The 57,671-nt window shown below is 37.2% G+C and carries 50 protein-coding genes and 3 tRNA genes (1 of these 53 running past the window's edge); 37 read left to right on the top strand and 16 right to left on the bottom strand.

Features of this window, described 5'->3' with window-relative positions:
• Both cas9 and AAFN64_RS10760 read left to right on the top strand, forming a co-directional pair.
• On the top strand, positions 1 to 1,981 hold the 3' portion of the coding sequence (cas9, locus tag AAFN64_RS10765; RefSeq protein WP_347760433.1) for a type II CRISPR RNA-guided endonuclease Cas9. 1,838 nt of this gene lie to the left of the window's left edge; 1,981 of the gene's 3,819 nt are visible here — the last part of the coding sequence; its start codon lies beyond the left edge, outside the window; its stop codon occupies positions 1,979 to 1,981.
• Positions 1,982 to 2,851: 870 nt separating this feature from the next.
• Positions 2,852 to 3,097 carry an FUSC family protein gene (locus AAFN64_RS10760; protein WP_347760432.1) on the top strand — a complete coding sequence of 82 codons (246 nt, stop codon included), beginning with the start codon at positions 2,852 to 2,854 and terminating at the stop codon, positions 3,095 to 3,097.
• 170 nt (positions 3,098 to 3,267) lie between these two features.
• On the opposite strand, the gene AAFN64_RS10755 is transcribed toward AAFN64_RS10760, so the two are convergent.
• The 5 genes from AAFN64_RS10755 to thrA all read right to left on the bottom strand — a co-directional run bounded on the left by AAFN64_RS10755 (position 3,268) and on the right by thrA (position 9,919).
• Positions 3,268 to 3,984: a YebC/PmpR family DNA-binding transcriptional regulator gene (locus AAFN64_RS10755; RefSeq protein WP_300489905.1), complete on the bottom strand. Its 717-nt coding sequence runs from the start codon at positions 3,982 to 3,984 to the stop codon at positions 3,268 to 3,270.
• Positions 3,985 to 4,093: 109 nt separating this feature from the next.
• Entirely contained in the window at positions 4,094 to 5,176 is a 1,083-nt protein-coding gene (gene gcvT, locus AAFN64_RS10750) for a glycine cleavage system aminomethyltransferase GcvT (protein ID WP_347760431.1), read from the bottom strand.
• A gap of 63 nt (positions 5,177 to 5,239) precedes the next feature.
• Complete coding sequence (gene thrC, locus AAFN64_RS10745) at positions 5,240 to 6,529, bottom strand: threonine synthase (protein ID WP_347760430.1); 1,290 nt, start codon at positions 6,527 to 6,529, stop codon at positions 5,240 to 5,242.
• Between the two features lie 10 nt (positions 6,530 to 6,539).
• Positions 6,540 to 7,466 carry a homoserine kinase gene (locus tag AAFN64_RS10740; protein ID WP_347760429.1) on the bottom strand — a complete coding sequence of 309 codons (927 nt, stop codon included), beginning with the start codon at positions 7,464 to 7,466 and terminating at the stop codon, positions 6,540 to 6,542.
• 11 nt (positions 7,467 to 7,477) lie between these two features.
• Complete coding sequence (gene thrA, locus AAFN64_RS10735; RefSeq protein ID WP_347760428.1) at positions 7,478 to 9,919, bottom strand: bifunctional aspartate kinase/homoserine dehydrogenase I; 2,442 nt, start codon at positions 9,917 to 9,919, stop codon at positions 7,478 to 7,480.
• Between the two features lie 325 nt (positions 9,920 to 10,244).
• Between thrA and AAFN64_RS10730 the strand changes: the two genes are divergently transcribed.
• On the top strand, positions 10,245 to 11,093 hold the full coding sequence (locus AAFN64_RS10730; RefSeq protein ID WP_347760427.1) for an NAD(P)H-hydrate dehydratase: 849 nt from the start codon (positions 10,245 to 10,247) through the stop codon (positions 11,091 to 11,093).
• Between the two features lie 30 nt (positions 11,094 to 11,123).
• Here the strand turns inward: AAFN64_RS10730 and AAFN64_RS10725 are convergent, their stop codons facing one another.
• Positions 11,124 to 12,491: a TlpA disulfide reductase family protein gene (locus AAFN64_RS10725; protein ID WP_347760426.1), complete on the bottom strand. Its 1,368-nt coding sequence runs from the start codon at positions 12,489 to 12,491 to the stop codon at positions 11,124 to 11,126.
• Positions 12,492 to 12,633: 142 nt separating this feature from the next.
• Here AAFN64_RS10725 and hutH point away from each other — a divergent pair, with 142 nt between their 5' ends.
• Positions 12,634 to 14,142 carry a histidine ammonia-lyase gene (gene hutH / locus AAFN64_RS10720; RefSeq protein ID WP_347760425.1) on the top strand — a complete coding sequence of 503 codons (1,509 nt, stop codon included), beginning with the start codon at positions 12,634 to 12,636 and terminating at the stop codon, positions 14,140 to 14,142.
• A gap of 96 nt (positions 14,143 to 14,238) precedes the next feature.
• Complete coding sequence (locus AAFN64_RS10715; RefSeq protein ID WP_347760424.1) at positions 14,239 to 14,859, top strand: class I SAM-dependent methyltransferase; 621 nt, start codon at positions 14,239 to 14,241, stop codon at positions 14,857 to 14,859.
• Positions 14,860 to 14,971: 112 nt separating this feature from the next.
• Here the strand turns inward: AAFN64_RS10715 and AAFN64_RS10710 are convergent, their stop codons facing one another.
• From AAFN64_RS10710 to AAFN64_RS10690, 5 genes are all read right to left on the bottom strand, one after another.
• A complete protein-coding gene (locus AAFN64_RS10710) occupies positions 14,972 to 15,334 on the bottom strand; it encodes a DUF1304 domain-containing protein (protein ID WP_347760423.1) in 363 nt (120 codons plus the stop codon).
• Positions 15,335 to 15,352: 18 nt separating this feature from the next.
• Positions 15,353 to 15,934: a TMEM175 family protein gene (locus AAFN64_RS10705; protein ID WP_300487890.1), complete on the bottom strand. Its 582-nt coding sequence runs from the start codon at positions 15,932 to 15,934 to the stop codon at positions 15,353 to 15,355.
• A 10-nt stretch (positions 15,935 to 15,944) separates the two neighbouring features.
• The gene (locus AAFN64_RS10700) at positions 15,945 to 16,460 is read right to left on the bottom strand and encodes a YetF domain-containing protein (protein WP_300487893.1); all 516 of its coding nucleotides are present in this window, start codon (positions 16,458 to 16,460) and stop codon (positions 15,945 to 15,947) included.
• 9 nt (positions 16,461 to 16,469) lie between these two features.
• A complete protein-coding gene (gene rimK / locus AAFN64_RS10695; protein ID WP_300487896.1) occupies positions 16,470 to 17,837 on the bottom strand; it encodes a 30S ribosomal protein S6--L-glutamate ligase in 1,368 nt (455 codons plus the stop codon).
• 81 nt (positions 17,838 to 17,918) lie between these two features.
• Positions 17,919 to 20,465 (bottom strand): ATP-dependent Clp protease ATP-binding subunit, encoded by a 2,547-nt coding sequence (locus tag AAFN64_RS10690; protein WP_347760422.1) that lies wholly within the window; start codon positions 20,463 to 20,465, stop codon positions 17,919 to 17,921.
• A gap of 267 nt (positions 20,466 to 20,732) precedes the next feature.
• Here AAFN64_RS10690 and gyrA point away from each other — a divergent pair, with 267 nt between their 5' ends.
• Together gyrA and AAFN64_RS10680 are read left to right on the top strand one after the other, a co-directional pair.
• Positions 20,733 to 23,231, top strand: a complete 2,499-nt coding sequence (gene gyrA / locus AAFN64_RS10685) for a DNA gyrase subunit A (RefSeq protein ID WP_300487902.1) — start codon at positions 20,733 to 20,735, stop codon at positions 23,229 to 23,231.
• Positions 23,232 to 23,255: 24 nt separating this feature from the next.
• Positions 23,256 to 24,581: a tetratricopeptide repeat protein gene (locus AAFN64_RS10680; RefSeq protein ID WP_347760421.1), complete on the top strand. Its 1,326-nt coding sequence runs from the start codon at positions 23,256 to 23,258 to the stop codon at positions 24,579 to 24,581.
• A gap of 39 nt (positions 24,582 to 24,620) precedes the next feature.
• On the opposite strand, the gene AAFN64_RS10675 is transcribed toward AAFN64_RS10680, so the two are convergent.
• Positions 24,621 to 25,382, bottom strand: a complete 762-nt coding sequence (locus AAFN64_RS10675) for a C40 family peptidase (protein WP_136401719.1) — start codon at positions 25,380 to 25,382, stop codon at positions 24,621 to 24,623.
• A gap of 85 nt (positions 25,383 to 25,467) precedes the next feature.
• Positions 25,468 to 26,646 (bottom strand): acetyl-CoA C-acyltransferase, encoded by a 1,179-nt coding sequence (locus tag AAFN64_RS10670; protein WP_300487909.1) that lies wholly within the window; start codon positions 26,644 to 26,646, stop codon positions 25,468 to 25,470.
• A 322-nt stretch (positions 26,647 to 26,968) separates the two neighbouring features.
• Here AAFN64_RS10670 and AAFN64_RS10665 point away from each other — a divergent pair.
• The 12 genes from AAFN64_RS10665 to AAFN64_RS10610 all read left to right on the top strand — a co-directional run bounded on the left by AAFN64_RS10665 (position 26,969) and on the right by AAFN64_RS10610 (position 39,353).
• A tRNA-Ser gene (locus AAFN64_RS10665) sits at positions 26,969 to 27,052 on the top strand.
• 8 nt (positions 27,053 to 27,060) lie between these two features.
• Positions 27,061 to 27,135: transfer RNA gene (locus AAFN64_RS10660), tRNA-Pro, on the top strand.
• Between the two features lie 40 nt (positions 27,136 to 27,175).
• Positions 27,176 to 27,249, top strand: a tRNA-Arg gene (locus AAFN64_RS10655).
• Positions 27,250 to 27,512: 263 nt separating this feature from the next.
• Positions 27,513 to 29,957 carry a leucine-rich repeat protein gene (locus AAFN64_RS10650; protein ID WP_347760420.1) on the top strand — a complete coding sequence of 815 codons (2,445 nt, stop codon included), beginning with the start codon at positions 27,513 to 27,515 and terminating at the stop codon, positions 29,955 to 29,957.
• Between the two features lie 320 nt (positions 29,958 to 30,277).
• A complete protein-coding gene (locus AAFN64_RS10645) occupies positions 30,278 to 32,788 on the top strand; it encodes a leucine-rich repeat protein (RefSeq protein WP_347760419.1) in 2,511 nt (836 codons plus the stop codon).
• Between the two features lie 32 nt (positions 32,789 to 32,820).
• Entirely contained in the window at positions 32,821 to 34,128 is a 1,308-nt protein-coding gene (locus tag AAFN64_RS10640; RefSeq protein ID WP_347760418.1) for a leucine-rich repeat protein, read from the top strand.
• Positions 34,129 to 34,146: 18 nt separating this feature from the next.
• Positions 34,147 to 35,376, top strand: a complete 1,230-nt coding sequence (locus AAFN64_RS10635; protein ID WP_347760417.1) for a leucine-rich repeat protein — start codon at positions 34,147 to 34,149, stop codon at positions 35,374 to 35,376.
• Between the two features lie 115 nt (positions 35,377 to 35,491).
• Positions 35,492 to 36,388, top strand: a complete 897-nt coding sequence (locus AAFN64_RS10630) for a leucine-rich repeat protein (protein ID WP_347760416.1) — start codon at positions 35,492 to 35,494, stop codon at positions 36,386 to 36,388.
• 171 nt (positions 36,389 to 36,559) lie between these two features.
• Positions 36,560 to 36,775, top strand: a complete 216-nt coding sequence (locus AAFN64_RS10625; protein ID WP_300491931.1) for a class I lanthipeptide — start codon at positions 36,560 to 36,562, stop codon at positions 36,773 to 36,775.
• A gap of 199 nt (positions 36,776 to 36,974) precedes the next feature.
• Complete coding sequence (locus AAFN64_RS10620; RefSeq protein ID WP_347760415.1) at positions 36,975 to 37,826, top strand: hypothetical protein; 852 nt, start codon at positions 36,975 to 36,977, stop codon at positions 37,824 to 37,826.
• 273 nt (positions 37,827 to 38,099) lie between these two features.
• A complete protein-coding gene (locus AAFN64_RS10615) occupies positions 38,100 to 38,690 on the top strand; it encodes a hypothetical protein (protein WP_347760414.1) in 591 nt (196 codons plus the stop codon).
• A gap of 18 nt (positions 38,691 to 38,708) precedes the next feature.
• Entirely contained in the window at positions 38,709 to 39,353 is a 645-nt protein-coding gene (locus AAFN64_RS10610) for a hypothetical protein (RefSeq protein WP_347760413.1), read from the top strand.
• 62 nt (positions 39,354 to 39,415) lie between these two features.
• Here the strand turns inward: AAFN64_RS10610 and AAFN64_RS10605 are convergent, their stop codons facing one another.
• On the bottom strand, positions 39,416 to 40,168 hold the full coding sequence (locus AAFN64_RS10605; RefSeq protein WP_347760412.1) for a hypothetical protein: 753 nt from the start codon (positions 40,166 to 40,168) through the stop codon (positions 39,416 to 39,418).
• Positions 40,158 to 40,742, bottom strand: coding sequence for a hypothetical protein (locus AAFN64_RS10600; RefSeq protein ID WP_300492214.1), 585 nt, complete (start codon positions 40,740 to 40,742; stop codon positions 40,158 to 40,160). Before AAFN64_RS10600 ends, AAFN64_RS10605 begins: the two co-directional genes overlap by 11 nt.
• 176 nt (positions 40,743 to 40,918) lie before the next feature.
• Between AAFN64_RS10600 and AAFN64_RS10595 the strand changes: the two genes are divergently transcribed.
• From AAFN64_RS10595 to AAFN64_RS10510, 18 genes are all read left to right on the top strand, one after another.
• Complete coding sequence (locus AAFN64_RS10595; RefSeq protein WP_347760411.1) at positions 40,919 to 41,383, top strand: hypothetical protein; 465 nt, start codon at positions 40,919 to 40,921, stop codon at positions 41,381 to 41,383.
• 348 nt (positions 41,384 to 41,731) lie between these two features.
• The gene (locus tag AAFN64_RS10590; RefSeq protein ID WP_300492211.1) at positions 41,732 to 42,067 is read left to right on the top strand and encodes a DUF4844 domain-containing protein; all 336 of its coding nucleotides are present in this window, start codon (positions 41,732 to 41,734) and stop codon (positions 42,065 to 42,067) included.
• 18 nt (positions 42,068 to 42,085) lie between these two features.
• Positions 42,086 to 42,724, top strand: a complete 639-nt coding sequence (locus AAFN64_RS10585; protein ID WP_300492210.1) for a hypothetical protein — start codon at positions 42,086 to 42,088, stop codon at positions 42,722 to 42,724.
• 277 nt (positions 42,725 to 43,001) lie between these two features.
• Positions 43,002 to 43,553: a hypothetical protein gene (locus tag AAFN64_RS10580; RefSeq protein ID WP_347760410.1), complete on the top strand. Its 552-nt coding sequence runs from the start codon at positions 43,002 to 43,004 to the stop codon at positions 43,551 to 43,553.
• A 15-nt stretch (positions 43,554 to 43,568) separates the two neighbouring features.
• A complete protein-coding gene (locus AAFN64_RS10575) occupies positions 43,569 to 44,717 on the top strand; it encodes a hypothetical protein (RefSeq protein WP_347760409.1) in 1,149 nt (382 codons plus the stop codon).
• Positions 44,718 to 44,763: 46 nt separating this feature from the next.
• Positions 44,764 to 45,678 (top strand): DUF4274 domain-containing protein, encoded by a 915-nt coding sequence (locus tag AAFN64_RS10570; protein WP_347760408.1) that lies wholly within the window; start codon positions 44,764 to 44,766, stop codon positions 45,676 to 45,678.
• Positions 45,679 to 45,803: 125 nt separating this feature from the next.
• A complete protein-coding gene (locus AAFN64_RS10565) occupies positions 45,804 to 46,388 on the top strand; it encodes a T6SS immunity protein Tdi1 domain-containing protein (protein WP_347760407.1) in 585 nt (194 codons plus the stop codon).
• A 98-nt stretch (positions 46,389 to 46,486) separates the two neighbouring features.
• Positions 46,487 to 48,145 (top strand): ankyrin repeat domain-containing protein, encoded by a 1,659-nt coding sequence (locus AAFN64_RS10560; RefSeq protein WP_347760406.1) that lies wholly within the window; start codon positions 46,487 to 46,489, stop codon positions 48,143 to 48,145.
• Positions 48,146 to 48,196: 51 nt separating this feature from the next.
• Positions 48,197 to 49,165, top strand: a complete 969-nt coding sequence (locus AAFN64_RS10555) for an SMI1/KNR4 family protein (protein WP_347760405.1) — start codon at positions 48,197 to 48,199, stop codon at positions 49,163 to 49,165.
• A 45-nt stretch (positions 49,166 to 49,210) separates the two neighbouring features.
• Positions 49,211 to 49,936 carry a hypothetical protein gene (locus AAFN64_RS10550; protein ID WP_347760404.1) on the top strand — a complete coding sequence of 242 codons (726 nt, stop codon included), beginning with the start codon at positions 49,211 to 49,213 and terminating at the stop codon, positions 49,934 to 49,936.
• Between the two features lie 64 nt (positions 49,937 to 50,000).
• Positions 50,001 to 50,681 (top strand): hypothetical protein, encoded by a 681-nt coding sequence (locus AAFN64_RS10545; RefSeq protein ID WP_347760403.1) that lies wholly within the window; start codon positions 50,001 to 50,003, stop codon positions 50,679 to 50,681.
• A gap of 23 nt (positions 50,682 to 50,704) precedes the next feature.
• The gene (locus AAFN64_RS10540) at positions 50,705 to 51,364 is read left to right on the top strand and encodes a DUF1629 domain-containing protein (protein WP_347760402.1); all 660 of its coding nucleotides are present in this window, start codon (positions 50,705 to 50,707) and stop codon (positions 51,362 to 51,364) included.
• Between the two features lie 65 nt (positions 51,365 to 51,429).
• Positions 51,430 to 52,002 carry a hypothetical protein gene (locus tag AAFN64_RS10535; RefSeq protein ID WP_347760401.1) on the top strand — a complete coding sequence of 191 codons (573 nt, stop codon included), beginning with the start codon at positions 51,430 to 51,432 and terminating at the stop codon, positions 52,000 to 52,002.
• Between the two features lie 79 nt (positions 52,003 to 52,081).
• A complete protein-coding gene (locus AAFN64_RS10530; RefSeq protein ID WP_347760400.1) occupies positions 52,082 to 52,945 on the top strand; it encodes a hypothetical protein in 864 nt (287 codons plus the stop codon).
• Between the two features lie 87 nt (positions 52,946 to 53,032).
• A complete protein-coding gene (locus AAFN64_RS10525; protein WP_347760399.1) occupies positions 53,033 to 54,154 on the top strand; it encodes a hypothetical protein in 1,122 nt (373 codons plus the stop codon).
• A gap of 255 nt (positions 54,155 to 54,409) precedes the next feature.
• Complete coding sequence (locus AAFN64_RS10520; RefSeq protein ID WP_347760398.1) at positions 54,410 to 54,970, top strand: hypothetical protein; 561 nt, start codon at positions 54,410 to 54,412, stop codon at positions 54,968 to 54,970.
• 70 nt (positions 54,971 to 55,040) lie between these two features.
• Complete coding sequence (locus AAFN64_RS10515) at positions 55,041 to 55,595, top strand: hypothetical protein (protein ID WP_347760397.1); 555 nt, start codon at positions 55,041 to 55,043, stop codon at positions 55,593 to 55,595.
• 121 nt (positions 55,596 to 55,716) lie between these two features.
• On the top strand, positions 55,717 to 56,376 hold the full coding sequence (locus tag AAFN64_RS10510; RefSeq protein ID WP_347760396.1) for a hypothetical protein: 660 nt from the start codon (positions 55,717 to 55,719) through the stop codon (positions 56,374 to 56,376).
• Positions 56,377 to 56,568: 192 nt separating this feature from the next.
• On the opposite strand, the gene AAFN64_RS10505 is transcribed toward AAFN64_RS10510, so the two are convergent.
• Positions 56,569 to 57,168: a hypothetical protein gene (locus AAFN64_RS10505; protein ID WP_347760395.1), complete on the bottom strand. Its 600-nt coding sequence runs from the start codon at positions 57,166 to 57,168 to the stop codon at positions 56,569 to 56,571.
• Between the last annotated feature and the right edge of the window lie 503 nt (positions 57,169 to 57,671).

The raw sequence follows: 57,671 nt of genomic DNA, 5'->3' as shown, positions 1-57,671 counted from the left end.
CGTAAACAACCAATGCATTTATTGTGGTGAAACCTTTAATCTTACGGAAGCACTAAAAGGAGACGCTTTTGATGTAGATCATATTGTTCCAAAGACATTACTATTTGATGATTCTCAAACCAATAAAATACTTGTTCATAGAAAATGTAATGCCAACAAGACCAATCAAACGGCCTATGACTATATGGCATCCAAAGGAAAAATTGAATTAGAATCGTATTTAGAGAGAGTAGACGACTGGCATGGTAGGGGAATTGTTTCTTATGGAAAAGTACAGCGTTTAAAAGCCTCTTATAATGAATATCTGGAACGAAAAAAACAGAAGAAAGAAACGGAATTGGATAGGAAGCTTTGGGAAAACTTTATTGACCGTCAGTTAAGAGAAACACAATATATCGCTCGAAAAGCAAGAATGATTTTACAGAAAGTATGTTCTAATGTAACGGCTACCGAAGGTGGTGTAACGGCAAAGTTGCGGGATCTTTGGGGATGGGACGATGTATTGATGAATTTGCAGATGCCTAAATATATGAGTGTCGAAGAAGCGACAGGCAAAACGTTTATTGGGATAAAAGAATGGACAAGTGATCATGGAAAAAGAAAGCACCAAAAGAAAGAAATAATCAATTGGTCAAAACGTGACGACCACCGTCATCATGCTATCGATGCCTTGGTAATTGCCTGTACCAAACAAGGATTTATTCAGCGGATAAATACTTTAAATGCCAGCGAAACCAGAGATGAAATGAATCGAAAAGTAGAAGAGGCACAAATAGTATTTAAAGAGAAGGCAACATTATTAGAAAAATATCTGATAATGCAGCAACCATTCACAACAGAACAGGTTATGAAAGAAGCAGATAAGATTTTGATTTCTTTTAAAGCAGGTAAAAAAGTAGCCACTATTACAAAATATAAAGCTACAGGTAAAAACAAGCAAACAGGAGTTATTGTGCCAAGAGGGGCGCTTCACGAGCAATCGGTTTATGGTAAAATTAAAGTGATAGAAAAAGAAAAGCCGGTGAAATACTTGTTTGAAAATGCAGATAAAATTGTGAATCCTAAAATTAAAGAGCAGGTATATGAAAGGCTTTCTGAATATAAAAATGAAGTAAGAGCGGCTTTAGCATCACTGAAAAAAGAACCGATTTATTTGAATAAAGAGAAAACGGAAATACTAAATAGAGCTTCATGTTATAACGAAGCTACTGTGCTGAAATATAAACTAGTTGGCTTAAAATCAAAACAGGTGAAAGATATTGTAGACGAAAAGGTAAAGAAGTTGGTAGCTAAACGACTGGCTTTACACGGTAACAACGAAAAAGAAGCCTTTAAAGATACGCTTTGGTTTAACGAAGAAAAGCAAATCCCGATTCGTACGGTTAGATTATTGGCACGACCCGATGCAAATAATTTACAAGTAATTAAAAAGGATGCAAATGGAAAAGAGATTGGTTTTGTATTGACGGGAAGCAATCATCATATTGCTATTTATGAAGATAAAAAAGGTAATATGAGCCAATATAGCTGTACATTTTGGCATGCTATTGAAAGAAAAAAATATCAGATTCCCTATATTATCAAGGAGACATCCGAAATATGGAATGCAATATTAAATAAAGACTATCCGGAATCTTTTTTAAATAAGCTCCCGGCTGATGGCTTACAATTAAAATTTAGTATGCAACAAAATGAAATGTTTGTATTGGGGCTTTCGCAAGAAGAGTTGGATGTTGCATTAAAAAATAATGATACATCTATATTAAGTAAATATTTATATCTGGTTTGGAGTATATCCGATAATAATTATTGGTTTCGACATCATTTGGAGACTAAAAATTCGGAACTGAAAAAAACAGAAGGAGCCAAGGAAAGCAAACGATTTTATAATATCAGAAGTGTAGGAGCATTAATGGCTTTGAATCCGATAAAAGTAAGGATTAATCATTTAGGGACAATAAACAGGATAGGAGAATTTTAAGTAATTAACGATGCTGAAACGAACGATTTATATTGGAATTTGGTAAAACTACAAAAAATTGAAAGGAACTCACAACGCGGATTGGATTAAAAAGCATTTCAAACAGGTTGTAACTGTATTTAATAAATCTACAAAAAATTGAAAGGAACTCACAACTGTAACGAGCCTGACGATTTCTAATCATGAGTTGTAACTGTATTTAGTAAATCTACAAAAAATTGAAAGGAACTCACAACCGTAAAACACGTAGCAATTATCTTTTGTCAGTTGTAACTGTATTTAGTAAATCTACAAAAAATTGAAAGGAACTCACAACCTTAGAGCAATTCGAGAGATTCAACCAAGTGTTGTAACTGTATTTAGTAAATCTACAAAAAATTGAAAGGAACTCACAACCTATTTATTGTTTTCATGTTATTTTGCTCCGTTGTAACTGTATTAGGTAAATCTACAAAAATTTTAAAGAAACTCACAACATAATTCAGATATTAAATCATCGATATTTAGTTGTAACTGTATTTAGTAAATCTACAAAAAATTGAAAGGAACTCACAACCTCTCGCATAGGTTTCACAATCCACTGATAGTTGTAACTGTATTTAGTAAATCTACAAAAATTTGAAAGAAACTCACAACTCAAAAAAGGAATGTATTACAGGCCAAATAGTTGTAACTGTATTTGGTAAATCTACAAAAAATTGAAAAGAATTCATTGTCTTAATAATTGATAGTTTCTACTTTAAGTGTTTTTTATTTTTACCCATTAATGAGATTTTTTATTTTACTACATTCGTAATCGAAATAATCCGCTTGATAGGAATAGAAGAGTAGATAAAACCCAAAAACCAAACCACCAAAAAACTATAAAAAATGGAACAAAAAGAACCAGGAGCCTTAACAAACGAAGAGCTATTACAGGAAATAAAAAAAATGAAAACCACCCGAATTTACGATGCCGGGATTATTGGTTTTTTAATAGGAGTAGCCTTTTATGGCACCGTTAAAGGCGGATTTGGAATATTTACGTTTATTCCGTTGGCGTATATACCTTTTGCTACAAAGAACAACAAAAAATATACTGCGTTAAAAGAACAGCTAAAAGAAAGAGGTTTATAATAAAAACACCTGACAGGTTTTCAAAACGGGTCAGGTGTTTCGATCGCGCGGATTTACTTCGTCTGTTCGGCTAAAACCCAGATCGCGCGGATTTTTAATCCGTGCGTTATATAAACAAAAAAACTACGACATTGCTATCGTAGTTTTTTTATTTTAAATGGAGGTAAAGCTTATTCGGCTTCTACCATCGTATGATATACGTTCATCACGTCGTCATCTTCTTCAATTTTTTCCAATAGTTTTTCCACATCCGCTACCTGATCGGCAGTAAGGGTTTTGGTTACTTGCGGAATACGGTCAAAACCGGATGAAAGGATCTCGATATTACGGTTTTCCAATTCTTTCTGGATGGAACCAAAACTTTCGAATGGCGCATACATCATGATACCGTCTTCATCGGCAAAGATTTCTTCCACACCAAAATCGATCATTTCCAATTCCAGTTCCTCTACATCCTGACCTTCAGCCGGGATTCGGAAGTTACAAGTATGATCAAACATAAATTCAACCGAACCTTGGGTACCCATCGTACCGTTACATTTGTTAAAATAACTACGGATATTGGCTACAGTACGGTTGTTATTGTCGGTAGCCGTTTCGATCAAAATCGCGATTCCGTGTGGCGCATAGCCTTCAAATAAAACCTCCTTATAGTTGGCCGTATCTTTATCGGATGCTTTTTTAATCGCACGCTCTACGTTATCTTTTGGCATGTTGGCCGCTTTGGCATTTTGCATCACCGCACGCAAACGGGAGTTGGTTTCCGGGCTTGGTCCGCCTTCTTTAACCGCCATTACGATATCTTTTCCAATTCTGGTAAACGTTTTGGCCATTGCCGACCAACGTTTCATTTTTCTTGCTTTTCTAAATTCAAACGCTCTTCCCATAAGAGTTAATTGTATTTTGTTTATAGTTTTGTAAAAACAGCGTGCAAAAATAAAATTATTACTGCACTTTAACAAAAAAAGAGACTTTTTAAAGTCCCTTTTCCTGTGATTATTTTTTGTAAAATGGTAATTTCACCACTTTTGCAGCTACATCATTTTTTCGGATTCGGATCGCAATTTCGCTGTCAACTGCCGAAAAAGCAGTCGGTACATAGCCTAAACCAATACCTTTGTTTAGCGATGGCGACATGGTTCCGGAAGTTACAATCCCGATTACATTTCCGTCTTTGTCTACGATTTCATAATCATGACGTGGAATACCTCTTTCGGTTAATTCGAACGCAACTAATTTTCGGGTAACTCCGGCTTCTTTTTGTGCTTTCAGATTTGCGGAATTCACAAACTCTTTGTCGAATTTAGTGATCCAACCCAATCCGGCTTCCAATGGCGAAGTCGTATCGTTGATATCGTTTCCGTATAAGCAGAATCCCATTTCCAAACGTAAGGTATCACGAGCTGCCAATCCGATTGGTTTGATTCCGAATGCCGCTCCGGCTTCGAATATTTTGTTCCAGATGGTTTCGGCATCTTCATTTTTAAAATAGATTTCAAATCCGCCTGATCCGGTATAACCCGTAGCCGAAATGATCACGTCTTTTACACCGGCAAATTCGCCCATTTGGAACGAATAATACGGCATGTTAGCCAAATCGATTGCTGTTAACGATTGCATCGCTTCGGCTGCTTTTGGTCCCTGGATGGCTAATAACGAATAGGCATCGGATGCATTTTCCATAGTTACACCCAAATCGTTGTGTTGTGAAATCCAGTTCCAGTCTTTTTCAATGTTGGAAGCGTTAACGACCAACAGGTAGTTGTTATCGGCAATTTTATAAATAATAAGATCGTCCACAATACCGCCTTCGTTATTTGGAAGACAGGAGTATTGTGCTTTTCCATCCACTAATTTAGAAGCGTCGTTAGACGTTACTTTTTGGATCAAAGCCAGGGCATTTTCGCCACGAAGGAAAAATTCACCCATATGGGATACATCAAAAACACCTACGCCGTTACGAACCGTTTCATGTTCAATGTTAACTCCTTCGTACTGAACAGGCATGTTATATCCTGCAAACGGAACCATTTTAGCTCCCAAACTTTCGTGAACGTGCGTTAATGCTGTATTTTTCATTTTGTGCTGTATATTTATTTTAGGCCGCTAATGTATTGATTTTTTACGGAGTGGCAAAGTGTTTTAGTGTCTGAGATAATCTTTGAGCTCTTCGTAATTTCGAATCAGAATACTTTGTTTTGGTTTGTCCATCATTTCTTGAAGGGATAGTGGAATGAGCAAGCCGTGGTTTAAATACGATTGAACGGTGTCAAGGAATTTAACCGGATGGGCCGTTTCGAGAAATAACCCGGTAGCATTGGGATGTTCCGCTAACTTTTTCTGAAGTCCGAGGTAGCCAACAGCACCATGCGGATCCATGATATACTGCACTTTTTGGAAAACCGATTCCATAGCGATTCGCGTTTCGATGTCACTAAACGTATAGGACGAGAAGTCCTTTTTTAATTGCTCCCGGTCGTGGGCATACAATTCCTGTATACGGATAAAATTACTGGGATCGCTCACATCCATGGCATTCGAAACGGTACTGATAGTCGCTTTGGGTTGGTATATCCCATTGTCCAGATAGCGCGGTACGGTATCGTTGGCATTGGTGGCGGCAATAAAATGGGCGATCGGTAAACCGAGTTGCTTGGCAAGCATTCCGGCACCAATATTCCCAAAGTTACCACTCGGACAGGAAACATAAAGTGGTTTTCCGGTGTCCTGGAGAACTTTATACGCAAAGAAAAAATAACACATTTGCGGTAGCCAACGCGCCACATTGATCGAATTGGCCGATGTTAGGTTTTTGGTTTTTAGATCACTATCCTGAAATGCTTTTTTAACCATCGCCTGGCAATCGTCAAACGAACCCTGAACTTCCAGTGCGCGGATGTTTTGTCCCAAAGTGGTTAATTGCGCTTCCTGAATAGGGCTGACTTTCCCACTGGGATAGAGTACGACCACATCGACATTTTTTATACCCAGAAAACCATTGGCCACAGCGCCGCCGGTATCGCCCGAAGTAGCGACAAGAATGGTTGTTCTCCGGTTGTTATCGCGGTTAAAATACGCCAGACAACGCGACATAAAACGGGCGCCAACATCTTTAAAAGCGAGTGTCGGTCCGTGGAAAAGTTCCAGTGTATAGATGTCTTTTGCTATCGGAACCACCGGAAAGTCAAACGAAAAGGTTTCGTCGATTATCTGTTGTAATTCCTTTTCCGGAATGGCATCTCCGATAAAAGGAGCCAGAGCCCTATAGGCGATATTTAGGTTGTCCGTTTTATTTAAAACCTTAATAAAAGAGGCGGGGAGTGGTGTTATTTGTTCCGGGAAATACAAACCCCCATCCGGGGCAATACTCTGTAAAACCGCTTCCCGAAACCCGACGCGATGTTGTTTGTTCGTAAGACTATAATAGTTCATAATATTGTTTTTAACCGTTAATTAATTGTATTCCCCGGGTTGCAACCGGCGATACGTAAACTTCAAATGGGATTCCGGTTTCGGTATATTTTTGTTCCATTGCAAGAGCTACTTTATGAGCTATTTCAAGACCTTTATTTAAAGTAAAAACAGAAGGCCCTGATCCGGATATTCCGACGCCTAAAGCACCGTTTTGCAAGGCTGTTTCTTTGATCCGATCAAATCCGGGAATATAACCTGCCCGTAAAGGTTCAACGATCCGATCGTGTAGCGAACGGCGTATCAGTTCGTAATCGCTGGTATACAAACCGGCAATTAATCCGCCCAGATTTCCCGATTGGGCAATGGCTTTTTTTAACGGAATTTCGGATGGCAATACAGCCCGCATTTCGGATGTTTTCAATTCGATCTGCGGATGAATAACGGTGGCATATAATTCGGACGGTACCGGTAAAGCTACCACATCCAATGGTTCGTAACCGCGAATAAGCGTAAAACCGCCTAAAAGTGCCGGAGCGACATTATCGGCGTGTTCGCAACCACTGGCCACAGCTTCTCCTTTCATGGCAAATGGAATAAGTTCCTTTGCGCTAAGTGGATTACCCAATAGCATATTGATTCCAAAAACGGCTCCGGCAGCACTGGCGGCAGAACTACCAATGCCACTTCCGGCCTTGATTTTTTTATGAATAATGATATCAAAACCACAATCGGGTTGTAGGGCTTCCAATAAAGCCATAGCAGCGACTCCGGCTACGTTTTGTGTGGCTTCCAGTGGTAAGTCGGCTCCGGTAATCCCGGTAATACGGATACCTTTTTGGGTGGTTTGTGTCACGATCATTTCATCTCCGATGGTTTCGAGACATAAGCCCAATACATCGAACCCGCAGGATACATTGGCCACGGTTGCCGGGCAAAATAGGCGTATAGTTTTCATATTCATTCGTTTTAAATGTTTCCAATTCGTATGACATCTGCAAATAGTCCCGATGCAGTTACTGCGGCTCCGGCTCCGGCGCCTTTAATCTGCAACGGCTGTTCGGCGTAACGATCGGTATAAAACAGAACAATATTGTCTTTGCCTTCCAAATGGTAAAACGGATGTTCCTTTTGGATATATTGTAGTCCCACGCTGGCTTTTCCGTTTTCAAATCGGGCAACATATTTTAAACGACAGGATTGCTGTTCGGCTTTATTATATAAGGCTTCAAAATGGGAAGCATGCTGTTGTAATGATTCGAAAAACGCTGCAGTTGATTCGGCTTCTAAAACAGGATCAGGTAAAAAAGAATCGTTTCCAATCGCGTCGATTTCCATCGGATAACCGCTTTCCCGAATCAGAATCAGGATTTTCCGCATCACATCGATACCACTCAGATCGAGCTTTGGATTGGGTTCTGTATAGCCTTCCTGTTGTGCCTGAAGTACAATATCGTGAAAGCTTTTTCCGGATTTAAAGTTGTTAAATATAAAGTTTAAACTACCCGACAAAACCGCTTGAATCTGATGTACTTTATCACCCGATGCAATTAAATTTTTTAGGGTGTCGATAATAGGCAATCCGGCACCGACATTTGTTTCGAACAGGAAAGGCGCATTGTATTTTTTGGATAGCTTTTTTAATTGCTCGTATTCGGAATATTCCGAGGAACAGGCAATTTTATTACAGGTAACCACAGCGATATTTTGAGAGAGGAAGCGTTTGTATAGCGAGGCTATTTTTTCGGAAGCGGTATTGTCGATAAAAATACTGTTCGGAAGATTTAATGCTTCAATCCGGTTTATAAAGTGTTCCGGGTTGCTGTCTTCGCTCGATTCCAGTGCGGCTTTCCAGTTGTCGAGCGAGATACCATTCACATCAAAGTGCATTTTACGGGAATTGGAAATCCCAACAACGCGGAGGTTTAATCTCAGGTTATCCCGTAAATAGTCTGCTTGCTGATGGAGTTGTTCGAGTAATTTTCCGCCCACATTGCCCACGCCACAAATAAAGAGATTTAACTGTTTAATATCATCTTCAAAAAAACATTCGTGCAGTACATTCAGTGCCTTGACAACGTCTTTTTTATCGATAACAGCCGAAATATTGCGTTCCGAAGCACCCTGAGCGATAGCGCGAACATTGACGTTGTTTCTTCCGAGTGTACTAAACATTTTACCGCTTAATCCCTGATGACTTTTCATGTTTTCGCCCACTAATGCAATAATGCTAAGGTTTTTTTCCAGATATACCGGTTTGATTTTTTGCAATCGGATTTCGTGTTGAAACAGCATATCAATTGCTTTTTTAGCGCGTTGTGCCTGTTCTTCCTGTATACCGATACAAATGGAATGCTCCGAAGAAGCCTGTGTAATAAATACGATATTAATTCCTTCGCGGGCAACGGCTCCGAAAAGTTTTTCGGAAATTCCGGCCACGCCAATCAGCCCGGATCCTTCCAGTGTTAGCAGCGCAATGTTTTCGATATGACTGATCCCTTTTACGGGGTCGTTGTTGGAAGTGCAATCCGAAGTGATATACGTTCCCGGTGCTTCCGAATCAAAAGTATTTTTGATATAAACCGGAATGTTTTTGTTGAGTACCGGCTGTAATGTAGGCGCATAAAGCACCTTGGCTCCAAAATGAGACAATTCCATGGCTTCTTTATAACTGATTTCGGCAATCGCGCGTGCTTGTTTTACGAGCTTCGGATTGGCGGTATACATACCATTTACGTCGGTCCATATCTGTAACTCAAGTGCATCCAAAGAAGCGGCAATAACAGCCGCAGTATAATCGGAACCACCACGACCAAGAGTTGTAGTATGCCCATGATGGGACTCGGCTATAAAACCGGGAAGTATGGTAATGTTAGCCTGATTTTTATCGAAATAATACTGGATGGCATAATTGCTGGTTTCGAAATCAACAGCGGCGTTTCCAAATTGTTCGTTGGTTTTGATCAGTTCCCGGCTGTCGCAATAGGCAACTTTACCGGCATCGGATTGTAATTTTGCAAATAGGATTCGGGATGAAAATAATTCTCCATAAGACAGGATGGCATCGTTCGTTTTTGCCGATAGTTCGCCCAATAAATAACAACCGTCTAAAAGGGAAGCAATAGTCACTAAGCCGGATTCGATATAGGATTGCAGTTCGCTATTATTCTGATCCGGAAGTAGTTTTTGTACGACTTCATAATGTCTTGTTTGAAGTTCGCTTAGAATATTTTTATAGTGAAGATCACGGTTTTTAGCCCGGTTAATGGCCTCCGATAACGAATCGGTTACACCAGCCAAAGCCGATACAACCACTGCTTTTTTTCCGGGGATATTTTGCATTACTGCGATAGCCTTTTTGATATTCTGTTCGTTTGCGACAGAAGTACCTCCAAATTTTAATACTTTCATAGTACTATATGTTATAGCCTGTAACTGTTTGCAGTGAAAGGCGTAGGATTGAAAAATAAGAATAAAAATGGAGTCGTTTGAAAATAAACGACTTAGCGGTGTTAGTAAATAACACGCAACTACACTGGACTATATGAAATGATTATACCCCGGACGGGGTAGTTGTTGTTGTAGTGGTAACAATAGAAATGACAGCCGAAGAAGATTCGGTTGCTATAAGGGACTTATATTTTCTATTGTCTGTTAGCATTATTACAAATATAGGAGTTTTTGTTTAGAAAAAGCTTTTTTTGTAAATTTATAGAATGTCAAAAAAGGATAGTATATGGACAATCTGATAAAAGTCGATAAAAATATAGTGTTACAACGGTTTCATCCCATCGGTAAATTTTCGCATAAAGGGATACAGGGACATGCTTTGATCATCGGTGGAAGTTATGGTAAAATTGGCGCGCCTTGTTTGTCGGCTAAAGCCTGTTTAAAATCGGGTGCAGGACTAGTAACGGCCTATATTCCCAAGTGTGGTTATGAAATTATGCAGACAGCACTTCCGGAAGTCATGGTAGAAACCGACGATTATCCGACACATATCCGGGCGATCGATACCAAACTAAAAATACAGGCGGTTGGAATCGGAATCGGGATTGGTCAGCATCTGGAAACCCAACAGGCTGTTTTTCATTTTTTAAAACTAAATAAAGCGCCTTTGGTAATCGATGCCGACGGGATTAATATTCTATCGGAAAACAAAGAATGGCTGGAGTTTTTACCACCCAAAACCATTTTGACACCGCATGTAAAAGAATTGGAACGACTGATTGGCGCATGGAAAAACGAAGCGGATAAAATGGAAAAAGTGAAAACACTTTCCAAAACATTCGATATTGTAATGGTGATTAAAGGGGCACCAACGCACCTTGTTTATCAGGATCAGGTTTTTGAAAACACAACCGGGAACCAGTCTTTGGCAACTGCTGGAAGCGGCGATGTGTTAACGGGGATTATAACCGGTTTGTTGGCACAGGCCTATGATCCGGTAGACGCGGCTGTTACCGGCGTTTATATTCACGGTTTAACGGCCGATATTGCTTTACCGGAATTGGGCTATCACGCGTTTGTGGCTTCCGATATCATTGCGTATCTCGGCAAAGCGTTCCATACGTTATACGAATAAAAAAACGCTTCCATTCGGAAGCGTTTTTTGTTATTTAACACCTTGTTTGGTGAATAGCTCTGTAAGTTGTGGATCCGATGGTCGTGGTGCGTCTGCCGTAACGATATTTCCGTTTGGATCGACCAGAATAAATCGCGGAATACTTTCAATTCCGTATTCTTTTATAAACTGAGAGCCCCAGTCGTTATCCGCAAATAACTGGATACCGCCTAATTTTTTCTCGTCTACCAGTTTTTTCCATTTGTCGTAGTCTTTTTTAGCATCGATCGAAATACTTACAAATTCGATGTTTTTACCGTGGTATTGTTCTTCAACTTTTTGAAGGTGTGGAATTTCCTGACGACACGGACCACACCAGGTTGCCCATACGTCGATATATACAAACTTACCTTTTAGGTTGTCTAATGAAGTCTGACCGCCTTTGTAGTTTTCATAATTGAATTTAGGCGATGGTTTTCCTGGGATCAATCCTTTGATTTTGTCGAATTTTTCGGTTAAGTCTTCTTTGAATTTGGTGTCGGTAGACAACGCCATGATTTCTTTGTATAAGGCTTCCGATTCGGTATTTCCGGCACGAATCTGATAGCCTAAGTTTTGTAGAAAACTGTTTTTGATGCTCGGACTTTTTATTTTTTTGATTTCCGTTAAAATACGATCGCTTAATTCTTTTTCGGTCAGATTTGCGCTGTTTTCCGATACTTTCTGATTAAAACGTGCGGCAATCAATTGTTTATACGGATTGGAAAATAAGAAGTCGGTATCACTATCCATATCAAGGGTAGTATCGAATTTCGGGAAGCTTTCAGAAGGTTTGAAGTTTTCCTTTTTGGCATAATGTGCATGATAGGCCGGGTAGTTTAGCAATAAAAGTTGTTCGAAATAGTCAATACTTTTTTGTTCGTTCTTTTTAAAACCGGCATCGGTAAATTTGGTACTGTTGTACAATCCCAAAACGGCATTTTTTAATTCTTTGTTTTTATTAAGATAGGTAGTTTCGTCCTGACTGTAAAAGGTCTGCGGATTACCAAGCATGGTATTTACCAGTTGACTTTTCTTAACCAGATATTGATTTTCAACACTGCCATTTCCGGAAAAAGCAAGTGAGGGATTAAAATTATCATCGTCGGCGGTAATGTTTAGTTTGGTTCCTTTGGCCAGATATAAGGCAGCACGGTTGTTTTTGGTGCTTAACGTATAGGAACCGTTATACGAAATAGGGAAGGTTTCGGAAAACGAACCGTCGGGTTTTAAAGTAATCTCTTTGTAAAAACTTTCGCCTTTGATTTTGATCTTTTTTTCTTCGGTATTGCTGATTTTTCCGGATATCGTAATCGTTTCTGCCGGTAGCGCAAACGACGACAATACAAGGATCATCAACAAATAAAGTGTGTTTTTCATTGAAAATAGTTTTTAGTTGGTTTTTTTAGGAGTTCAAATATAAGGATTGTTGTTTGTATAATAACATCCGAAATAGGTATAATATAGTTTGTTTTTTAGGCATATTTTATGGAATTTTGAGCAATTAATTTTTTAGACAAAAATGGACACAATACATTATATAAGCTCCGATGTGATTTCACTGGAGTTACTACAGGAAATCATTTCGCAAAACATGAAACTGGAGTTATCGGAAGAAGCACGTATAAATATCGAAAAATGCCGTGCTTATCTGGATGCCAAAATGGAATCGCATGGCGAGCCGATTTACGGAATCAACACTGGTTTTGGCTCTTTGTGTAATGTGAAAATTTCAAACGAAAACCTGTCTAAGTTACAGGAAAATCTAGTAAAATCGCATGCTTGTGGTACCGGAGATGAAGTGCCGCATGAGATTGTAAAAATCATGTTGTTGCTTAAAATCAAATCGTTAAGCTTTGGTCATTCTGGTGTACAGTTAAAAACGGTAGAGCGATTGGTTGATTTCTATAACAACGATGTTTTACCGGTGATTTATACGCAGGGCTCATTAGGTGCTTCCGGCGATTTGGCACCATTAGCGCATTTGTCGTTACCGTTAATCGGAGAAGGTGAAGTGTATCTGGATGGTTTCCGCCAGCCGGCTAAAAAAGTCCTTGAAAAAATGGGATGGGAGCCAATCGTATTGCAATCCAAAGAAGGATTGGCGTTGTTAAACGGAACACAGTTTATGAGTGCTTATGGCGCTTATGTGTTATTAAAAGCAAGTAAATATGCGTATTTGGCCGATCTTATCGGAGCAATTTCTCTGGAAGGATTTGATGGACGAATCGAACCGTTTAACGAACTGATTCATTTGGTTCGTCCGCATAAAGGACAAATCAATACAGCGAAACGTTTTAAGGAATTATTGGAAGACAGTGAAATTATAGCGCAACCTAAAAAACATGTTCAGGATCCGTATTCGTTCCGTTGTATTCCTCAGGTACATGGTGCTTCAAAAGATACGATCGATTATGTAAAACGTGTTTTTAAAACGGAAATCAATTCGGTTACCGATAACCCTAATATTTTTATTGAAACGGATGAGATTATTTCCGGTGGAAACTTCCACGGTCAGCCGTTAGCATTGGCGTTGGATTTCCTTGGAATTGCGTTAGCCGAACTGGGTAATATTTCCGAAAGACGTACGTATCAGTTAATTTCCGGATTACGTGATTTACCGGCCTTTTTGGTTAGCGATCCGGGATTGAATTCCGGATTTATGATTCCGCAATATACTGCTGCAAGTATCGTAAGTCAGAATAAACAATATGCAACTCCGGCGAGTATCGATAGTATCGTATCGTCTAATGGTCAGGAAGACCATGTGAGTATGGGCGCTAACGCGGCTACCAAAGCTTTGAAAATTATGGAAAACCTGGAGCGTATTTTGGCTATTGAGCTAATGAATGCTTCTCAGGCCATTGAGTTCAGAAGACCTTTACAGTCAAGTGAGTTTATCGAAAGCTTCCTGAAATTATACCGCGAAGAAGTGCCTTTGGTAACGGAAGACCGAATTTTACATTATGATATCGAAAAATCGGTAGCGTTTTTAAACAGCTTCCAGATGGACGAAGTATTGTTTGAGTAATACAATAAATAGATCTGGCTATATAATTTTTACACCTGACAGGTTTTTAAAACCTGTCAGGTGTTCTTAATTAATACTGTTCAATTAAATAATAAGATGGAAAATTTTAATAGAAAAAAACATTGGGAAACCATTTACGAAAGTAAACCTTTAGAAACCGTAAGCTGGTACCAGCCTAATTCGGAAACCTCATTGTATTTTCTGGAGCAATCCCATTTACCGAAGTCGGCTAAGATTATTGATATTGGCGGAGGTGATAGTTTTTTGGTGGATCATTTGCTGGAATCGGGTTATACCGATATTACGGTTTTGGATATTTCGGAAGCGGCAATTGAGCGTGCCAAAACCAGACTGGGGAACCAAGCGGCAAAAGTGAAATGGATTGTGGCCGATGTTACCGATTTTAAACCGACAGAACACTATGATTTTTGGCATGATCGCGCGGCATTTCATTTTTTAACCAATCAAAAGGATGTGGATACCTATCTGAAAACGACTGCCAAAGCGATTGCTCCAAATGGAAATATGATTATTGGAACATTTTCGGAACAGGGACCAGAAAAATGTAGCGGTATTGCAATAAAGCAATATTCGGAACAAAGCATGACAACGTTATTTCAAACGGATTTTGAAAAGAGTAGCTGTCTTACGGTTGATCATGGCACACCATTTGACACCGTTCAGAATTTTGTATTTTGTCATTTCCGGAAAAAATAAAAAGAGGAGTATGCTGTTATAGCAAAAGACCTGACAAGTTTTCGAAACCTGTCAGGTCTGACTTTATAAAGAATAAAACACCTGATTGTTTATAACGGTCAGGTGTTTTTTATTATAAAAAGTATAGGCTCAGTAATCCCAAAGCAGCGGGAAGACTTTGTACCATTAAGATTGACTTTTGTACGGTAATCGCACCGTAAACTCCGGCTACGAATACGCATCCCAAAAAGAAAGTAGCAATATGAATACTCCATTGCAGATCGCAAATTAGCAACGACCAAATCAGACCGGCGGCAAGAAATCCGTTATACAATCCCTGGTTTCCGGCCATTTGTTTTGTTTTTTCAAACATTTCTTCCGGTACGCTTTTAAATACTTTTTTAGCGCGCGTGGTCCAGGCAAACATTTCCAGCCATACGATATAAAGGTGTAGTAAGGCTATAAATCCGATAATAATTTTTGAAAGTAAACTCATAGGAGATTTGGATTTTGGTTATTCGGAATGATCCAGTATTCGTTCTATTCTTTTGTCCGGAATGAGCCACATAATGGCCACCAGAACATAAAAAGCGCCGGCAATTAGTCCGTTGTAGTTCGAGGCGATTATCCCTAAAATATAAAAAACGGGCGATAGTTTTCCCTTAATATCTTTTCCGATAGCTTTGGATAAAACCGAATCCGGACCGTGTTTTTTCAGGATCAGATATTGCAATATAAAATAGGCTAACGCACATAATAACAGTACGATTCCGTAGAGCATCATCGGAAGAGGGGCAAAATGATTTTCGCCGATCCATGCCGTTGCGAACGGTATCATCGACAACCAAAACAATAAATGCAGGTTGGCCCATAAAATACCTCCTGAAATCTGTTTTACCGTATGCATCATATGATGGTGGTTGTTCCAATAGATTCCTACATAGATAAAGCTCAATATATAGCTCAGGAATACAGGCAAAATAGGCTTTAAGGCACTAAAACTAACTTCGTGCGGCACTTTGATTTCCAAAACCATAATGGTAATAATAATGGCGAGTACGCCGTCGCTAAAAGCTTCCAGTCGGGTTTTGTTCATAGGGGAGAATTTATAGGTTTTCGGAGCGCAGGGTTTTGTGAATCCTGCGTTTGTGATGGGTTTGACGTAAATTCTGATCACCGGATATCACACTAATGTTGCCGTCGATTTCCAGCATAGCCAGTTTGACATCTTTATAGCGTTCGATTCCGTGTTCGCGGATGGCTTCATACAATTCGTCGGATGTAATGCCTAGTCGGCTTAACGTATCGAATTCCAGTTTTCCGTTATGGATCAGGATTTCCGGTTTGTCTTGTAGCAGGTTACTGAGTTTTTTGTATTTAAACAGTAACTTTTTAAAGATAAAGTTGATGATAAACAGCACCAATGCGGCCGCTAATCCTCCCGAAAGACTGGAATCGCTTCCAACCATTGCATTTTGAACAGCATTACTGATCAGTAATATCAGGATGACATCGGCCGTATTGAGCTGCGATAATTGTTTTTTACCAAATATACGGAGGGCTACCACCATAAAGATATATACGGCGGAACTTCTGACGATTATATCCAGGTAGGCTTCCATATCAGGCGTTTATTTCCATTTAAAATTTTTCTCGATGGCTTTGATCATTTCACCGGCAATGTCTTTTTGTGTCGCGCCTTCGATACCTTCCAATCCGGGTGAGGAGTTTACTTCCAGTAATAACGGTCCTTTGGACGAACGAATAATATCGACACCGGCAACTTTTAAATTCATTGCTTTGGCTGCTTTGATTGCAATGCGTTTTTCTTCGGCTGTTACTTTTACAACCGATGCCGTTCCGCCTAAATGGATATTGGCTCGGAATTCGCCCGGTAAAGCTTCCCGTTGCATCGCGGCAACCACTTTTCCGTCGACTACAAACAAACGAAGGTCTTTTCCGTTGGCTTCTTTAATAAATTCCTGTACGAGGATATTGGCATTTAAACTTTTAAAAGCATTGATTACACTTTCTGCCGCTTTTTTGGTTTCGGCCAATACAACACCTTTTCCTTGTGTTCCTTCCAATAATTTTACGATTAAAGGCGAACCGCCAACCATTTTGATAAGGTCATTGGTGTCGAGTGGGGAATTGGCAAATCCGGTTGTTGGGATATCTACGCCGTTATTAAGTAGCAATTGCAGGGAAAACAGTTTGTCGCGCGACTGACTGATTGCTGCGGAGCTGTTTAAACTAAATACTTTTAAGGCTTCGAATTGTCGCGTTAAGGCACAACCGTAATAGGTCATACTTGGACGAATTCGGGGAATTACGGCATCAAAGTCGTTTAAAACACGACCACCGCGGTAATGAATTTCCGGAGCCGTAGCATCCAGTTTCATATAACAGTATTTCAGGTTTAGGAAATGCATTTCGTGACCGCGCATTTCTCCGGCTTCCATAATGCGTTTGTTACTGTAAAGTTCCGGGTTACTGGCCAGCAAACCGATACGAAGGCCTTTTTTGGAGGATTCTTCGCTATAATAGTATTCTTTGATTTTTTCTTTTGTAGGATGACCCAAAAGGTATTTTTGTTCCGGATCTACCAATATACGTCCCGACATGGCTTCCCGTCCTAAAAGCATACGGAATCCCATAGAGTCGCGATTGGTTAGTGTTAATTCCACATCCCATTCACTACCACCGATTTCCAATACGGTGCGGATCACATAACGCAGTTCGCGATAACCACTGGAGCTTTTAACCACACGTTTGTCAATTAAAAGTGCTTCACAATGAATAACGGCTTTTATATTATTCTGGATAGGGTTAATATCGAATTTTACCCAGTTTTCACCATTTTTTTCAAATGGTACAATGTTGGTGGCATGCAATGCCGAAGTTTTTGCCCCGGAGTCGACCCGGGCTTTGATTGTTGGAATTCCAAGAGTAGGAAAAGAGCACCATTCTTCACTACCTACAATAACTTTGTCTAGCATTTCTTTGTTTGTATTTGTAATTCTAAAGTACTACTTTTTTTGAAATGCCAAACACATTTGCTTAAAAAAGAAAAAACCTACTTAATTAGTAGGTTTTTCAGCTTTTTTAATGGCTACGGTGAGTTCCTGACTGCTATCATCAAGATCCATAAAGATTTCATCACCTTCGTGTATCTTGGACGTGATGATCTCCTCAGCCAGTGCATCTTCCACATATTTCTGAATCGCTCGTTTTAGCGGTCGGGCTCCGAATTGTTTGTCAAATCCTTTATCGGCGATAAAATCTTTTGCTTTTTCGGATAAGGCTAATTTATAACCTAAATCGGCCACTCGTGCATATAGTTTTTCCAACTCGATATCGATAATTTTGTCGATATGTTCTTTTTCAAGCGGGTTGAATACGATTACATCGTCAATACGGTTTAGGAATTCCGGAGCAAATGCTTTTTTAAGTGCATTTTCGATAATCCCTTTTGAATTTTCATCCACCTGCGATTGTCGGGCAGTAGTTCCGAAACCAACACCCTGACCGAAGTCTTTTAACTGACGCGCTCCTACATTCGAGGTCATGATGATAATCGTATTACGGAAGTCAATTTTACGACCTAAACTGTCGGTTAAATGTCCGTCGTCTAATACCTGTAACATCATGTTGAAAACGTCCGGATGGGCTTTTTCGATCTCGTCTAAAAGGACAACACAATACGGTTTACGTCTTACTTTTTCGGTAAGCTGTCCACCTTCTTCATATCCTACATATCCCGGAGGCGCTCCAACCAATCTTGAGATGGCGAATTTCTCCATATATTCACTCATATCGATACGAACTAACGCATCTTCCGAATCGAATAATTCTTTAGCAATTACTTTGGCCAATTGCGTTTTACCAACCCCGGTTTGCCCCAGGAAGATAAAAGAACCAATTGGTTTGTTCGGATCTTTTAATCCGGCACGGTTACGTTGGATGGACTTGGCAATTTTTAAAACAGCTTCATCCTGACCCACCACTTTACCTTTGATCAAATCTGGTAAATGCGCCAGTTTATTGCTTTCGGTTTGAGCGATACGGTTTACCGGTATACCGGTCATCATCGAAACGACGTCGGCTACATTGTCTTCGGTTACGGTAATACGGTTGTTTTTCGCATCTTCTTCCCATTGCTCCTGAGCGGTAGCAAGGTCTTTTTCAATGCGTTTTTCATCGTCGCGTAATTTTGCCGCTTCTTCGTATTTCTGTTTTTTAACCACCGAGTTTTTCAGTTCGCGTACTTCTTCCAACTGACGTTCCAAATCAAGGATTTGTTTTGGTACGTCGATATTGGTAATGTGAACGCGGGAACCGGCCTCGTCCAAAGCATCGATCGCTTTGTCCGGCAGGAAGCGTTCCGACATATAACGGTTGGTTAATTTTACACAGGCTTCGATAGCTTCCGGTGTATAAATTACGTTATGGTGATCTTCGTATTTGTTTTTAATATTGTTCAGAATCGTAATGGTTTCTTCTACCGAAGTAGGTTCCACAATTACTTTCTGGAAACGTCTTTCCAAAGCACCGTCTTTTTCGATATACTGACGGTATTCGTCAAGCGTCGTAGCACCAATACATTGGATTTCGCCACGTGCCAACGCCGGTTTAAACATATTGGAAGCATCCAGCGAACCGGTAGCACCTCCGGCACCAACAATGGTGTGGATTTCGTCGATAAACAAAATGATATCGTCGTTTTTCTCCAATTCGTTCATCACGGCTTTCATACGTTCTTCGAACTGACCACGGTACTTCGTTCCGGCTACAAGGCTGGCAAGATCCAGTGTTACTACCCGTTTGTTAAACAAAATACGGGATACTTTTTTCTGGATGATACGCAACGCAAGTCCTTCGGCAATGGCCGATTTACCCACTCCCGGTTCTCCGATTAATAACGGGTTGTTCTTTTTACGACGGCTTAAAATCTGAGAAACACGTTCGATTTCTTTTTCCCGACCTACAACCGGATCCAGTTTGCCTTCTTCGGCTAATTCGGTTAAATCACGTCCGAAATTGTCCAGAACCGGTGTTTTCGATTTTTTATTGGTTTTGCCTGTCCCCGGATTGTTAAAACCCGTGTCACGCAAACTGTCATCTTGTCCGGAATCGTCGTTAAACGACTCGGCTTTTGGCAGGTTATCTAGGTAATCTTCTTCGTTTGATGTCATAGCAATAAATTGTTCTTTAACTATTTCGTAGTCAATTTTTAATTTGTTTAAAAGCTTTGTTGTCGGATCGTTCTCATTTCGGAGAATACACAACAATAAATGAGCGGTACTTATCGAAGTACTCTGGAATACTTTAGCTTCTAAAAAAGTGGTACGTAAAGCACGTTCTGCCTGACGTGTCAGATGTAGGTTTTTCTTTTCGTTACTGCGATCGATATTAGGATTGGCGGGGCTTAATACTTCAACTTTTCTGCGTAAATGCTCTAAATCTACGTCCAGATTATTTAATATATTAATTGCGGTTCCATTACCGTCTCTTAAAATGCCTAACATTAAGTGTTCCGTACCGATAAAGTCATGCCCTAATCGTAAAGCCTCTTCTTTACTATAGCTAATTACGTCCTTAACTCTTGGTGAAAAATTATCGTCCATTACTTAAAAATACTTTATACTGTAAATTTACTAATTCAGGTAGGATAAAGCAAAAACCATACCTGACATTTTGAGGGATCTCCTTTATGCTAATTGACAAAAAAAAAACGACATATAAAAGTTAAAAAGTGTGAATTTTTAAGCATTCCGGTGGTTTTTACTGTTGATAAATCGCTGAAATTTATACAGAAAAATGTGATTCTTTACTGGAAAAATATGTATATTGGCACGTTTTGAAATAACTATAATTTTTTAATATAACAACTTATGTCTGAAGGAGAAAAGTTAATTCCTATTAACATTGAGGACGAAATGAAATCTGCTTACATCGATTATTCGATGTCAGTAATTGTATCAAGGGCGCTTCCTGATGTTAGAGATGGCTTGAAACCGGTTCACCGAAGAGTATTGTTCGGAATGTATGAATTAGGAGTATTATCGAATAGAGCACATAAAAAATCGGCCAGAATCGTAGGAGAAGTTCTGGGGAAATACCACCCGCACGGGGACAGCTCTGTTTACGATGCTATGGTTCGTATGGCTCAGGAATGGAGTTTGCGATATCTTTTAGTGGACGGCCAGGGGAACTTCGGTTCCATCGATGGTGACAGTCCGGCAGCTATGCGTTATACGGAAGCAAGAATGAAAAAACTTTCGGAAGAAATTCTTGCCGATATTGATAAAGAAACAGTTGATTTCCAGTTAAACTTTGACGATACTTTAGAGGAGCCTAAAGTAATGCCAACCAAAATCCCGAACCTGTTAATTAATGGTGCTTCCGGTATTGCGGTAGGTATGGCAACGAATATGGCGCCACACAATTTAACGGAAGTGATAGATGGTACTCTAGCGTATATCGATAATAATGATATCGAGATAGATGAGCTAATGCAGTACATCAAGGCACCGGATTTCCCAACCGGAGGTGTGATTTATGGTTACGAAGGTGTTCGTGAAGCTTTTAAAACCGGTAGAGGACGTGTGGTTGTTCGTGCGAAAGCCAACTTCGAAGAAGTAGACGGTCGTGAGTCGATTATCGTGACGGAAATCCCATACCAGGTGAATAAGGCGGAAATGATCAAAAAGACAGCCGACCTGGTTAATGAAAAGAGAATCGAAGGTATTTCGACGATCCGTGACGAATCGGATCGTAACGGTATGCGTATCGTTTATGTGTTAAAACGTGAAGCGGTTCCGAATATCGTATTGAATACCCTTTATAAATACACACAATTACAGTCGTCGTTCAGTGTGAATAATATCGCATTGGTAAAAGGACGTCCGCAATTGTTAAACCTAAAAGATCTGATCCACTATTTTGTGGAACACCGTCATGAAGTAGTAACCCGTCGTGCGGAATTCGATTTGCGCAAAGCAGAAGAAAGAGCGCATATCTTAGAAGGTCTGATCATTGCTTCGGATAATATTGACGAAGTAATCGCGTTGATTCGTGCGTCTAAAAACGCCGATGAAGCTAAAGAAAAATTAGTAGAGCGCTTTAATTTATCGGATATCCAATCGCGTGCTATCGTAGAAATGCGTTTACGTCAGTTAACCGGACTGGAGCAGGATAAGTTACGTGCGGAATACGACGAGATCATGAAATTGATTGCTTATTTACGAGAATTATTGGCAAGCAAGGAAATGAGAATGGGTGTTATTAAAGATGAATTAGCGGAAATCCGCGATAAATACGGTGACAATCGTCGCTCGGTTATTGAATATGCCGGAGGTGATGTGAGTATCGAAGATTTGATTGCCGATGAAAATGTGGTTATTACGATTTCGCATGCCGGATATATCAAACGTACACCGCTATCGGAATACAAAACACAAAATAGAGGAGGAGTAGGACAAAAAGGTGTGGCCACGCGCGACCAGGATTTCCTGGAACATTTGTTTGTAGCAACCAACCACCAATATATGTTGTTCTTCACGCAAAAAGGAAAATGTTTCTGGATGCGCGTTTACGAAATTCCGGAAGGAAGTAAAACCAGTAAAGGTAGAGCTATCCAAAACCTTATTAATATCGAGAACGACGATAAAGTAAAAGCATTTATCTGTACGCAGGATTTAAAAGACGAAGAGTACATCAACAGTCATTATGTGATCATGGCTACTAAACAAGGTCAGGTTAAAAAGACACCGTTGGAACAATATTCCCGTCCGCGTCAAAATGGTATCAATGCGATTACAATTAAAGAAGACGATGAGCTACTGGAAGCAAAATTAACCAACGGAGAAAGTCAGATTCTAATTGCGGTGAAATCCGGAAAATTGGTTCGTTTCGAAGAAGGAAAAACCCGTCCGATGGGAAGAAGTGCTTCGGGAGTTCGCGGTATTACATTGGCTGACGAAAAAGATGAAGTAATCGGAATGGTTTCGGTAAACGATATGGAAAGTGAAATTTTGGTTGTTTCGGAAAACGGATATGGAAAACGTTCGTCGCTGGAAGACTACCGTATTACAAACCGTGGTGGTAAAGGTGTGAAAACGCTAAATATTACCGATAAAACCGGAAGTTTGGTTTCGATTAATAACGTAACCGATGCCGATGACTTGATGATTATCAATAAATCCGGATTAACGATTCGTATGGCGGTTTCCGATTTGAGAGTTATGGGACGTGCGACACAAGGTGTACGTTTGATTAATATCAAAGGAAACGATTCGATTGCGGCTGTTACTAAAGTAATGCGCGAAGAAAATGACGGATCGGAAAATGAAGATATGGATAACTCAGAAATAACTGAATCTCAAGAATAAATAAACAACCTAAATCACTAACAGATGAAAATTAAATATGCTTTATTAGCGACATCAATGCTATTTTCTGCGGCTTCATTTGCACAGAAAGATGAATTGAAAACGCTGAAAAAATTATATGCAAAAGATGTGTTGTCGACTTCGGACATATCTGAATACAAATCGGCGGCAAATAAATTAAGTGGAATGTCCGGATTAGCCGAATCCGATTTGGTTTATGCCAATTTCTATAAGGCAATGACTCCGTTGTTAGAACTAATGACGGCATCGGCAGCTTCCGGAGGGGCACCAAATATGCAGGCGTTGGTTAAAGCTTTTACACCGGCTAAAATAAATGAAATGGCAACAAGTTTAAATGCTACGTTGGATTTCGAGAAAAAAAACGGTAAAAAAGTATATACCGACGATATTAACGAGACGATTACAGAATACAAACCGGTATTGATTAATTATGCGATTACCTTAAATCAGGCTTCTAAATTTAAAGAAGCGGGTCAGGTTTTTGAAGCGATTTATAATCTGGATAAAAAAGACGAAGGAAATTTATACAATGCTTCGATCTTAGCATTACAGGCTCAGGATTTTGATTTAGCGTTAAAATATCTGTACGAGTTAAAAAATATCAATTATTCGGGTGAAGGAACGATGTATTACGCTGTAAATAAAGCTTCCGGAAATGAAGAGTCTTTTAACTCGGATGCCGACCGTAAAGCGTCAATCAAATTAGGTCTACACGAAAAACCAAGAGACGAAAAAGTGCCTTCGAAAAGAGGAGAGATCTATAAAAATATCGCCTCTATCTTAGTACATCAGGGAAAAATTGATGAAGCTAAAAAAGCGATCAGCGAAGCAAAAGCAGCAAATCCTGGTGATACCAGTTTAATGTTGGCGGAAGCAAATTTATATTTGGATGCTAAAGATTTTACCAACTATAAGCGAATCATCACCGAAGTATTGGAAAAAGATCCAAACGATGCCGATTTGTTGTTTAACCTAGGTGTAATCAGCACAAATTCCGGTGATATTGAAGATGCTAAAAAATATTACAAGCGTGCTATCGAAGTGAATCCAAACTATTTTAATGCCTACAATAACTTAGGTGCATTAATGTTGTTTGGTGAGGACAAAATGGTGAAAGAGATGAACTCTTTAGGAACTACTCCAAAAGACAACAAACGATTTGACGAGTTAAAAGCAAAACGTAATAAAATGTATACGGATGCTTTGCCGTATTTCGAAAAAGCATTGCAAATCGAACCAAAAGAACCAAACATCAAAGCGGTATTGTTAAACGCTTATCAGGTGTTGGAAATGGATGCAAAATACAAAGCATTAAAAGCACAGAAATAATAACAATAAAAAAACCGAAACGTTGAGTTTCGGTTTTTTTTATACTATTTTTTTGATGACACGGAGATTATGAGAATGCCTTCCGGTGTCGACATTGTAAATTCCAAGATGATCCAGTCGGTCAATACGGACTTTTCCGTGGGCGTGAATGATATAGTTGTTTTCCATAATCATTCCCACATGGATAATTTTTCCTTCTTCATTATCAAAAAAGGCCAAATCGCCCGGTTCACTTTCTTCTATAAAACTCAACGCTTCGCCTTGCGTGGCTTGTTGTGAAGCGTCCCGTAAAATCGAATAGCCGTTGAGTTTGTACACCATTTGTGTAAAACCCGAACAATCGATTCCAAAAGGTGTTTTGCCACCCCATAAATAGGGCGCATTCAGATACATAAAAGCGGTTTTGATCAATTCCGATTTGGGCTTGATACCGCAAATTTTTACGCCTTCGAATGCAAACTGAGCCGTGTTAATTTCCGGGAAATCCAAAAACGACAGCGAACTGCCAATCGGGATTGGAATCAGAAAGTTATTCGGAGTGGTAATATACTCGATCAGATCGGCATTTAATATGGCAGCCGAATTGGAGATGGCCTGATACTGTTCTTCTGAAATTAGCTGAAACTGTTTATTGTCAACCCAACCTTCGTAACCGTCAAATGCCAGTTTTATTTTAGCCCAATTGGTGGTTTGCTCTAAAATTTTGAAATGTTCCCCAAATAAAACCTGGGAAACTAATTCGCTTCTGTCGTTGGATTCGGCACGTAATGGTACAATAGCAAGATTACAAATTGCAAACATTCAGATTGATTTTAAAGTGAATGATGCGCCTTAAATCTTTCCGGGAAACCCGCCCGATTTAAAACGCATCATTTAAAAATTCTAATTAAGCTCTTTCGATCACAATAGCCGAAGCACCACCACCACCATTACAGATAGCAGCTGCACCGATTTTGGCATTGTTTTGTTCTAAAACGTTTAATAACGTAACTACGATACGCGCTCCGGAACATCCCAGTGGGTGACCTAAAGATACGGCACCACCGTTTACGTTTACTTTATCATTTTCCAATCCTAAGATTTTAGCATTTGCCAATCCTACTACAGAGAACGCTTCGTTAAATTCGAAGAAATCAACGTCAGCAAGTGCGATTCCAGCTTTGTCTAATGCTTTTGGTAATGCTTTTGCAGGTGCTGTTGTAAACCATTTTGGCTCTTGTGCAGCATCGGCATAACTTTTAATATAAGCAAGCGGTTTTAAACCAAGAGCGTTGGCTTTATCTTCGCTCATTAATACCACTGCAGCAGCTCCGTCGTTGATTGTAGAAGCGTTTGCGGCCGTTACAGTTCCGTCTTTAGTAAATACAGCGTTTAGAGTAGGAATCTTGTCTAATTTAACGTTAGTATATTCCTCATCTTTTGTAACCATGATCGGATCGCCTTTACGTTGCGGAACGGCTACCGGTACGATTTCATTGTCAAATTTATTGGCATCCCATGCTTTTGCCGAACGCTCATACGATTGAATCGCAAAAGCATCCTGCTCTTCACGGGTGATTTTATATTCTGTAGCACATAAATCGGCAGAAACACCCATAGCGTTGTTATCGTATGCATCGGTTAAACCGTCTTTCTGCATACCATCTACCATAGAAGCCGGGCCAAATTTATATCCGTTTCGTAAATGTACGTAGTGTGGAATCAAACTCATGTTTTCCATACCTCCGGCTACCACGATTTCAGCATCACCGGCCATAATAGCCTGCGCACCTTGCATAATGGATTTCATACCTGAGGCACATACTTTGTTTACAGTTGTACAAACTACAGAATTCGGTAGTCCTGCGTAAATCGCAGCCTGACGTGCGGGTGCCTGACCAACTCCGGCCTGAACCACATTACCCATTATTACTTCGTCAACCAGGTTCGGATCTAAATTGATCTTGTTTAAGGCTCCTTTTATTGCAGTAGCTCCCAATTGTGGCGCTGTTACAGTAGATAAAGCACCCATAAAGCTTCCTATCGGTGTTCTAACCGCTGAAACGATTACTACTTTTTTACTCATGATTATTAGTTGTTGGTTTGTTATTATTCTTGAAGTTGCGAATTTAACCAATTTTGCGCATATATATATAGTGTGCCGTTATTTTCTTAGGGTTGACCACCGAATACTTTACTTACAAATGTTTTTGGAAGCCTGTAAATGCTGGAAAATCGCTCCGGGTAATGAAATTGTAAAATTTTTGTAATTTCTATGTTGTTGACAGTGAAATAGTTTTCGGAAAAAAGTAAAAAAAATGAAAAAAATACTCGAAAATACTTGCAGAAAATGGAATGTTGTTCTACATTTGCAACCGCAAACAAGGAAGTAAATTCCTTACTAAGCAGGAGAGGTGCCGGAGTGGTAACGGAGCAGATTGCTAATCTGTCGACGGGTAACCGTCGCCAGGGTTCGAGTCCCTGTCTCTCCGCTTTTTTTCGGGGTGTAGCGTAGCCCGGTCATCGCGCCTGGTTTGGGACCAGGAGGTCGCAGGTTCGAATCCTGCCACCCCGACAACATTTCAATTCCCAATTTAATTGAAACAAAGGATTTAGGTCGCGTAGCTCAGCTGGATAGAGCACCTGCCTTCTAAGCAGGCGGTCACAGGTTCGAATCCTGTCGCGATCACAGGTTAAACCACTGATTTTTCAGTGGTTTTCTTGTTTTTGCACTTCACTGAAATTCTCCACGCAACGTGTTTTTAATACATTTTATATCATTTTGATATGGAACTACACTTTTTTCTGTTGTCTATTCTGAAAATAGTTGTAAAATTACAATCTATTTATTCTGTAAGAAAAAAAGGATATCAGATACTTTATTTCTGTTATCGATCTGGGTTATTTTGTTACGGGTTTATATAGGAGTAATTATTCATTGAAAATAATATCATGAAAATAAAAAAAGAACCTGGAAGTCACGACATTTTAGTACATATTGATTCAAGCGACATAAAGGATGGTGTGCTTTATTTGCCGGAATCGGTAGTATTAATAGGGGATTGGGTTATTCAAAACCAGCCGGATCTGGTTACAGTTGTAGCACCCGGATTAGGTTTTATTCAAACCGGCAATTTCAGATTTTGTAATGCGTTAACCCGCTTGGAGGCTCCAAAGTTATTGTCCATATATGATGAAAGTTTCTACGAATGTAATGCACTAACTACATTAGTAGCTCCCGAATTGCGATCCATCGGAAACAAAAATTTTAACCAATGTAGTAGTTTAACGAGCGTTGAAATTTTCGAATTATATTCAATTGGAAGCAAGAACTTTTACAATTGTAAAGCGTTGACCGGTTTTGAAGCTCCTAAGCTGGAGGTTATCGGAAACAAAAATTTCTACAATTGTAAAGCATTAACTCACTTTGAGGCTCCCATACTGGGAAATATAAAAGATAAAAATTTCTACGAATGTAGTGCGCTAACCCGCCTAGGAACTCCCATACTATACGAGATTGGAAACAAAAATTTCTACCAGTGTAATACCTTAACCGACTTTGAAGCTCCCGAACTAACTTCTATCGGAGACTTCAATTTTGGACGGTGTACCGCATTAGCCGACGTTAAACTGCCCATGCTGGAAGGTGTCGGAAACGATAATTTCGATCGATGCGAGGCGCTAAGCGACTTTGTAGCCCCAGTGCTGACAGCTTTTGGTAATGATAATTTTTACGGTTGTAAAATCTTAACTCGTTTTGAGGCTCCGCTACTGACGGCTATCGAAAACAAAAATTTTAAATTCTGTAGTGGATTAACCCACTTTATAGCTCCTTTGCTGACGTCTATCGGAGATTGTAATTTTTACGAATGTGGGTTTAGTGATTTCGAAGCTTCTGCGCTGACTTCCATCGGAAACAAAAATTTCTATGAATGCAATGCGTTAATCGATTTTGAGGCTCCAATGCTAACTTCCATCGGAAATAAGAATTTCTATGAGTGTAATACATTAAATGGCTTTAAAGTCCCTCTTTTGAATTCAATCGGGGATGAAAACTTCTATGAATGTAATGCATTAACGGATTTTAAAGCTCCGATGCTAACTACTATCGGAAATAAAAATTTCTACGAGTGTCACATGCTGATGAACTTTAAAACTCCTGTATTGACTGTTATAGGGGATAATAATTTTTATGAATGTAATGCACTAACTGGATTCGACAATCCTACACTGACGACTATCGGAAATGACAATTTTAGATATTGTAATGTTTTAGCCAATTTCGAAGCTTCCGCGCTGACTTCCATCGGAAACAACAATTTCTACGGATGTGACGCATTAATTGGCTTTGAAGCACCTGTGCTGCCTGCTATCGGAAAAAAAAATTTTAAATTTTGTGGGTCATTTACCTTTTTTAAGGCTCCTATACTAACGTTTATTGAAAGCGCCAATTTTATGTCTTGTGGAGTGCTAACCCGTTTCGAGGCTCCGATGCTGACGACTATGAGAGATTCCAATTTCGACAATTGTGAAGCACTATGCCACTTAGAGGTTCCTATGCTAACTGCTATTGGAAACAACAATTTCTTCCGATCGAATAGTTTTACCCACTTAGAGATTCCTGCGTTGACTGCTATGGGAAAAGAGAATTTTAGAAGATGCGATCTGCTGGTCAACTTCAAGGCGCCTGTGCTATTGGCTATGGAGGGAAGCAATTTTAAAGAATGTGACATGTTAACAGGTTTCGAGGCTCCGATATTGACTTCTATTGGGGATAAAAATTTTAATGAGTGTAAGGTATTAATCGATGTTGAAACTCCTGTGCTGACTTCTATTGGGGATAAAAATTTTAACGAATGTAATGTACTAACAGGTTTTGAGGCTCCGATGTTAACCACTATCGGGTATGACAATTTTAGATATTGTAGTGCGTTAACCGACGTACAATTTGGACAACATCGATACACCGTAAAATCGGTAGATGGATTGTTAACCATTATAGAAAAGTCCAAAAAGCTAAATGGAATAGAAATTTATTCCGGGTTTATTTTTAATGATTGTATGGATGGCATTCCGGATCTATCGGAAACATTTTTAGTTGGAAAAGACGGTTTTTTTGCCCATGGCGAAACGTTAAAACAAGCAATTGAGGATTTACAGTTTAAAATTAGACCCAAAAAAATAAAAAAAGAACCGATTAACGAAGATACTGTGATAACGGAGGCGTATTACAAAACCATTACTGGCGCTTGTACACAAGGAGTTAAACGATGGCGGGAACAAAACAATATTAGTGAAGAATCGTTCACAGCAAAAGAGCTTCTACCGATTCTCGAAAAAACAAATGCTTATGGAATGGAGAAGTTCAAAGCATTAATCACTTTTGAGGAAAGTTAGAGTCGTTACAAAAGAAAATAACGTATAGTTGGTCACAGGTTCGAATCCTGTCGCGATCACAGGTTAAACCACTGATTTTTCAGTGGTTTTCTTGTTTTTACACTTCACTGAAATTCTTTTCAACGTGCTTTTAATACATTTTATATCCTTTTGATTTAGAACTACTCTTTTTTCTGTTGCCTATTCTGAAAATAGTTGTAAAATTACAAACTATTTAATCTGTAAGAAAAAAAGGATATTCAGATACTATATTTCTGTTATCAATCAGGATTATCATGTTACGGTTTATATAGGAGTAATTATTCATTGAAAATAGTATCATGAAAATAAAAAAAGAACCCGGAAAACACGACGTTTTAGTACATATTGATTCAAGCGACATAAAGGATGGTGTGCTTTATTTACCGGAATCGGTAGTATTAATAGGGGATTGGGTTATTCAAAACCAGCCGGATCTGGTTACAGTTGTAGCACCCGGATTAAGTTTTATTAAAACCGGCAATTTCAGATTTTGTAATGCGTTAACCCGTTTGGAGGCTCCGGAGTTATTGTCCATATATGATGAAAGTTTCTACGAATGTAATGCACTAACTACATTAGTAGCTCCCGAATTGCGATCCATCGGAAACAAAAATTTTAACCAGTGTAGTAGCTTAACGAGCGTTGAAATTTCCGAATTATATAGAATCGGAAACAAAAACTTCTATAATTGTAAAGCGTTGACCGGTTTTGAAGCTCCTAAGTTGGAAGATATCGGAAACAAAAATTTCTACAATTGTAAAGCATTAACTCACTTTAAGGCTCCCATACTGGGAAATATAAAAGATAAAAATTTCTACGAATGTAGTGCGTTAACCCGCTTGGAGATTCCTTTGCTGAATGAGATTGGAAACAAGAATTTCTACCAGTGTAATACTTTAACCGACTTTGAAGCTCCCGAACTGATAACTATTGGAGACTTCAATTTTGGACTTTGTACCGTATTAACCGACGTTAAACTGCCCATGCTGGAAGGTGTCGGAAACGATAATTTCGATCGATGCGAAGCGCTAAGCGGCTTTGAAGCTCCGGTACTGACAGCTTTCGGGAACGACAATTTTTACGGTTGTAAAAAACTAAGCCACTTCGAAGCTCCGATACTGACGGCTATCGAAAACAAAAATTTTAGATTCTGTAGTGGATTAACCCACTTTATAGCTCCTTTGCTGACGTCTATCGGAGATCGTAATTTTTACGAATGTGGGTTTCGTGATTTTGAAAGTTCCGCGCTGACTTCCATCGGAAACAAAAATTTCTATGAATGCAATGCGTTAATCAGTTTTGAGGCTCCAATGCTAACTTCCATCGGAAATAAGAATTTCTATGAGTGTAACACATTAACGGGCTTTAAAGTCCCTCTTTTGACTTCAATTGGGGATAAAAACTGCTATGAATGTAATGCATTAACGGATTTTAAAGCTCCGATGCTAACTACTATCGGAAATAAAAATTTCTATGAGTGTCACATGCTGATGAACTTTAAAACTCCTGTATTGACAGCTATCGGAGATAATAATTTTTATGAATGTAATGCATTAATCGGATTCGACAATCCTACACTGACGACTATCGGAAATGGCAATTTTAGATATTGTAATGTTTTAGCCAATTTCGAAGCTTCTGAGTTGACTTCCATCGGAAACAAAAATTTCTATGAATGTGACGCATTAATTGGCTTTAAGGCACCTGTGTTGCCCGCTATCGGAAAAAACAATTTTCAATTTTGTCGGTCACTTACCTTTTTTAAGGCTCCCATACTGACGTTTATTGGAAGCACCAATTTTATGTCTTGTAGAGTGCTAACTAGTTTCGAGGCTCCGATGCTGACGACTATGAGAAATTACAATTTCGACGATTGTGAAGCACTAACACATTTCCAGGTTCCCGTGTTGGTTTCTATTGGGAATAATAATTTTTTCAATTGTTTGACACTATGCCACTTAGAGGTTCCTGTGCTAAACGCTATTGGAGACAACAATTTCTTCCGATCGAATAGTTTTACCCACTTAGAGATTCCTGCGTTGACGGCTATGGGAAAAGAGAATTTTAGAAGATGCGATCTGCTGACCAACTTCAAGGCGCCTGTGCTATTGGCTATCGAGGGAAGTAATTTTAAAGAATGTGACGAGTTAACGCGTTTCGAGGCTCCGATATTGACTTCAATTGGGGATAAAAATTTCTATGAGTGTAAGGTACTAACCGATTTTGTAACTCCTGTGTTGACTACTATGGGGGAAGACAATTTTTACAGGTGTTACGCGCTAACCGGTTTTGAGGCTCCGATGTTAACCACTATCGGATATGACAATTTTAGATATTGTAGTGCGTTAACCGACGTACAGTTTGGACAACATCGATACACTGTAAAATCGGTAGATGGATTATTAACCATTATCGAAAAGTCCAAAACCTTAAATGAAATAGAAATCCATACCGGATTTATTTTTAATGATGGTATGGATGGCGTCCCGGATCTATCCGAAACATTTTTAGTTGGAAAAGACGGTTTTTTTGCTCATGGCGAAACGGTAAAACAAGCAATTGAAGATTTACAGTTTAAAATTATAGCCAAAAAAATAAAAAAGGAACCGATTCACGAAGATACTGTGATAACGGAGGCGTATTATAAAACCATTACCGGTGCTTGCACACAAGGAGTTAAACAATGGCGGGAACAAAACAATATTACTGAGGAATCGTTTACAGCAAAAGAATTGTTACCGATTCTCGAAAAAACAAATGCTTATGGAATTGAAAAATTCAAAGCATTAATCACTTTTGAGATTAGCTAGAATCGTTATAACACTTTTTTACATTCGTTATTATGGAGATACAAAACAACAGATTAGTAAGTATCAATTCAGACGATATAAAAGACGGCGTACTTTATTTGCCGGAATCGGTCGAAACAATAGGGGATTGGGTTATTAAAGATCAGCCTGATCTTGTTACAGTTGTCGCGCCCGGATTGACTACTATTGAAAATGAAAATTTTCTCGAATGTAAAGCACTAACACATTTCGAAGCTCCCATGCTGAAAACTATCGGAGGTTATAACTTTAGATTTTGCAATGCTTTAATCCGTTTTACGACTCCCTCGCTGACTTCTATTGGGGATGGAAATTTCTATCAATGTAATGCGTTAACGCGTTTCGAGGCTCCGATGCTGACTACTATCGAAAGCTATAATTTTGATCATTGTAATGCGTTAACCCGTTTTGAAGCTCCCGCGCTAAATGTAATCAATTACGCTAATTTTCAATTTTGTAACGCGCTAATCGACTTTGTGGTTCCTGTGTTGACTTTAATAGGGTACAGTAATTTTGAAGAATGCAATGCGTTAACGCACTTTGAGGCTCCCGTACTGACAGAGATAAGAGAGTTAAATTTTAGAACCTGTAAAGCACTTACCAACTTTATAGTTCCTATGCTGACTGCAATTGACGACGATAATTTCTACAAATGCGAGGCGCTTATCGATTTCGAAGCTCCCATGTTGAATTCTATAGGACATGATAATTTTGCTTTCTGTTTTGCATTACAGCGCTTTAATACTCCTATGCTCAAGGCTATCGGGCGGGATAATTTTTTCGCTTGCGCGCTAACCCATTTTGATTTTCCGAAGCTAGAGATTATGGGAACTGGAAATTTTGAGGAGTGTGATGTGCTAACAGAGATACGATTCGACAAGTATCACTACACCGTTAAATCAGCGGACAGACTACTAACGATTATTGAGAAAACGAAAAACGTAAATGGAATACGAATCCATACCGGGTTTATTTTTAATAGTTACAATGGAGGAGCTCCCTATCTGTCGGAAACCGTTTTAGTTGAAAAAGACGGTTTTTTTGCCCATGGCGAAACGGTAAAAAAAGCAATGGAAGATTTACAGTTTAAAATCGCAGTCGAAAGAATAAAAAAAGAACCGATCGGGGAAGATACCGTGATAACGGAGCTGTATTATAGAACGATTACCGGTGCCTGCGAACAGGGAATTAAAAACTGGCGGGAAGAAAATAATATTACCGTGGAATCACTCACCGCAAAAGAACTGTTACCGATTCTCGAAAAAACGAATGCTTATGGAATGGAGCAATTCAAAGCATTAATCACTTTTGAAAGTATTTAGAATAGTTATAGCAGCATTATGGAAATACAATATGGCATCTTAAAAAAAATTGATTCAGGAGATATAATAGACGGGGTACTTTATTTACCGGAATCGATACTATCAATTGGGGAAGCGGTTATTCAAAATCAGCCGGAACTGGTTAAAGTTGTCGCGCCCGGATTAATGGCTCTTAAAAACAAAAATTGTTACCAATGTCAGGCGCTAACGAGTTTTGTAGCGCCGCTGTTGGAGACTATCGGAAACGAAAATTTCTATGAATGTAGTGCGCTAACTAGTTTTGCAGCTCCGCTGTTAACGACCATCGGAAACAGAAATTTCTATGAATGTAGTGCGCTAACCGACTTCGAAGCGCCCAGATTAACGACTATTGGGACTTATAATTTCTATAAATGTAACGCACTAACCCAGTTCGAGTCACCTATGCTAACGTCTGTACAACACCATATTTTCAGGGAATGTAATGCACTGACTCGCTTTAGAGCGCCCGTTTTGACGACAATCGGAAGTGACAATTTTGGTTTTTGTAGGGCGCTAATCTCCTTCGAGGCTCCTATGTTGTTTTCGATGCAAAATGACAATTTCTATTTTTGTGATGCATTAACCGATCTCGCGATTCCTATGCTGAATGATATGGGAAACAAAAATTGCTACGAATGTGATGTATTAACCCATTTTGAAGCTCCTGGATTGACGGATATGGGAGATTTTAACTTTTGGTATTGTGATGCACTAACGCACTTTAAGACACCTGAACTGATGTGGATTAGAGACGACAATTTTAAAGAATGCAGAGCGTTAATCCATTTTGAAGCTCCTATGTTGAAGACTATAGGGGATTTTAATTTTAGGTATTGTTACGCATTAACGCACTTTGTGGTACCCGAACTAGTACTCCTTGGCGGCGATAATTTTATAAAATGTTATGCGTTAACCCGTTTCGAGGCTCCCGAACTGATCACAATCGGAGACTACAATTTTAGAGCTTGTGACGCGCTAACCGAAGTGCAATTCGGTACGTATAACTATACTGTAAAAGCAGCAGATGGATTATTAACCATTATAGAAAGATCCAAAACCGTAAATGGAATAGGAATTCATACCGGGTTTATTTTCAATGAATGTAATGAAGGAATTCCTGATCTAACAGAAACCGTTTTAGCCGAAAAAGACGGCTTTTTTGCTCATGGCGAAACGGTAGAAACGGCAATGAAAGCGTTAGAACTTAAAATGGAAGCGAAACCATAAAAAAGAACCGATCTACGAAGATATAGTAATCACAGAGGCCTATTATAAAATGGTTACCGCACTATAACAGATTAAACTATTTTACCAGATAAAAACACTTTTTTATTAATTATTTATGAAAATACAAAAAAACAAACTAATAAGTATTGATCCAACCGATATAAAAGACGGAGTGCTTTATTTACCGGAATCGGTAGAAAAAATAAAGAATGGTGCTATTCAAGAGCAGGAGGAACTGGTTAAAGTTGTCGCACCTGGATTAATTTCTATCGGAGACGAAAATTTTAACGAATGTGAGGAACTAACCCATTTCGAAGCCCCTTTGTTGACGTCTATCGGAAACTTAAATTTTAGGGTTTGTAATGCGCTAACAAGCTTCGAGGCACCTTTGCTGACTTCCATCGGATTCGACAATTTCAACGAGTGCGACGCACTACTTCGTTTTATAGCTCCTGTGCTGAAAGATTTTGGAGGTGATAATTTTAGATATTGTAACGCATTAACCGAATTTGAAGCTCCATTACTGAAGGCTATTGTCGACGAAAATTTCAATGGCTGTGATGCGCTAACCCGCTTCGAAGCGCCCTTGTTAAGGTATATCGGTGATGAAAATTTCAACGAATGTAACACGTTAACCGACTTTGAAATTCCCAAGTTAACGTCTATTGGTAGCGGCAATTTTAGATATTGTGATGCACTAATTCGTTTCGAGGCTCCCAAACTGACTTCTGTTGGAAAGGATAATTTTCAGAAATGTGATGCTTTAACCAAAGTACGGTTTGGCGAGTATCAATACGCTGTAAAATCAGTTAATAGGGTATTAACCATTATTGAAAAGTCCGAATCTTCAGATGGAATACGAATCCATACCGGGTTTATTTTTAATAACTGTAAAGGTGGAGTTCCTAATATATCCGAAACCGTTTTAGTCGAAAAAGAAGATTTTTCGGCACATGGCGAAACGCTAAAAACAGCTATAGAAGCGTTAGAACATAAAATTGCATCACAATAAATAAAAAGGACTAAAAAAGAAATTTATAGGTTGATTGCTTTCATATTGACTCATTATTTTTTTTATATAAATATAAAATAGGGCAAAATACCCTAAATAAGGGTAAGCAATTATTATTTAATTGGTTATTTTTAAAATTCTGAATAGAACAACCCTAAAACCAATTATATAATGAAAAAGCTTAACCTTAGAAAGAAAGTAGTTTCTGTGTTAACCGATAGCGAGAAAAGCGCTATTAACGGTGGAGGTGTAGGTCCTGCATTACCTTTTACCTACACACAATCGGTAATGATCTGTATTGATCCGATGGGACCGCCGGAACTTACCCGAGCAATCGGTTGTGAAATTCCATTATTAACCAGAGATTGTCCTCCTTTAGAACCATAAAAACAAAGGTTACTATTTGTCTTTACAAAATGACAATAATACCCTGCTACTTTTTAAGTAACAGGGTATTTTTATTTTTCGTAGTAAAACGGTAGTCCTGTAAATTAGGGGATTAACGTAAAGAAAATACGGCAAGGACAACTAAATGTTAAAATTTGTACTATTTTTATAGTAGTATTTTCAACTAAACTCAAACACAATGAGAACATTTTATTCCCTAATACTGATATTGGTTTTATTTACAAATATATCGGTAGCACAAACCCGTACTCCGGCAAAAGTTGACGTTATAATAAAAACGAACGGAGAAGAGATGAAAGGTAAAATTACCGGGATTTCGGACGAAAATCTAAAATTCATTTACTCCGGTGAAACCCTGGAATACACTATCAAAAAAAGCGATGTTTTACGTATCGTGCATTCGAGCGGAAGGGTAGAGTTATTTAGTCATCCGGTTCAACCCGACGCGGAACGAAAAAATGATGCTGTTACGATGACTGCTTCACCTGTTGATCATCATAATAAAATTGCGATCTTGCCTTTTGGTTTCTTAATGGATCGACAACCGGGATCGGAGGAAGTAGGGTATCAGGCGCAGCAGGATACATACGCTTTTCTGGTTGAGCATTCGGCGGGCTATACGATTCTTGATCCGCGTACAACAAATGCCCTGTTAAGTAAAAATGATATCACCCGTGATAAAATGCGCAGTTTTACAATGAAAGAACTATGTGATGTTTTGGGAGTTGAATACCTTATTGACGGTACTGTAATACAAAATAAAGGCGCGCAAACCAGTTCGTCAAGTGGATATAGTGATACCAAAGTAAAAAGAGATGACAATGAAAAAGTAAAAGGAGTAAGCAGTTATGGCGGAACGAACAGTTATTCGCAGCAGCGATATGAAGTAAGTGTAAGCCTGGCGATCTATATGGATACAAACGCAAGTATTTACAATCAATCGCACAAAGCTTTTTTGACCAATACAGACGGTTCGTATAGCGGACCATTGGAATATCTTTTAAAGCGATGTCCATTATACCGTAAATAATTTTCGTATCGTATAGCATAAGAGTTACAAAAGGGCAAATCATTGATTTGTCCTTTATGTTTTATAATGATTCTAATCGGTTAATTTTGAGAGTTCTATTTCTTCATTATTACTAGTTTTAGCTATATGTTTATATAAATAAACAGTTAAATAAAAGTTTATTGAAAGAATACTATTACATTTATAAAAAGATTAGTATTTGCATTAAAAACAGATTGCTTATGTATAGGATACTACAATGCAGCAATCGGATAAACAATTAAAAATAACCAGATGCATCATTTACCACGATATGATTTTAGAATTGGATATGCCAGAGAAGCAGATCAGGGAGATTATGCGAAAAATCTATCAAAAGGAGTTTTTACATTATTCTTAAATCACTTTGTAGACGTTCGATTTATTCCCCATATTGAAAATATTGACGAATTAATCGAAGCCTATAGCTACGACGATACGACCACTCAAGGAGTTCGGATGGCTTGTTTGTTTGAAAGTAAATATGTGGTTACACCCTCCGATGCTAATGAAGGAAAAAATAGAATCATTAGTAAGGCGGTTATTGCAAAACAATTTAATGTTGCAATAGAAGACATAGCGTCTGAAATTATCGTATTCTATGTTTCCATTAGAACGTATAAAAAATACATTCGAGAAGTCAGAAATATATTTTTTACAGATAAATACGGTGATACCTATCATGTGTTTTATAGACAAAACGCTTTTATAGAAGATTTAAAAAGAGAATACAAATTAGCTGTGTTTTTAGAAAACAGGATTATCAATTCGTCTTATTTATCGGATTATGAATTATCCGGTTTAAAAAGAAAAAGAGACAATAAGGGTGCTGTAATTCCTATGTAGGAATAAATTTATGACAATATGAAACTTTATAAAAGGGACTTTAATTATTCATTGTATTATACCGACAGTCAGTATCAAGATGATGACTTACAACTTTATGACGAAGATTTTGGACAGGATATAACGAAAGGCATTTTTAAACTGTCGTTAGGTCACCGTCACTATGCAGCAATTCATTTTCTACCCAAAATAGAAAGCATACACGAATCCTGGCCACCTCATTGTGATTATCGCACAATTCAATCAACAGACGATATCAGTATAGCACTATTATATGGTGAGTTGTATAGTGTAATACCCTGTAATGAATGGGCGGGACAAGTAAAAATAATGGAACCCGAAATAAAAGACAAAATGGTTCAATCGGATTCAGAATTGCCATTTATCGATCCAAGTGTTCTCTTTTTTATTACTGAAGAAGAATACGAATGCTATAAAGCGGAAGCTCAAAAAATAGCCACTTTAAACGATTTAGAAGAACATAAGGGATATGAAACTCTAAGTCAGACACGTACCGAAGATCTGGAAAAATGTATGAAACTGCCGGTCTTTATAAAAGAAAAAGTCCTTCCTTATTTTAATGATGGTGACTTATATAAGATCAGCCGAAAAAAAGACGAAAACGGGACTATCGTTTTTACACAAACCATAGGTAATAAGTAATGGTTTACAAATATTGCCTATGGTTTGTATAGCACTTGAAACTCTAATCAGACAAGAAAAATCTAGTTTTTGTTGTTTGCCTTAGATTCAATAAGCTGTTTAATTTTTAATAAAGACTGCTTAATATTTTCTGACTTTGTTTTGTTTAGCAACAGGTCTATTTTTTCGAGTAATCTACTGTAATCAAAATCAGGATATACCTGTATTAATTCTGTAAAATTTTTATCTATTCCGGAAGAAATTAAATCTAAACCAACTTTAGAAAAAGACTTTTCGGCATTAATCGCATCAAGATAAATCATCATGTTGTCTACAAGAGAATTTACATTTGAATTTACAACATTTTTTACTTCTTGTGAATTAGGATCATCGGATTTTTCAATTATTGCATCGTTCCCCAGTTTAAAATATTTGATTTGTAACTCTAAACCAAAATTCTGGATTTCGACCAATTCTTTTTCATAAACATATTTATCCGTTCTGTCAATTTCAGTATAAATATCATTCATGGATTTCCACTGATTAAAGAATTCCTGAGCAACTTCGCTTTTGTGTTTTATTCCAAGTTCTTTATCATCTAAAATGACTTTAAAATTTTCTTCGTCTGTCAGTTTTTCTAATAATTGTTTGGTTTCCGGATCATCAAAAGTTGGATATTTTTCTCCTTGTTTCGTATTATATTTTATTTCACGTATTGCATTATCATAATCATTAGTATCCCAATATTTTTTATCAAGAGGAAATTTAGGCTCCTCTTTACAGCTAATAAAACATAAAGAAAGTGTCATAAAAGCAATAAATACGCTATTTTTCATTTAAATATATTTTTGGATTTTTAAAATTTCGATGTAAATTTAATAAACTATCTATAGTTTTCTCATATTTCTTTTGTTCACTTAAAACATAACTGTGAAAAGTATCATCGTCATATTGTATTTGATAGTTTTGTTCCTCCTGTTTAATTGCATCAATCAAATCTTCAGCTTGATTTTTCGTTACGTTCTTTAAATCTGAAATTCTTTTTTTTGCAATTCGGGTGTATAATTCTGTTATCTTAAAATGATAGATTTCATGCGTTAGTAACTCTTTGCTATAAGCTTTTTTATTATAGACATATGAACTTGATGGATGAAAAAAAGATTCAATCCGAAGAGAGTCATCCTTAAATTCATAATCTATTGATGTTTTTATATAGGCAAAGGATTTATTCCCATAAAGTGATTTTTGGAAGAATTCCAAACCTTTAAAGTCATTTAAAGTAACTTGATCAATGTCTTTAAAACGAACCGGCTTCTGATAATCCAGAAAATTTATTTGCGTTAAAGTTGCAAACCCCGATAGTAGGACTACTATAACGATGAAAATTATTTTCAGAGCTTTATTTCTCATTTATTATTGACACTTCACGGATTGATTACACTTGCTATAATTGTTGTTTGTAGGTGATTTTATAAAATCAAATTCGAAACAAATATCCGAAGTTTTTTACAAAATAAAACACCTATAGGTAGTCCGATATTTGTTTTTATATACATTTACAGAAAGAAACGCAGATCAAAAACGTTATGAAAATAATCGAATTAAAAGAAATTCAAAACACTTCGGAAAACAGTAAACTGCCACCGCTTTATACGCAATTTCAAAAATTGCTGGAAGAATTACGAAAAAAGGAATTACCCGATACACTTATCGAATCCATTAATAAGGATATTGAAGTGCTAAATACAACCACTTTAACGGATGACAAATTGCGAAAGCTGTTTAAAGAAAAGCAGACTAAAATTGTTCGACTGGTTGAAAAAGAAGTAAAAATCGTACCGCAAAAATATTATATGACGCTTTGGTTGGCCATTGGAATGTCGGCTTTTGGAATACCACTTGGAACAGTATTAGGATTGAGTTTGGGTAATATGGGCTTGTTGGGAATCGGACTTCCTATTGGTATGGCAATCGGAATTGCGGTGGGTACAAATATGGATAAAAAAGCACTACAGGAAGGACGGCAATTGGACGTGGTTATAAAGCATTAAATCGGTTTAATACTATTAGAATTCTTACAAAAAATTTTATTTTCGTAACATTTGTACGCGTTTTTATGTAATACGTTAATTCGGGTTGTGTATAAATACTTATTTTGTTAATTTAGTTTGTATAGTACTTGAAAAATGATTTAAGTTTGACGAATTAAACAACTCAAAAAACAACCAGCCACCAAAAAATATAGAAACGGGAAGTATCGTGTGTAACGCAATAACAATTGTACCCGATCCAAAAACGTACCACCCGAAAAAATGCATGACAATACCGTAAAACCTACGATACAGTATTGTCTTCAGGCGTTTTTATTTTTTGCAATGGCACTAACAATTAACTGATTTATGCCCCACAAATCAATTAAAGAAAAATTAGTGCAGCTACGTAAAGAACCCAAATTTACGATGCCGCTTTCCATTTATTATCCGGGTTTGGATAATGAAATGGTACGAGTCGAACTCAGTAAAATCATCGACCGAAGTATTTTCGAAATTTATTCAAAAATAGAAGACGGACTCGACCGCCTGATGTTACTGGATATCATTCACACAACAATAGACAAATTCAAATGTTTTCAACTGAATGACAACGATTTTATTTATATCCGGCAATACCTCAACCGGATTATCCTTATTGTAGAATGGGATTGTAGCCCGGACGATCTTCGAAACCTTATTTAACCAAATTTAAAACATAACATGGACAACGATTTTAAGCAAGTACACGGACAAACGGGAAGTGAATTGCAAGACCAAAAAGAATTAAATCAAATACTGGCTGGTGATGGCGGTAAAATCTATCCCGTTTTACGAAATGGAGACTGGATCGGTATACAAAACGGAGCCTTGTTCACACCTTTAATCGGAACGTTTGAAAACCCTAAGATTGTCATCGCATTAGCACATGATATGCCGAATAATTTGGTATATGTTCCGTATAAAACAGGGACGCATTATGAGGAGCTTAACAAGATGTACGACGAAGCGCAGGCAAATCTTGAAGCCATAAAAGTTCCTTACGAGGTATTCCAATACCACGACCATTTTGAAGTGAATGCCTGCGGACATGAGTTTAGCAGTGAATTCTTATTACACAAGCCATTTCTGGATGAATTGCATACCGTATTAAAATCGGATGAGATATTAGTAGCCGTTCCAAGACGGGGTTATTTTAAAGCGATTGCAAGCAATACATCAAGAGATTTATATAACGGTTTTATCGAAGAGTACGAGTTTGCCTTCCATAATGACGCCAGTGAAAAGCCACAAATTACCAATGGTGTTTTTGTTATAAAAGACAGTGTCATCGTACAACGGGGAGAACTGGAAAAATACTAAACCGAATAACAGTCATTATTTCGAAAAATACTATAAAAAGAGAAACTGGTTTTCTCTTTTTTTTTTGGGACAAAGGCTAACGATGGTTCTAAACTTGACATCGTGGATTTGCAATCCGTAATGATAAAATTTGTTGTTACAGAACACTATTGTAATCAGATAATCGTGATAATTTTTCACTTGGCGCGTATTTGAAAAATAAATAAAGATTTGGTTAAAAAATATCAAAATTATTATTTTAAATTTCGCATGACTGAGAGAAAATAAAGTAACAACCATGAATTATTCAGTAGAAAACATAAAAGAATTTATTTTAAAATTTTTAGATAAAGAAGCCGAATGCTGGACAAAACGCCAATTAACAGATTTGGATGATTATAACCAATCCATTAAAGCACTATATGCTATGGCTATTGACGATCTTGACGAAGGTTTTGGAATTTATTATAAGAAGGAATTAGTATTAGATGAAAACCCGGTAACATATAAACCCCGTCATTTATACAAACTCAGTAGCTATAAAAATAAAATTTATGGGGATATATGGGTAGCCTATGTTTCAATTATTAACCCGAGGAGTGAAAGTAATAAAAGTCTTCTTGTAGATGGTTTTATTATAAGTGAAATTGATGACGAATTTAAAATCATTGGAACAATGGGAGTAAAGCTAAGTCGTTCCACAATGGCTGTGATGGGGTGGAGTGGAGATGTTTATAATCCTTCCGATTTAGACATCAAAAAATTAGGCAAGTTTGTTGCTACTGAGCGCTATTCAGAACCAGATGACCGCGATGATTTTTCACTTAAAGAGTATTTAAAAGATAAATAATTTGTTGAATTAATTATGGAAATAAACAAGATACATTCAGATTTAAAAAAAATATACCAGGACAAAAAAGAGAGCGACCGTGCATTTCTCTTCAAATTTAAGGATGAGGATGAAAATGAAAAACTGATTACTCTTCTGAAAATGGGATTTTGGTCGGTTGTCCCTTTGGGCTTTTATTCGGATAATATATTAGCCATTCGATTAACGCCCGAAAAGCCGTTAAAAAAATCTCCGATAGTGTTTTATAATGGGACCTACCAAGAATGTTATACATTCGCACCAAATTTACAGGCCATCATTCCGATGTCTTACTTGAAATTTATGGGCAAACCAAAAGTTATAGCCGAACTTCAGGATAAGATAGAAGGAGCCGTTACTCTATCGAAGCCTTTTTTTGATTATCTGGGCGGCGGAGACCTCGATTTCCTAAAGCAGTTCTTACTCTCGGAAGCCAATCAGGAACGGTTGAAAGACGCGGCCAATTTTGAGGATGCGTTTTTCAAAGAATTTTGGGATCATTATTATGATACGCCCGAACAAAAGAAGGCCTTTGAACTGTTTGAGAAATTGAAGGAAAAAAGAACCTATTTTCCCAGTTATGAGCATGCCGATTATGGTCTCTGGAATGAATATGTAGGAAACGTTCTGGCCAATAGAGCATATGAACTACTCAACATGGAAGATGAATATAAATGGCCACATTATTGGCATTGTGTCAAGTTGCCCCATGGTTTCGATTGTGACACTAACGGGTTTCATAAGTATGTGATAAGCTTAGGGAATTCTGGTTCTTTTGTTCGGGATATTGCTGAGGTGTTTGATTCCGAATGGGAAGACAAATATGCCATGTTTCCGGAAGAAGTACAAAAGCACCCGCTTTTTGAAGCCACAGAAACCATCAAGTTTGAGGGATACTATGGCTATACGGGAGAAAAGCACCTTGCCGCCGCCGCGCGTCTGGAAGAAGAATACAAAGACCCAGTTGCGGCATGGAAGGCCTTGATAAGTGCGAGTTATTGGGGCGGCAGGAGAGAACGTTTGGATATTGTAGAAAAAGCATGGCAACAGGCAATCGACCTGTCAGAAAAAAATGGTTGGATAGAGATCAATGAAGTTTTAATGGATCAACTGGAGTTTTATAATCATTATAAAGACAAAATCTAATTCATAAAACAAAACAGATTTAAAACAATTAAAAAATAAAGGCAACATGGATTCACATAATTTTACTCACCAAGAAAAGCTTTTTGCAGGAACTGAACTTTATAATTGGGATAATGGTTTGGATTGGTTATACCAGGTTTTAGACAAAAAAGATTGTGACAAAGCGACTGCATTGATGATTTATTGGAGAGCGGATCCTAATTTTTACTATAGCAGATACAACTCCGAAGCCGATGTTCCTGAAGGTTGGCAACTTGAGGGGGACAAATTAATGAAAGAGGCGGAAAAACGGCTACTTGAAAATAATTTTTCAGAAACAATCAGTTACACACCAGACGAAGATCGTATTCCAAAAGACGCTGCCGTTTTAAAGAAAATTCCACCACAGTTGCTACTGCCTACAAAAGGAACAGCCGGTAACGTAATTATAAAAAATTACATAGAAGTAAGATATCTGATAGATGCCTGCAAAAGCAGAGGGAGTTTAGAGGAGGTAAAGGAAAGATTAGACAAAAATCCTGATTTACTGAACCTGTGTTATATGGATAGTAATCCATTAATTGAAGCGTTGCGGAATTATGACAAAAGAACCATTCCATTGGTTACTTTTTTGTTGGAAAAAGGAGCTGATGTTAAGGTACAACCTTTGGGTTCTACTTCAAAACCTATTCTTTTTCAGTGTATTACTTGCAAAAGTGCCAAACTTATCGAATTACTCGTTAAATATGGTGCCGATATTAATGATGTAGCTCCCAACGGAAATAATATCCTTCACAACCAACTAGTAATCAGTCCCGAATTATGGAAGAATTATTTCGGGCCTGTTTTTCTAAAAGCATTACTCAATTTGGGAGCTAACCCGGAACACAAAAATACAGATGGAAAAACTCCAATAGATTTAGCCAAGGAAAACAATAATGAAGCCGCTTTGAAAGTAATAGAAAAATTTCTTAAAGCGTAATAGAAAAATATAGTGATTTATAAGGAACGGGTACTTTTTACTCGTATCAAAGATTTTAACTGCCTGATGTCACGACAATAAATAAAAAAAACAGATTCATAAGAAACCTAAAAAAGTGATATAAAATGATACATGAAGATTTTATAGATAGATTGAATGAACCTGAAAAAATTAGCTTAATAGATATCGCAACTTTAAAAATAAAATATGCGACACAATTAGCCACTCTTATCGACAGTGATGTTCTTTTGGAATATCTTGAACATTATGGCGAATCAGTTTTCATGGAGGGGCTATTTTCTTTTATAAATCCTCTTGATTATGAAACATTATTAAAAGAGTTTCCAAAATTAAAAAATCAATCTATTATGCCTTTTGCAAAAACGGCAATGGGCAATTTTTATTTAATTGGGGAGGTTGATAATGAAAAGTGCATTGCTTTTTACAACATACAAACAGAAGAATATATATATGTTGATAATAAATTAAATCGATTTCTAGAAGGATACGCAGGAAGTAGGCTTTATATGGAAGATGAGTGGTATGGAGACATAGAGCTACCTGCACTTGATAAATACGGACCCGTAGCCATAGACGAGTGTTTAACATTTGTTCCAGCCTTAGTTAATGGCGGGGATGAAGATATTAGAAACATACAAAAAGTAAAATTAAAAGCGAATTTAGAACTACTGGCAAACGCTTTTAGTTAAGCCATTCCTATCTTTATTTAAAAACGGAATTTCTATTTTAAAAGTTTCATTTCTGGCTTTAAACGCAATGACATCAAACCAATAAAAACACGAATTAAATGAACACTATATCCAATCAAAATATACCTATTTATTCCATTTCAAACCTTTATCCGTTGTTTGAATATATGCACCATCAAATCGGCCTTTCTTCCGATCGGTTTAAAGAACAGAATGAAATAGCACGTACAATCTGGCTGACAATACGAATCGACGGGGAAATTAAAAATGGAGGCATTGAACAGCTTTTCTCTAATCTGGGCGAAGGGTTTACTACCGATTATCTGATTGAAGTGTTGCAAAATATCAAAAGTGAAAAAGGCTTGGAAATTGTACAAAAGTTCCTTGATTTTATTCACCAGACAGACAAACACAGAACATCCTTTTATGGCGACTATGCTTATGTGAGTGGTTTTGATAAAACACTAAAAAAGTTGCACAACGAATTGAGCGACGAATATTATACGCTGGATCCAAGTGTGGAAGCATTGATTGTACAATATGCAGAGGAAAACTGGAGTAATGCTGCTTTTCAGAAGGCTATAAAAAATGTTGTTTTTAAATCTAATGAAAAAGACGAATCCGCATTAATTGGCGATTTAAATGCTGCGATCGAAAGCGGAAATGTGACAACGATTAAGAAAATTTTAAAGAAGCTAACCACGGTCAATCAAGCTTGCAAATATGGATTTGTACCCCTACTTGAATTAGCACAAGTATCCAATAACGATAAAAAGATAGAAATTTGTCAGTTGCTTATTGATCATGGAGCTGATCTTACTTTTAGAGATCAATACCAGAACTCGGTATTACACAAAGCGGTTGAAAAGGATAACAGCATTCCGTTTATTGCGTTTTTGCTGGATCAGGGAATGGATATCGAAATCAAAGATAATTTTGATGATACACCGATTTACGGTACCGATACCAATCCTGAAAATTGCAGTCTGTTAATTAGTCGTGGTGCCAATGTGAATAGCAAAAACAAAATGGGTAACTCGCCTCTGACCAGAATGTTGGTTCGTTATTGCAGCTGGAATGGAAATGCGTATGGAAAAGGCTATCAGCCCAAAATAAAGAAAGTTATAGACCTGTTGTTGGCCGCCGGAGCTACTTTTGATACCGAAATTTTAAACATGGAAACTACGGAACTTGCCAAGTTTGCAGAAGATCCAAAAATGCTACAGTACCTGCTAAAACAGAAATCGGTTAAAAATGCGCCTGAGTTTAATCCCAACTACCAAAAATGGTCGGCTGTTTTCGAAGCCAGTTTGAAGGGAAATCTCGAATGTTTAAAATTATTGTCTGAAAAAGGAGCCTTTTTAAACCAAACATTAGAGGGGCCGCATTACGAAACCAAAACCTTTAGCGGAGGAACGCCGTTAAATGTAGCGTTGAATGATGAAACACGTGCCTTTCTGACGGATCATAACGTCGTACTTGGAAATAGAAGCAACTATTCTTTGTTTCTCGAAACAAGAGGGAACGACGAAGTGGCGGTGGTTGATTTGATTCAGCAAATAAAAAAGATAGACAAGGAAGAAGCAGTACGATTCTTTCACACCGTTAAAAAGGAAATGGATGAAAGCTACGAAAGAATAGATGGGGAGTTTATTTTTTACAAACCGTTGTTTTTGACCAGTGCCGAGAGTGAAGAAGACATCAAAGCGATTGCATTACAATTCAAGAAGTTCGATTGCGAAATGACCGTTATTTAAAAAGTAAACACTTTATAGACAATTGATAAGAAAACACTAGCAATACTTAAAATGAATAGCACATCTGAATATAGTCCGCTTACCTTGGCAGAAATAATACAATGGGAACGCAACAATAGCACCATTCCGGAACCGTACAAAGCCTTTTTGTTACAGCAAAACGGAGGAAGTACCGGTGCTAAAAATACGTTTAAAGTTAAAAAGATGACAGGTGCGTTCGGTTTTCACGCGTTTTTTGGCATTCATGAAGGATTGCGTGGTCTGGACTATATACAAACTACCTATACCAAAAGAAATCGCTTCCCAGGTCATTACTTTGCTATTGCTTCCGACGTATCGGGGAATCTCATTCTGATGGGACAAAACGAAAAGAAATTTGGTAAAATCTATTTCTGGTACCACGAAGGTGAAGTCAGTGAAAATGAAAAACCCTGGGAGAAAAACATTTATGAAATCGCTAAAAACTTACAGGGTTTTCTGGATTCACTGTATGAAGAACCCATAACAGAGGATGAAGAGGATTTATTGAATTTATTTGGTGGTGAAGATTCCAAAAAGCAATTAGCGTTGATCAACAGCGATTGGGATGTAAATGAACCATTAGAGGATTCTACACAAACCGCTTTGGAACGGGTTGCTAATTTCGGAAACGATAGTACCGTTTTACAGGCATTATTAGATAAAGGAGCCACCATTGGAAGAGCGATGTATCATGTACGAGACAACCATTCGGATTTGGCTGTTCTTTTTGCAAAAATACTACTCGAAGCAGGTGCCAATCCCGATTATGCCGATGAAAAAGCCAGAGAAGATAAAGATACATTACTCATGTCTGCAGTAAATAAACCGGCACCCAAAATCGAATTGGCAAAGTTGCTTATTCATTACGGAGCAGATGTAACTGTAGAAGATAACTATGGATGGACCGCATTAAAGGTAGCGCAGCGAACATTGGAAGGTGGCGTTCCCGAAATGCAGGAAGTAATAGATTTAATCCATGAAAAAAGTCGTTTCGTATAGTAGGTTTGAAGACAACCTTAACCACCAAAAACACTAAATTGAAGTATGAAAAAAACAATAATACTCCTAGTATTCCTGCAACTCTTCTTTTCCTGTAACGGACAAAGTACGAAAAGTCCAAAAACCGACTACGTTCAGAAATTTGAATTCGGACTCGAAGGCTCTGTAAAAGAGGCAACTACGTATGTCTGTAAAGTAGAAAATGGAAACATTCCGACAGATAAAACGAAATACTACGGAAAAATGATAAAACAATTTGATATTCAAGGTAATGCACTGAAAATACATGATCAATGGGATATGGGTGAATTGGGCAAATCGGAGTCGTTGAGCATTTATTCCGGTAAAGGGAGAGCCATTACTTTCAAAGATATAGTGCATTTTAATGATGAAGCAACAACGGAATTGAATTATAAATACGATTGGTCGGATGATTACCATTATACTATTGCCGCTACAGATAAAAGTCCTTATTTAACCCTTATTACTTTAGATAAAGACTACAGACTAAGCAAAATCGTATTTAAAAATGGAAATGAAATTCAGGTAACACAGGAATTTGAACGGATTTATAAGGAAAATAAAGTATGGGAAATTAAGGAAACGATAACCGATTACAAAGACGGAGAAAAGACGATTACGTATCAAATACAGGTAGTGCAAAAATATGACCAATATGGAAATCCTACTGTCGTTTATAGTTACAACGGTCTTGACAAACAACAATTTGAAAACGTATTGTTTACGGAATATCAATATTACGAGAAGTAAAAAAAATAGAGCGCTACCAGGAAGAAATAAAATCTTCTTTACAATCTAAACTACAAATAAAAACATGGCATTTAAAATAACTGAACAGTTTCAAAATTTAGAAACAACAACAAAATCCGATTTTTTAGAAGATGTAAATATAAACGCTAAAATCTTTATTCCTGATGAGGAGACGGTTGCCTTTAGGATTAAGAAGTTTACCAAACTGGGTTACGAACACGTATCGGAGCGTTTTGTGGATGTTTTAAATATTGACAAGATTCATTTTCATGCGTGGTTTGAAGTAGCTGATTTTGCTTCTCAGTTAGAATTTCATATGGAAAATCTGTATTCCGGTTTATCGCTATTAGAGTATGATGAAAAACTTTGGTTTAAAGGACAAACACCCGAAGAAATAGCACTGTGGAAGACATTTCGTATATTCGATACGCGTCCGGAAATAGGCGATGGTAAATTGGCCGTTTACAGTATTCAAAAGGGTGTCGCACCACCAAATGAACCGACCATTTATTATATCAATAGAGCGTTGGCGTATAAAACCAATCTAACCTTGAACGGCTATTACGAAGCGGTTTTGGATCTATTGGGTATAGCCGATTGGCAGTATCTTTTTACCGAAGTATCCGCAGACGATTTAAAAGCAGATGGTATTTATCAAAACCTTCAGAGAGCATTGGAAGCCTTACAAAAAGCTTTTCCCGATAAAGACTATAACCGTTATTTTAAACTTTTAGAGGAAAGATAAAACGAAAAATAATCGTTTAAGCCATGAAAAAATTAGTTTATTACAGCCTTCATGAGGCTACGGAAAGGGAAAAAGTGGGCTGTTGGCCACAATTGGAACCGCCGAGACGTTATTGGAAAGTCGCGAATAATTATGATAAAGTATTGGATTTCCGGAAATTTCCGGATGAGGCACCTAACCTTGATAATTTTACATTAAAAAACATAGCGAAACGGACAGATGTACTCAGTGCAGAAATGCCGGGTGTTGGCGGACATATCGGTATGTTCGTAAATGAAAAATTTAAAACGCTTGTAGAGAATTTTACCTTAAAAGATTGTCGGTTCTACAATTGTAAGTTACTTGCTCCGTTCGATGAAAAATTTAAAAAAAGAAAAGAACCGGAAGTATTTCAGTTTCATTATCTGAATTTGATTCATAAAACAGATCTTGTTGATTTTAAGCAATCGGTATTTGAAGACTTAAAGACAAGTCAAATGGTTACTGTAGAAAATGAAGAGCAAAGGGATCCGTTTTTACGTCCCAGAAAATTATGTCTAAAGGAAGCTCCGGATTTATTTTGTGCTCCCTACGATATCAATATTCTGGTTTCCGAACAGCTTAAAATGGCCATAGAAGCAGCCGGAATTACAGGTGTTTGGTTTGATGACCGCATTGTCTGTGAGTTTTATACGAACGAATAAATCGTATAATATACCCGATGAGGTTCAAGCAAAAATGATTTTTTTAATAAAAACAAAACTAAAAAATGACTCTGGAAGGATTGAATACCGAAGGCGTACTTATTTTCGCCAATATTACCAAGTGTAAAGCGTATTATTCGGATAAAGAATTTGATTATAATTATCCGGAAGGATTATCCGAATTAGTACAACAAGGAATAGTACATATTATTACCACAGATGAAGCTGTTGAAGTAGTAAATTTTGCCTTTGATACGGATGAAATCGATCTGGATATGTGGGACTATCACGATTCGTACAACTATTTAAAAGTAGACGAAGGGGATGAAATCCGGGCAATTTCTCATGCCGATTTTACGCAAATGTGCCATCATTATAAAGGGGATTTAGAAGCATTCGTAGACAGCTCGTTGACGCTTAAAAATATTTTAAACCCGGGCTTCGAGAAAACCAAAGACGAATATTTTAAATATGAATTGCCTTTGATAGCCCTACCGGTTGGCACGTGGAAAATAAATGTTTATTCGCTTAAAGACGAAAACGTACTGAGTTGGATGGAATTCTATATGCACTTAGAAAAAACGGCGACTATCGATACCGCAAAAATTACACTAAAACCACTTGAGATTTACGCGTAATTACATTCATACGGTAAATCCATGACATCGGGTGCGTTAGAAACTATTTTGCGAAACATCAGAAACGCTAATAAAAATTATGGAACAAAATAAAATAACAGAATACGGAGAATATATTCACAATTCAATAGCGTCATTTAATTATGATTTAAAAATTACAGATTATGATCAAAATGTAAAAGGTATTTGTTTAAATCAAGATGCAGATAATATCAATCTGCTTTCAAATTTTAAGTCAATTGAAACCATAAAATGTTTTAGAATTACAAATGATCAAATTAATGAGTTTCCGTTACTTTCATCCGTAAAGTATTTAATGATCAATTGTAACGATTGTTCGTCTTTGGATTTTCTCATCAAATTTCCAAACCTTATCTATTTAAATATTGATGGATTTGATAGTTTAGAATCATTAGAAGGGATAAAAAACCTTAGACATTTAGAATATCTATCGTTACTAAATAACAAAAAACTGGTTAATTACGATGAAATAGAAACGCTTACGACCTTAAATAATTTAAGAATTGAAGGAGGTGTTTCCAGTAGCTATAAAGTAGGGAATTTAAATTTTTTAAAAAATTTAAACCTTTTCAGATTGGATCTGCAAAATGTTTCGGTAAATAAAAACCACTTATTATTAATTGCAAATCTCAAAAACTTACAAAAGCTTGGTTTGGCAATAAACTTTAAGGTAGAAGAAATAGCCTATCTAAAAGGTGCTTTGCCAAATGCTAAATGCTATGACTTTGAACCCTTTCATATTGCATCAGATAAATATGATAACATAATGGAATGTACCGTTTGTAACGAAAATAAAATAAAGTTAACCGGAAAAGTAAAACCGCAAACAATTTGTCCGAAATGTGATGTTGACACCTTAAATTCACATCTTAAGACTTTCAATATATCGTTTGAAAAAGGTCAAAAACAATTGATACAGTAAGTTTTTACAGATAAAAACGGATAACTTTCTTAGGCCCCATTTTACCAAAAAACAAACAGAAAACCAATAATTAAAATACAACTAACTATGAATTTAGGACAGACACAAAATAAAAGAAAATGGGTTTCAAAATTCATTTTGAGTTTTTTAGCTATTGTAGGCGGGGTTGATTCAATCCTACATATTATATTACCACTATTTCCATATAAACTAAATCAATATATACTTCCATTTGGAATGTCATCTTTGGTTACTGGAATTCTTTTTTCATTAGGCTTATCAATTTATTGGCATCGTAACGAAAAAAATAATAAGATTGATTCTCAAAAATACTTTATTTGGCTTACTACAATTCTACGATACTGGCTTGCTCTATATCTTGCTACATTTGGTTTCGAAAAATTATTTGATGTCAATTTTGCATTTTCCTATCATATTGAAGACTCGTTAGTTAATACATTAAATGGACAAGAACTTACTTGGAAATATTATGGTTATTCCTATACGCTAACTGTTATTATCGGTTTAATTCAAATAATTGGAAGTGTTTTATTATTATTCAGACGTACCACATTGCTTGGCGTAATTACACTTATACCGGTTCAACTAAATATACTTTTAATTAATATATTTTATGGAATTGGTCCACTAACTACCTTCATATCAATAATTATGGTTTTTGGATTATTCTATTTATCATTGGAAAGAAAAGAAGATATCATTGCTTTTTTTAGTAGTTATAAAAGCAAACTGCCTTCTGTGGGTACTAACACAGTACGTAAATTAATACGTTTTTTATGTATATTAATTCCATTCGCATTCGTATTCTATTACAGTTATGATGTAAGGAAATCAAAAAAATATTTCGGCAAATGGAAAGTTGAAAAAATGACACGGAATGGAAAAATAGTTTCCGAAAAAGCTTGGGAAAAAGATACTTTAGCATGGAAATTATTATACTTTGAAGAACGGGGAAAATTGTTATTCTGTCCGAACCCTAATATGTATATTGACAGTGCGTCAATATTTATGAAGTATCATTATGATAAAGACAAAAACATTTTAAAAGTCATTTCGTACGAAAAAAGCCTACAAAAGCCAGACACAATTCCTGTTCTGATTTCCAAATTTGAAGACAAATCGATGCAATGGAAAATGATTTTCAATAGAGATACAATTCAAATGGAATTAAGAAAAGAAAATCATTGATAAAAAAACGTGACATCGTGAAAACCGCTGCAATTAAAAACAATACGCTGTTAATGAGTAAAGTACTAATCCGCAGACGATTTAAAAGCAGATGGTATTTATCAAAACCTTAAAAGAGCATTGGAAGCGCTTCAAAAAGCTTTCCCGGATAAAGAGTATAGCCGCTATTTTACACTTTTAGAAGAAAGGTAAAAACGCATCTCTCCAAAGTTTGCAGTATCGGAACAGAAAAACGGAAGTAGTTAAATAAAAAATATGGAAGAAATTAAAAAATTTATAGAAGATTACATTTGTATAGAAAACAAATGTCTTAAAACAAAATGGGACGTTGAAAAAACGGATGATGAAGTATCCGAGTTAAACACAGGAATGCAATTGTATTTTCATTCCATTGCAAAAAATAGTCTTGAGAGAACAGGTTATGAATTTACTGATGATGATGATATAATTTACGCAAAAAAGAAATATGAAAAAATAGTTCCACGTACCTTATTTCAGATTAAACAATACAAAAATCCGGAAGTAGGAGAAGGATTAGCGAGATGGTTAATTACAGATGAACTTTTTGCGTGCTATACGAGTTATACAGAAAATAATGGTTTACCACTTGATTATGCTACAGTGTTTTATGCAGCACAAACAAATGAGGGTTTAAAAATCATATATAAAATACGCTATGAAAGTGATGTCCCTGAATGGCGCCACTCACACGATTTAAAAATAAATCAGGTAAAAAATCCCGGCAAACTCATAGCTGTTGAAAAATATCAGGCTCCTGAGGAAACGAATAGTTTGGTTGATTATAATGCAGAATAAAACCGATGTTGCGGATTTATAATCCGTGACATCAAGAAAACCATCTATAATTAAAAACAATACACTGTTAATGAAGAAAGCACTAACTTTTATACCCATTTTAGTACTACTATCTTGTGGAACAACACAAACAACCATAATCGAAAACGGAAAAGAAGGCAAAGGACATTTAAAAAACGGACTAAAAAAGGGAACGTGGACGTTTTATAAAGAGGGAAAAGTAGATGCTGTTGGAACGTTTGTAAAAGATCAGAAAAATGGCGATTGGAGCTATTTCTACGACAATGGGAAGTTGCATCAAAAAGGGGAATTCCGAAACGGCAAACAAAATGGAATTTGGAAGTACTATTTTGACAACGGATCATTTATGGGAATGGGAGAACTGGTCGATGGCAAACAAAACGGATTATGGAAATGGTACCATAAAAACGGGAATTTATATACCGAACGTTGGTATGTCGATGGTAAGCTGATGGAAATAAAATCGTGTTTTGACAGCCATAAAAACCTACTGGATTGCGGAACAATCAGTAATGGAAATGGAACGATGCTTTTTCATGATATAGAAAACGAATCCAATACGATTCAAGAGTTTCAATATGAAAATGGAACAGTAAAAAATTAACGATACCAAAGATTTTATAAAATGGCACGTAAATTGTAAATTTTGCACTTGTCTTTTGTAAGGATGTTATCTGAGAACGTTTTTACTATCGCAATCGAAATCAACTAAATCAAAATCCGAAATGAAAAAGGTTTACTTTACAGTGCTGTTTGTTTTCATGTTGAATGCTGTTTTCAGTCAAAATAAAGCGGCGTTTTCTACTGAAGAATTACGTTTCCAAAATGTTGAAACATTAGGGAAATCAATACCCGTAAATGAAATCCATACTTACAAAATAATTGATTCCATAACGAAGCCAGAAGCGTATTTAATACGAAATTTTGACAACAAAATAGGAACACTATCCATTGCGATTAAAAATAACGAAGTGTTCCACGTCTATGAACTCTTTTCAAGTGGTTATGTTATGGATACCTTAAATGCAAAGGAGAAAAGTAAGGCGTATAGGATGATAACCGAACCATCTCTGGAAATTGTTGACGTAAAAAGATGTAAACTCGACAACTTTAAAAGTGAAGAATTAATTGTAAAGTTTTCCTATACAAGAGTGGGTTGTCCCGATTGTAATCAAACGCAGGCGACGATAATAAATGGCTATATTTTATTTGATTTTGATAAGCTTCAGCTTTTAAAGCTAATCAATTTAGATAGGACAACTTTAGCACAAAATCTAATGAACTTGAAGGACTTAGAGGGTTTTAAAGTTGAATTTATGGATGGCTATGTAAAAATGAAAAAAAGGAAATATTACTATAAAGACAACAAATTAATTGCTAACTAAACTACACGATGTCGCGGATTTGCAATCCGTGACAACTAGATGTCGCAGATTTACTTCGTCAGTTCGGCTAAAGCCTCGGGTGTAATTCGTGACAATAAACAATTATTTTTAGATAACCCCGATATCATGGATTTGCAACCATAAAAAAGCGGAATTTCAATTTTAGAAATTCCGCTTTTAAAAATTAATAGATTATCCTTCGTTGTAGTCGGCTATCCAGGTTGGATGCTCCGGTTCAAAAACGCGTAATGTTTCGATTAATGTACCATCCTTTTTTATCGTGATATTTTCAGTGTAGACATTCGATCTTTCACTATATATCCATTCGATAATTTCTTCATTTCTTCTTTTTTCAGAATTTAGATCTCTTTCGGTTATTATTTTTAATTCCCCATTAACAATCCCAACACTCAAATTACTCTGATATATTTCCGACCTCAGATTATTTGATCCTGCTCCTAAGAAACCAGAAAAAACCACACTAGAATCCGTATTATAGATGCCTTTACCCAATTTAGGGTTTTCATATTTTCGAATTAAAAACAATCTTCTTTTTTTAAGATTATTCTTTTTATTATCATATAATTCTTTGGTCATTAAAGATTCATCTCTATATGCAGTTATAATGGCGTAATAGCCAAATTCTTCACTGTAACAATTTTCCAATTTTGCAATTAAACCATACCATTCTTCATCTGTTATTGAGTTATCAAATTGACCTAATCCAAACTGATATTCTAATTCAGTAAATTCTAAAATAAAATTTTTTACGTCTTCTAATGTGTAATTCATGATTTTTAATGTATTTGGTTCCCGCGCTACCGTACGACACGAGTTAGTGAACGGACAATGAGGTTTAGCAATAATGTTCCGGGCTAATTTACATAAAATTTCTACGCACCGATGACCGATAGCGCGGATTTGTAATCCGTGACTAGATAGTGTAGATTTACTTCGTCTGCTTGGACCGATATCGCAGATTTACTTCATCAGTTCGGCTAAAGCTTCGGGTGTAATCCGTGACATCAAGAAAATCATTGCAATTAAAAACAATATACTGTTAATGAAGGAAGTAATAACTTTTATATCCATTCTATCACGTTGCTATTTATAATAAAAATACTATAAAATTAATTGTGAATTAAACTTATAATTATTATAAAAAACATTCCATAAATCATATTACGAGAAGTTCGCTGACGGAACCGTAAAATGTATTGATCAGGAGATACCGTTTGAGATACCCGAGAGTTGGGAGTGGTGCAGGTTGGGGAATATTATTTCTTTAATTTCTG

Origin of the sequence: Flavobacterium sp. CAU 1735 (genome assembly GCF_039888695.1) — a bacterium.
GTDB lineage: Bacteria > Bacteroidota > Bacteroidia > Flavobacteriales > Flavobacteriaceae > Flavobacterium.
Note: the sequence above shows the minus strand (reverse complement) of the source record. Positions and strands in the feature narration are given on the sequence as shown.

What these genes read in the sequence shown, in the direction of transcription:
- AAFN64_RS10550 (WP_347760404.1), top strand. Translation starts at nt 49,211, where the DNA reads ATGAAAAAAACAATAATACTCCTAGTATTCCTGCAACTCTTCTTTTCC.
- AAFN64_RS10605 (WP_347760412.1), bottom strand. Translation starts at nt 40,168, where the DNA reads ATGAAAAATAGCGTATTTATTGCTTTTATGACACTTTCTTTATGTTTT.
- AAFN64_RS10610 (WP_347760413.1), top strand. Translation starts at nt 38,709, where the DNA reads ATGAAACTTTATAAAAGGGACTTTAATTATTCATTGTATTATACCGAC.
- AAFN64_RS10670 (WP_300487909.1), bottom strand. Translation starts at nt 26,646, where the DNA reads ATGAGTAAAAAAGTAGTAATCGTTTCAGCGGTTAGAACACCGATAGGA.
- AAFN64_RS10545 (WP_347760403.1), top strand. Translation starts at nt 50,001, where the DNA reads ATGGCATTTAAAATAACTGAACAGTTTCAAAATTTAGAAACAACAACA.
- AAFN64_RS10635 (WP_347760417.1), top strand. Translation starts at nt 34,147, where the DNA reads ATGGAAATACAATATGGCATCTTAAAAAAAATTGATTCAGGAGATATA.
- AAFN64_RS10555 (WP_347760405.1), top strand. Translation starts at nt 48,197, where the DNA reads ATGAATAGCACATCTGAATATAGTCCGCTTACCTTGGCAGAAATAATA.
- hutH (WP_347760425.1), top strand. Translation starts at nt 12,634, where the DNA reads ATGGACACAATACATTATATAAGCTCCGATGTGATTTCACTGGAGTTA.
- AAFN64_RS10705 (WP_300487890.1), bottom strand. Translation starts at nt 15,934, where the DNA reads ATGAACAAAACCCGACTGGAAGCTTTTAGCGACGGCGTACTCGCCATT.
- AAFN64_RS10510 (WP_347760396.1), top strand. Translation starts at nt 55,717, where the DNA reads ATGAAAAAGGTTTACTTTACAGTGCTGTTTGTTTTCATGTTGAATGCT.
- AAFN64_RS10540 (WP_347760402.1), top strand. Translation starts at nt 50,705, where the DNA reads ATGAAAAAATTAGTTTATTACAGCCTTCATGAGGCTACGGAAAGGGAA.
- AAFN64_RS10650 (WP_347760420.1), top strand. Translation starts at nt 27,513, where the DNA reads ATGAAAATAAAAAAAGAACCTGGAAGTCACGACATTTTAGTACATATT.
- rimK (WP_300487896.1), bottom strand. Translation starts at nt 17,837, where the DNA reads ATGCTAGACAAAGTTATTGTAGGTAGTGAAGAATGGTGCTCTTTTCCT.
- AAFN64_RS10680 (WP_347760421.1), top strand. Translation starts at nt 23,256, where the DNA reads ATGAAAATTAAATATGCTTTATTAGCGACATCAATGCTATTTTCTGCG.
- AAFN64_RS10615 (WP_347760414.1), top strand. Translation starts at nt 38,100, where the DNA reads ATGCATCATTTACCACGATATGATTTTAGAATTGGATATGCCAGAGAA.
- AAFN64_RS10515 (WP_347760397.1), top strand. Translation starts at nt 55,041, where the DNA reads ATGAAGAAAGCACTAACTTTTATACCCATTTTAGTACTACTATCTTGT.
- thrA (WP_347760428.1), bottom strand. Translation starts at nt 9,919, where the DNA reads ATGAAAGTATTAAAATTTGGAGGTACTTCTGTCGCAAACGAACAGAAT.
- AAFN64_RS10520 (WP_347760398.1), top strand. Translation starts at nt 54,410, where the DNA reads ATGGAAGAAATTAAAAAATTTATAGAAGATTACATTTGTATAGAAAAC.
- AAFN64_RS10585 (WP_300492210.1), top strand. Translation starts at nt 42,086, where the DNA reads ATGGACAACGATTTTAAGCAAGTACACGGACAAACGGGAAGTGAATTG.
- AAFN64_RS10575 (WP_347760409.1), top strand. Translation starts at nt 43,569, where the DNA reads ATGGAAATAAACAAGATACATTCAGATTTAAAAAAAATATACCAGGAC.
- gyrA (WP_300487902.1), top strand. Translation starts at nt 20,733, where the DNA reads ATGTCTGAAGGAGAAAAGTTAATTCCTATTAACATTGAGGACGAAATG.
- AAFN64_RS10740 (WP_347760429.1), bottom strand. Translation starts at nt 7,466, where the DNA reads ATGAAAACTATACGCCTATTTTGCCCGGCAACCGTGGCCAATGTATCC.
- AAFN64_RS10560 (WP_347760406.1), top strand. Translation starts at nt 46,487, where the DNA reads ATGAACACTATATCCAATCAAAATATACCTATTTATTCCATTTCAAAC.
- AAFN64_RS10715 (WP_347760424.1), top strand. Translation starts at nt 14,239, where the DNA reads ATGGAAAATTTTAATAGAAAAAAACATTGGGAAACCATTTACGAAAGT.
- AAFN64_RS10700 (WP_300487893.1), bottom strand. Translation starts at nt 16,460, where the DNA reads ATGGAAGCCTACCTGGATATAATCGTCAGAAGTTCCGCCGTATATATC.
- AAFN64_RS10595 (WP_347760411.1), top strand. Translation starts at nt 40,919, where the DNA reads ATGAAAATAATCGAATTAAAAGAAATTCAAAACACTTCGGAAAACAGT.
- AAFN64_RS10710 (WP_347760423.1), bottom strand. Translation starts at nt 15,334, where the DNA reads ATGAGTTTACTTTCAAAAATTATTATCGGATTTATAGCCTTACTACAC.
- AAFN64_RS10645 (WP_347760419.1), top strand. Translation starts at nt 30,278, where the DNA reads ATGAAAATAAAAAAAGAACCCGGAAAACACGACGTTTTAGTACATATT.
- AAFN64_RS10505 (WP_347760395.1), bottom strand. Translation starts at nt 57,168, where the DNA reads ATGAATTACACATTAGAAGACGTAAAAAATTTTATTTTAGAATTTACT.
- AAFN64_RS10580 (WP_347760410.1), top strand. Translation starts at nt 43,002, where the DNA reads ATGAATTATTCAGTAGAAAACATAAAAGAATTTATTTTAAAATTTTTA.
- AAFN64_RS10590 (WP_300492211.1), top strand. Translation starts at nt 41,732, where the DNA reads ATGCCCCACAAATCAATTAAAGAAAAATTAGTGCAGCTACGTAAAGAA.
- AAFN64_RS10570 (WP_347760408.1), top strand. Translation starts at nt 44,764, where the DNA reads ATGGATTCACATAATTTTACTCACCAAGAAAAGCTTTTTGCAGGAACT.
- AAFN64_RS10530 (WP_347760400.1), top strand. Translation starts at nt 52,082, where the DNA reads ATGGAACAAAATAAAATAACAGAATACGGAGAATATATTCACAATTCA.
- AAFN64_RS10675 (WP_136401719.1), bottom strand. Translation starts at nt 25,382, where the DNA reads ATGTTTGCAATTTGTAATCTTGCTATTGTACCATTACGTGCCGAATCC.
- AAFN64_RS10525 (WP_347760399.1), top strand. Translation starts at nt 53,033, where the DNA reads ATGAATTTAGGACAGACACAAAATAAAAGAAAATGGGTTTCAAAATTC.
- thrC (WP_347760430.1), bottom strand. Translation starts at nt 6,529, where the DNA reads ATGAACTATTATAGTCTTACGAACAAACAACATCGCGTCGGGTTTCGG.
- AAFN64_RS10730 (WP_347760427.1), top strand. Translation starts at nt 10,245, where the DNA reads ATGGACAATCTGATAAAAGTCGATAAAAATATAGTGTTACAACGGTTT.
- AAFN64_RS10690 (WP_347760422.1), bottom strand. Translation starts at nt 20,465, where the DNA reads ATGGACGATAATTTTTCACCAAGAGTTAAGGACGTAATTAGCTATAGT.
- AAFN64_RS10565 (WP_347760407.1), top strand. Translation starts at nt 45,804, where the DNA reads ATGATACATGAAGATTTTATAGATAGATTGAATGAACCTGAAAAAATT.
- AAFN64_RS10535 (WP_347760401.1), top strand. Translation starts at nt 51,430, where the DNA reads ATGACTCTGGAAGGATTGAATACCGAAGGCGTACTTATTTTCGCCAAT.
- gcvT (WP_347760431.1), bottom strand. Translation starts at nt 5,176, where the DNA reads ATGAAAAATACAGCATTAACGCACGTTCACGAAAGTTTGGGAGCTAAA.
- AAFN64_RS10630 (WP_347760416.1), top strand. Translation starts at nt 35,492, where the DNA reads ATGAAAATACAAAAAAACAAACTAATAAGTATTGATCCAACCGATATA.
- AAFN64_RS10755 (WP_300489905.1), bottom strand. Translation starts at nt 3,984, where the DNA reads ATGGGAAGAGCGTTTGAATTTAGAAAAGCAAGAAAAATGAAACGTTGG.
- AAFN64_RS10620 (WP_347760415.1), top strand. Translation starts at nt 36,975, where the DNA reads ATGAGAACATTTTATTCCCTAATACTGATATTGGTTTTATTTACAAAT.
- AAFN64_RS10600 (WP_300492214.1), bottom strand. Translation starts at nt 40,742, where the DNA reads ATGAGAAATAAAGCTCTGAAAATAATTTTCATCGTTATAGTAGTCCTA.
- AAFN64_RS10625 (WP_300491931.1), top strand. Translation starts at nt 36,560, where the DNA reads ATGAAAAAGCTTAACCTTAGAAAGAAAGTAGTTTCTGTGTTAACCGAT.
- AAFN64_RS10640 (WP_347760418.1), top strand. Translation starts at nt 32,821, where the DNA reads ATGGAGATACAAAACAACAGATTAGTAAGTATCAATTCAGACGATATA.
- AAFN64_RS10760 (WP_347760432.1), top strand. Translation starts at nt 2,852, where the DNA reads ATGGAACAAAAAGAACCAGGAGCCTTAACAAACGAAGAGCTATTACAG.
- AAFN64_RS10725 (WP_347760426.1), bottom strand. Translation starts at nt 12,491, where the DNA reads ATGAAAAACACACTTTATTTGTTGATGATCCTTGTATTGTCGTCGTTT.